The sequence below is a fragment of the Rhodococcoides sp. S146-33 genome (assembly GCF_059489205.1).
In genome coordinates this window covers 1-56,681 of record NZ_JCAJWY010000008.1, presented here as the reverse complement: position 1 = coordinate 56,681, position 56,681 = coordinate 1, and the positions used below count along the sequence as shown (strand labels likewise).

At 64.2% G+C, this 56,681-nt stretch carries 54 protein-coding genes, 1 tRNA gene and 1 pseudogene; 35 read left to right on the top strand and 21 right to left on the bottom strand.

The window, feature by feature from the left end; genetic code table 11:
- Window positions 1–34: 34 nt before the first annotated feature.
- Complete coding sequence (locus AC5WEY_RS23460) at window positions 35–196, bottom strand: hypothetical protein (RefSeq protein WP_495647744.1); 162 nt, start codon at window positions 194–196, stop codon at window positions 35–37.
- A 209-nt stretch (window positions 197–405) separates the two neighbouring features.
- On the opposite strand from AC5WEY_RS23460, the gene AC5WEY_RS23455 reads away from it, so the two are divergent.
- The 12 genes from AC5WEY_RS23455 (at window position 406) to hisI (ending at window position 9,414) form a co-directional block, all read left to right on the top strand.
- Entirely contained in the window at window positions 406–873 is a 468-nt protein-coding gene (locus tag AC5WEY_RS23455; RefSeq protein ID WP_495647743.1) for an SRPBCC family protein, read from the top strand.
- Window positions 874–894: 21 nt separating this feature from the next.
- Window positions 895–1,413 carry a DinB family protein gene (locus AC5WEY_RS23450; RefSeq protein WP_495647742.1) on the top strand — a complete coding sequence of 173 codons (519 nt, stop codon included), beginning with the start codon at window positions 895–897 and terminating at the stop codon, window positions 1,411–1,413.
- Between the two features lie 89 nt (window positions 1,414–1,502).
- Window positions 1,503–2,855, top strand: coding sequence for a histidinol dehydrogenase (gene hisD, locus AC5WEY_RS23445; RefSeq protein WP_057476163.1), 1,353 nt, complete (start codon window positions 1,503–1,505; stop codon window positions 2,853–2,855).
- Window positions 2,852–3,982 (top strand): histidinol-phosphate transaminase, encoded by a 1,131-nt coding sequence (locus AC5WEY_RS23440; RefSeq protein WP_495647741.1) that lies wholly within the window; start codon window positions 2,852–2,854, stop codon window positions 3,980–3,982. Before hisD ends, AC5WEY_RS23440 begins: the two co-directional genes overlap by 4 nt.
- Window positions 3,979–4,602 (top strand): imidazoleglycerol-phosphate dehydratase HisB, encoded by a 624-nt coding sequence (hisB, locus tag AC5WEY_RS23435; RefSeq protein ID WP_495647740.1) that lies wholly within the window; start codon window positions 3,979–3,981, stop codon window positions 4,600–4,602. Before AC5WEY_RS23440 ends, hisB begins: the two co-directional genes overlap by 4 nt.
- A 61-nt stretch (window positions 4,603–4,663) precedes the next feature.
- Window positions 4,664–5,782 (top strand): MFS transporter, encoded by a 1,119-nt coding sequence (locus AC5WEY_RS23430; RefSeq protein WP_495647807.1) that lies wholly within the window; start codon window positions 4,664–4,666, stop codon window positions 5,780–5,782.
- Window positions 5,779–6,408, top strand: coding sequence for an imidazole glycerol phosphate synthase subunit HisH (gene hisH / locus AC5WEY_RS23425; protein WP_269608299.1), 630 nt, complete (start codon window positions 5,779–5,781; stop codon window positions 6,406–6,408). Before AC5WEY_RS23430 ends, hisH begins: the two co-directional genes overlap by 4 nt.
- Window positions 6,405–6,617, top strand: coding sequence for a hypothetical protein (locus AC5WEY_RS23420; RefSeq protein ID WP_057476167.1), 213 nt, complete (start codon window positions 6,405–6,407; stop codon window positions 6,615–6,617). Before hisH ends, AC5WEY_RS23420 begins: the two co-directional genes overlap by 4 nt.
- Before the next feature lie 83 nt (window positions 6,618–6,700).
- The gene (priA, locus tag AC5WEY_RS23415; protein ID WP_037150780.1) at window positions 6,701–7,435 is read left to right on the top strand and encodes a bifunctional 1-(5-phosphoribosyl)-5-((5-phosphoribosylamino)methylideneamino)imidazole-4-carboxamide isomerase/phosphoribosylanthranilate isomerase PriA; all 735 of its coding nucleotides are present in this window, start codon (window positions 6,701–6,703) and stop codon (window positions 7,433–7,435) included.
- 6 nt (window positions 7,436–7,441) lie between these two features.
- Entirely contained in the window at window positions 7,442–8,272 is an 831-nt protein-coding gene (locus AC5WEY_RS23410; RefSeq protein ID WP_495647739.1) for an inositol monophosphatase family protein, read from the top strand.
- Window positions 8,269–9,042, top strand: a complete 774-nt coding sequence (gene hisF, locus AC5WEY_RS23405; protein WP_057476170.1) for an imidazole glycerol phosphate synthase subunit HisF — start codon at window positions 8,269–8,271, stop codon at window positions 9,040–9,042. Before AC5WEY_RS23410 ends, hisF begins: the two co-directional genes overlap by 4 nt.
- A 15-nt stretch (window positions 9,043–9,057) precedes the next feature.
- Window positions 9,058–9,414 (top strand): phosphoribosyl-AMP cyclohydrolase, encoded by a 357-nt coding sequence (hisI, locus tag AC5WEY_RS23400; RefSeq protein ID WP_495647738.1) that lies wholly within the window; start codon window positions 9,058–9,060, stop codon window positions 9,412–9,414.
- Here hisI and AC5WEY_RS23395 read toward each other — a convergent pair.
- Window positions 9,405–9,911, bottom strand: a complete 507-nt coding sequence (locus AC5WEY_RS23395) for a MarR family winged helix-turn-helix transcriptional regulator (protein WP_057476253.1) — start codon at window positions 9,909–9,911, stop codon at window positions 9,405–9,407. The genes hisI and AC5WEY_RS23395 overlap by 10 nt on opposite strands.
- An 88-nt stretch (window positions 9,912–9,999) precedes the next feature.
- Window positions 10,000–10,461: a peroxiredoxin gene (locus AC5WEY_RS23390; RefSeq protein ID WP_057476172.1), complete on the bottom strand. Its 462-nt coding sequence runs from the start codon at window positions 10,459–10,461 to the stop codon at window positions 10,000–10,002.
- Window positions 10,462–10,517: 56 nt separating this feature from the next.
- Between AC5WEY_RS23390 and AC5WEY_RS23385 the strand changes: the two genes are divergently transcribed.
- The 12 genes and pseudogenes from AC5WEY_RS23385 to AC5WEY_RS23330 all read left to right on the top strand — a co-directional run bounded on the left by AC5WEY_RS23385 (window position 10,518) and on the right by AC5WEY_RS23330 (window position 27,134).
- The gene (locus AC5WEY_RS23385) at window positions 10,518–12,086 is read left to right on the top strand and encodes an anthranilate synthase component I (RefSeq protein ID WP_057476173.1); all 1,569 of its coding nucleotides are present in this window, start codon (window positions 10,518–10,520) and stop codon (window positions 12,084–12,086) included.
- A complete protein-coding gene (locus AC5WEY_RS23380) occupies window positions 12,083–12,745 on the top strand; it encodes a TIGR02234 family membrane protein (RefSeq protein WP_495647737.1) in 663 nt (220 codons plus the stop codon). The genes AC5WEY_RS23385 and AC5WEY_RS23380 overlap by 4 nt, the downstream gene beginning before the upstream one ends.
- Window positions 12,746–12,827: 82 nt before the next feature.
- Window positions 12,828–13,637, top strand: coding sequence for an indole-3-glycerol phosphate synthase TrpC (gene trpC / locus AC5WEY_RS23375; protein WP_057476175.1), 810 nt, complete (start codon window positions 12,828–12,830; stop codon window positions 13,635–13,637).
- A 149-nt stretch (window positions 13,638–13,786) separates the two neighbouring features.
- Complete coding sequence (gene trpB / locus AC5WEY_RS23370) at window positions 13,787–15,058, top strand: tryptophan synthase subunit beta (protein WP_057476254.1); 1,272 nt, start codon at window positions 13,787–13,789, stop codon at window positions 15,056–15,058.
- Window positions 15,055–15,858, top strand: coding sequence for a tryptophan synthase subunit alpha (trpA, locus tag AC5WEY_RS23365; protein ID WP_495647736.1), 804 nt, complete (start codon window positions 15,055–15,057; stop codon window positions 15,856–15,858). The genes trpB and trpA overlap by 4 nt, the downstream gene beginning before the upstream one ends.
- Entirely contained in the window at window positions 15,855–16,862 is a 1,008-nt protein-coding gene (gene lgt / locus AC5WEY_RS23360) for a prolipoprotein diacylglyceryl transferase (RefSeq protein ID WP_495647735.1), read from the top strand. Before trpA ends, lgt begins: the two co-directional genes overlap by 4 nt.
- Window positions 16,855–17,697: a TM2 domain-containing protein gene (locus AC5WEY_RS23355; RefSeq protein WP_495647734.1), complete on the top strand. Its 843-nt coding sequence runs from the start codon at window positions 16,855–16,857 to the stop codon at window positions 17,695–17,697. The genes lgt and AC5WEY_RS23355 overlap by 8 nt, the downstream gene beginning before the upstream one ends.
- A 41-nt stretch (window positions 17,698–17,738) precedes the next feature.
- A pseudogene (locus AC5WEY_RS23350) lies at window positions 17,739–18,317 on the top strand (TM2 domain-containing protein); the annotation flags it as partial.
- Window positions 18,318–18,584: 267 nt separating this feature from the next.
- Complete coding sequence (gene gltB, locus AC5WEY_RS23345; RefSeq protein WP_495647806.1) at window positions 18,585–23,168, top strand: glutamate synthase large subunit; 4,584 nt, start codon at window positions 18,585–18,587, stop codon at window positions 23,166–23,168.
- Window positions 23,161–24,666, top strand: coding sequence for a glutamate synthase subunit beta (locus AC5WEY_RS23340; protein ID WP_495647733.1), 1,506 nt, complete (start codon window positions 23,161–23,163; stop codon window positions 24,664–24,666). The genes gltB and AC5WEY_RS23340 overlap by 8 nt, the downstream gene beginning before the upstream one ends.
- Window positions 24,667–24,788: 122 nt before the next feature.
- The gene (gene pyk / locus AC5WEY_RS23335; protein ID WP_080730620.1) at window positions 24,789–26,207 is read left to right on the top strand and encodes a pyruvate kinase; all 1,419 of its coding nucleotides are present in this window, start codon (window positions 24,789–24,791) and stop codon (window positions 26,205–26,207) included.
- On the top strand, window positions 26,208–27,134 hold the full coding sequence (locus AC5WEY_RS23330) for an acyl-CoA thioesterase (RefSeq protein ID WP_052065892.1): 927 nt from the start codon (window positions 26,208–26,210) through the stop codon (window positions 27,132–27,134).
- Here the strand turns inward: AC5WEY_RS23330 and AC5WEY_RS23325 are convergent.
- Complete coding sequence (locus AC5WEY_RS23325) at window positions 27,100–27,624, bottom strand: DNA-deoxyinosine glycosylase (protein ID WP_057476181.1); 525 nt, start codon at window positions 27,622–27,624, stop codon at window positions 27,100–27,102. The two genes, AC5WEY_RS23330 and AC5WEY_RS23325, sit on opposite strands and share 35 nt — an antisense overlap.
- A 56-nt stretch (window positions 27,625–27,680) precedes the next feature.
- On the opposite strand from AC5WEY_RS23325, the gene AC5WEY_RS23320 reads away from it, so the two are divergent.
- Entirely contained in the window at window positions 27,681–27,884 is a 204-nt protein-coding gene (locus AC5WEY_RS23320; RefSeq protein ID WP_057476182.1) for a hypothetical protein, read from the top strand.
- Here the strand turns inward: AC5WEY_RS23320 and AC5WEY_RS23315 are convergent.
- Both AC5WEY_RS23315 and AC5WEY_RS23310 read right to left on the bottom strand, forming a co-directional pair.
- The gene (locus AC5WEY_RS23315; RefSeq protein WP_495647732.1) at window positions 27,860–28,351 is read right to left on the bottom strand and encodes an anthrone oxygenase family protein; all 492 of its coding nucleotides are present in this window, start codon (window positions 28,349–28,351) and stop codon (window positions 27,860–27,862) included. The genes AC5WEY_RS23320 and AC5WEY_RS23315 overlap by 25 nt on opposite strands.
- Window positions 28,348–29,229 (bottom strand): NAD(P)H-binding protein, encoded by an 882-nt coding sequence (locus AC5WEY_RS23310; RefSeq protein ID WP_495647731.1) that lies wholly within the window; start codon window positions 29,227–29,229, stop codon window positions 28,348–28,350. The genes AC5WEY_RS23315 and AC5WEY_RS23310 overlap by 4 nt, the downstream gene beginning before the upstream one ends.
- A 125-nt stretch (window positions 29,230–29,354) precedes the next feature.
- Between AC5WEY_RS23310 and AC5WEY_RS23305 the strand changes: the two genes are divergently transcribed.
- Window positions 29,355–30,329, top strand: coding sequence for an AraC family transcriptional regulator (locus AC5WEY_RS23305; RefSeq protein WP_057476185.1), 975 nt, complete (start codon window positions 29,355–29,357; stop codon window positions 30,327–30,329).
- 16 nt (window positions 30,330–30,345) lie between these two features.
- Here the strand turns inward: AC5WEY_RS23305 and AC5WEY_RS23300 are convergent, their stop codons facing one another.
- The 3 genes from AC5WEY_RS23300 to AC5WEY_RS23290 all read right to left on the bottom strand — a co-directional run bounded on the left by AC5WEY_RS23300 (window position 30,346) and on the right by AC5WEY_RS23290 (window position 31,386).
- Window positions 30,346–31,077 carry an AAA family ATPase gene (locus tag AC5WEY_RS23300; RefSeq protein WP_495647730.1) on the bottom strand — a complete coding sequence of 244 codons (732 nt, stop codon included), beginning with the start codon at window positions 31,075–31,077 and terminating at the stop codon, window positions 30,346–30,348.
- 3 nt (window positions 31,078–31,080) lie between these two features.
- The gene (locus AC5WEY_RS23295) at window positions 31,081–31,257 is read right to left on the bottom strand and encodes a hypothetical protein (RefSeq protein WP_200936515.1); all 177 of its coding nucleotides are present in this window, start codon (window positions 31,255–31,257) and stop codon (window positions 31,081–31,083) included.
- A 52-nt stretch (window positions 31,258–31,309) separates the two neighbouring features.
- Window positions 31,310–31,386, bottom strand: a tRNA-Leu gene (locus tag AC5WEY_RS23290).
- Between the two features lie 120 nt (window positions 31,387–31,506).
- On the opposite strand from AC5WEY_RS23290, the gene AC5WEY_RS23285 reads away from it, so the two are divergent.
- The gene (locus tag AC5WEY_RS23285) at window positions 31,507–32,139 is read left to right on the top strand and encodes an ANTAR domain-containing response regulator (protein WP_057476187.1); all 633 of its coding nucleotides are present in this window, start codon (window positions 31,507–31,509) and stop codon (window positions 32,137–32,139) included.
- Window positions 32,140–32,312: 173 nt separating this feature from the next.
- A complete protein-coding gene (locus AC5WEY_RS23280; RefSeq protein WP_495647729.1) occupies window positions 32,313–33,647 on the top strand; it encodes an ABC transporter substrate-binding protein in 1,335 nt (444 codons plus the stop codon).
- Window positions 33,648–33,791: 144 nt separating this feature from the next.
- Here the strand turns inward: AC5WEY_RS23280 and AC5WEY_RS23275 are convergent, their stop codons facing one another.
- From AC5WEY_RS23275 to AC5WEY_RS23260, 4 genes are read right to left on the bottom strand one after another with little or no spacing between them, the layout of a single operon-like run.
- Entirely contained in the window at window positions 33,792–34,595 is an 804-nt protein-coding gene (locus tag AC5WEY_RS23275) for an ABC transporter ATP-binding protein (RefSeq protein ID WP_057476189.1), read from the bottom strand.
- Window positions 34,595–35,689 (bottom strand): ABC transporter ATP-binding protein, encoded by a 1,095-nt coding sequence (locus AC5WEY_RS23270; RefSeq protein ID WP_495647728.1) that lies wholly within the window; start codon window positions 35,687–35,689, stop codon window positions 34,595–34,597. Before AC5WEY_RS23270 ends, AC5WEY_RS23275 begins: the two co-directional genes overlap by 1 nt.
- Window positions 35,682–36,671 carry a branched-chain amino acid ABC transporter permease gene (locus tag AC5WEY_RS23265; RefSeq protein WP_032404006.1) on the bottom strand — a complete coding sequence of 330 codons (990 nt, stop codon included), beginning with the start codon at window positions 36,669–36,671 and terminating at the stop codon, window positions 35,682–35,684. The genes AC5WEY_RS23270 and AC5WEY_RS23265 overlap by 8 nt, the downstream gene beginning before the upstream one ends.
- A 7-nt stretch (window positions 36,672–36,678) precedes the next feature.
- Window positions 36,679–38,019, bottom strand: coding sequence for a branched-chain amino acid ABC transporter permease (locus AC5WEY_RS23260; protein ID WP_057476257.1), 1,341 nt, complete (start codon window positions 38,017–38,019; stop codon window positions 36,679–36,681).
- A 260-nt stretch (window positions 38,020–38,279) separates the two neighbouring features.
- Between AC5WEY_RS23260 and polA the strand changes: the two genes are divergently transcribed.
- A complete protein-coding gene (polA, locus tag AC5WEY_RS23255; RefSeq protein WP_495647727.1) occupies window positions 38,280–41,021 on the top strand; it encodes a DNA polymerase I in 2,742 nt (913 codons plus the stop codon).
- Window positions 41,022–41,095: 74 nt separating this feature from the next.
- Here polA and trxA read toward each other — a convergent pair whose 3' ends face one another.
- From trxA to AC5WEY_RS23240, 3 genes are all read right to left on the bottom strand, one after another.
- Window positions 41,096–41,467 carry a thioredoxin gene (gene trxA / locus AC5WEY_RS23250; RefSeq protein WP_222095764.1) on the bottom strand — a complete coding sequence of 124 codons (372 nt, stop codon included), beginning with the start codon at window positions 41,465–41,467 and terminating at the stop codon, window positions 41,096–41,098.
- A gap of 86 nt (window positions 41,468–41,553) precedes the next feature.
- Window positions 41,554–42,552 (bottom strand): GlxA family transcriptional regulator, encoded by a 999-nt coding sequence (locus tag AC5WEY_RS23245; protein WP_495647726.1) that lies wholly within the window; start codon window positions 42,550–42,552, stop codon window positions 41,554–41,556.
- Between the two features lie 206 nt (window positions 42,553–42,758).
- Entirely contained in the window at window positions 42,759–43,265 is a 507-nt protein-coding gene (locus AC5WEY_RS23240) for a 2'-5' RNA ligase family protein (protein ID WP_495647725.1), read from the bottom strand.
- A 9-nt stretch (window positions 43,266–43,274) separates the two neighbouring features.
- Here AC5WEY_RS23240 and AC5WEY_RS23235 point away from each other — a divergent pair, with 9 nt between their 5' ends.
- Entirely contained in the window at window positions 43,275–44,372 is a 1,098-nt protein-coding gene (locus tag AC5WEY_RS23235) for an isocitrate/isopropylmalate dehydrogenase family protein (RefSeq protein ID WP_495647805.1), read from the top strand.
- Between the two features lie 12 nt (window positions 44,373–44,384).
- Here AC5WEY_RS23235 and AC5WEY_RS23230 read toward each other — a convergent pair whose 3' ends face one another.
- A complete protein-coding gene (locus AC5WEY_RS23230) occupies window positions 44,385–45,212 on the bottom strand; it encodes a class I SAM-dependent methyltransferase (RefSeq protein ID WP_495647724.1) in 828 nt (275 codons plus the stop codon).
- A gap of 214 nt (window positions 45,213–45,426) precedes the next feature.
- Here AC5WEY_RS23230 and rpsA point away from each other — a divergent pair, with 214 nt between their 5' ends.
- Window positions 45,427–46,905: a 30S ribosomal protein S1 gene (gene rpsA, locus AC5WEY_RS23225; protein ID WP_027497255.1), complete on the top strand. Its 1,479-nt coding sequence runs from the start codon at window positions 45,427–45,429 to the stop codon at window positions 46,903–46,905.
- A gap of 162 nt (window positions 46,906–47,067) precedes the next feature.
- Here rpsA and AC5WEY_RS23220 read toward each other — a convergent pair whose 3' ends face one another.
- Window positions 47,068–47,277, bottom strand: a complete 210-nt coding sequence (locus AC5WEY_RS23220; RefSeq protein WP_032378969.1) for a hypothetical protein — start codon at window positions 47,275–47,277, stop codon at window positions 47,068–47,070.
- A gap of 130 nt (window positions 47,278–47,407) precedes the next feature.
- Here AC5WEY_RS23220 and coaE point away from each other — a divergent pair, with 130 nt between their 5' ends.
- The gene (coaE, locus tag AC5WEY_RS23215; protein WP_495647723.1) at window positions 47,408–48,625 is read left to right on the top strand and encodes a dephospho-CoA kinase; all 1,218 of its coding nucleotides are present in this window, start codon (window positions 47,408–47,410) and stop codon (window positions 48,623–48,625) included.
- 17 nt (window positions 48,626–48,642) lie between these two features.
- Here coaE and AC5WEY_RS23210 read toward each other — a convergent pair whose 3' ends face one another.
- Entirely contained in the window at window positions 48,643–49,188 is a 546-nt protein-coding gene (locus AC5WEY_RS23210) for a ribonuclease FAU-1 family protein (protein ID WP_495647722.1), read from the bottom strand.
- Between the two features lie 78 nt (window positions 49,189–49,266).
- On the opposite strand from AC5WEY_RS23210, the gene uvrB reads away from it, so the two are divergent.
- Together uvrB and AC5WEY_RS23200 are read left to right on the top strand one after the other, a co-directional pair.
- Entirely contained in the window at window positions 49,267–51,429 is a 2,163-nt protein-coding gene (gene uvrB, locus AC5WEY_RS23205) for an excinuclease ABC subunit UvrB (RefSeq protein ID WP_057476196.1), read from the top strand.
- A gap of 30 nt (window positions 51,430–51,459) precedes the next feature.
- Window positions 51,460–52,326: an SCO6745 family protein gene (locus AC5WEY_RS23200; RefSeq protein WP_495647721.1), complete on the top strand. Its 867-nt coding sequence runs from the start codon at window positions 51,460–51,462 to the stop codon at window positions 52,324–52,326.
- A gap of 6 nt (window positions 52,327–52,332) precedes the next feature.
- On the opposite strand, the gene AC5WEY_RS23195 is transcribed toward AC5WEY_RS23200, so the two are convergent.
- Complete coding sequence (locus AC5WEY_RS23195) at window positions 52,333–53,190, bottom strand: ABC transporter permease (RefSeq protein WP_495647720.1); 858 nt, start codon at window positions 53,188–53,190, stop codon at window positions 52,333–52,335.
- Entirely contained in the window at window positions 53,187–56,054 is a 2,868-nt protein-coding gene (locus AC5WEY_RS23190; protein WP_495647719.1) for an alpha/beta fold hydrolase, read from the bottom strand. The genes AC5WEY_RS23195 and AC5WEY_RS23190 overlap by 4 nt, the downstream gene beginning before the upstream one ends.
- Before the next feature lie 182 nt (window positions 56,055–56,236).
- Between AC5WEY_RS23190 and AC5WEY_RS23185 the strand changes: the two genes are divergently transcribed.
- The coding region (locus tag AC5WEY_RS23185; protein ID WP_495647718.1) for a universal stress protein at window positions 56,237–56,681 on the top strand (445 nt) is incomplete at its 3' end.

Here is a 56,681-nt window from a genome sequence, read left to right as displayed (position 1 = left end):
AGGCTTCCGTGTGGGGGTCCTTCGCGAGAGGTCCCTACAGGCTGATACCGATGCTGTTGAGAATTGGTTGCAGGACGTTCACGACGAAGTCGGCAAGCACAAACCCGACGAACTCTACGGCAGGCCTGGCCCACTCCGGTGCCCACGGATACGGGTACGGACTCCCGGGCGATGCACTGGCTACTCCTGCCGTCATGAAGAGCATGAGACCTACAGTGACTGTGACTGTCGCTACTCTCGATCTGTTCATGCCGCTGTAATCGCTACAACAGACTGTGCGTTACCGGCTTCCCGTTCGGACTCACACGCCGACGCAGTACATGATGTCCTTTCACTACTGACGTCAACTCGAATGCCGTTCGATGGTCGAGTGTCGATCCTGGGTTCGCGGGGTAGACGCTGCACATGGCAGAAATCAGAACCATCGACACAGGTCCTCAGCAGGTCACCCGGCAGACCGAGGTTCACGCACCGGCAGCCGAATTGTTCGACATCGTCGCCGATCCCAACCGCCACGGCGAGCTGGACGGATCGGGCACGGTGAAGGACACCGTCCGCGGTCCCGATCGCCTCAGCACCGGCGCGAAATTCTCCGTCGGTATGAAGCAGTACGGCGTGCCGTACAAGATCACCAGCACCGTCACCGAGTTCGTCGATGCCGATCGGCACAAGGTCGTCGAGTGGCAGCACCCGATGGGTCACACCTGGCGCTGGGAGTTCGAGGAGAAGCAGCCGGGGCTGACAACGGTGACCGAAACCTTCAAGTACGGCACGGCCAAGGTCCCGAAGATGCTCGAGCTGTTCAAGATGCCGCAGAAGAACGCGCAAGGAATCACAAGCACACTGCACAACCTGGCTGCCCGCTACGCCTGATCTGAATCTATCCTGACCGGCATGCCGATCGATCCCGACACCAAGAACTGGACCTGGGTACTCGAGCGAGCGTGCCCGGATTGCGGGTTCGACTCGAGTGCCGTCGATTACGACGACATCCCGGACCTGATCCGCGCCGACGTCGAGCGTTGGGATGCAGTTCTGCGGCGCGACGACGTAGCACTGCGCCCCGACGACTCGACGTGGTCTGCTCTCGAATACGCCGCTCACGTTCGTGACGCGCATCGGATCTTTCGTACCCGCCTCGAGCTGGTGCTCACCGAGGACGATCCCGAGTTCGCGAACTGGGATCAGGACGCCACCGCGGTGGCCGAGAACTACAACGACCAGGACCCCGCAGTGGTGGCTGCCGAACTCGGCGATGCTGCTCGGGCCCTCGCCGACGATTTTGCCGCCGTGCCGACGGAGGAGCGGCAGCGGACGGGTCGGCGTAGCGACGGGTCGAACTTCTCCGTCGAAACCCTGGCCGCGTATTACATCCACGATCCGATTCACCATCTGTGGGACGTGCGGGGCTGAGCCGAATTCGGTGGAACTATCCTGGGGTTTCGGACAACACTGATTCGACCGAACCCCGGCACCGAACCGACTCCACGAAGGGGCCCACTATGCCTGCCCGCATCGAGCTCGCCCGCGTCGATCTACGCGGACGAACTCCATCCACTGCCGAACTACGCGGCGCACTTCCCCGAGGCGGAGTGGATGTCGATTCGGTGCTGCATCAGGTCCGCCCCGTCGTCGAGGCCGTCAAAGAACGCGGTGCCGATGCGGCCCTCGAGTTCAGCGAAAAGTTCGACGGGGTCCGACCGGACCGCATCCGAGTTCCACAGCACGAGTTGGATCGTGCACTCGAGGAGCTGGATCCGGCCGTCCGGGCCGCACTCGAGGTCGCGATCGAGCGAACCCGTCTGGTGCACTCGGATCAGCGCCGAACCGACCACACCACTCAGGTGGTGCCCGGCGGCACCGTGACCGAGCGTTGGATTCCGGTCGATCGGGTGGGGCTCTACGTGCCCGGTGGCAACGCCGTGTACCCGTCGTCGGTCGTGATGAACGTCGTGCCTGCGCAGATCGCCGGCGTCGGTTCGCTTGTGGTGGCCTCACCGCCGCAGAAGAATTTCGGTGGCCTGCCGCACCCGACCATCCTCGCGGCCGCGCAGCTCCTCGGCGTCGACGAGGTGTGGGCCGTCGGCGGCGGTCAGGGCGTTGCCCTGCTCACCTACGGCGGCGTGGACACCGACGGCGGTGAACTGGCACCGGTCGATCTGATCACCGGTCCCGGGAACATCTACGTCACCGCTGCCAAGCGACTGTGCCGCTCGCTCATCGGAATCGACTCCGAGGCAGGCCCCACCGAGATCGGGATTCTCGCGGACGCCACCGCAGATCCGATCCACGTGGCAGCAGACCTGATCAGTCAGGCCGAGCACGATGTCATGGCGGCCAGTGTGCTGGTGACCGACAGCCTCGAGCTGGCCGACGCGGTCGACAAGGCCGTGAACGCGCAGATGGCCTCCACCCGGCATGCGGAACGCGTGGCGACGGCACTGAACGGCAGCCAATCCGGCATCGTTCTCGTCGACGACATCACGCAGGGGTTGGCGGTGGTCAACGCCTATGCGGCCGAGCACCTCGAGATCCAGACGAAGGACGCGTCCGACGTCGCAGCTCGGGTGCGCAGCGCCGGTGCCGTGTTCGTGGGAGCGTGGTCGCCGGTGAGCCTCGGTGACTACTGCGCCGGGTCCAATCACGTACTCCCGACTGCCGGGTGTGCTCGGCACTCGTCCGGCCTGAGCGTGCAGACGTTCCTGCGCGGTATCCACGTGGTGGACTACAGCGAAGCTGCGCTCAAAGATGTTGCTGCGCATGTCATTGCGCTGGCCAATGCAGAGGATCTGCCGGCCCACGGTGAAGCGGTTCGGCTACGTTTCGAAGGGCTGCCTTCCGGTGATGCGTCATGAGTGATGCTCTGGGACAATCGGTCTCGTTGGGCGACCTACCCCTGCGCGAGGCGCTCGTCGGTAAGTCTCCGTACGGCGCGCCGCAGCTCACCGTGCCGGTCCAGTTGAACACCAACGAGAATCCGCACCCGCCGACACAGGCATTGATCGACGACGTCGCGGAATCGGTGCGGCTCGCCGCTGCGCAATTGCACCGCTATCCGGATCGCGATGCGGACGAGCTGCGGGCCGATCTCGCGCGCTACCTGAGCGAGCAGACCGGCTTCGCGGTCGAGACCGCCAACGTGTGGGCAGCGAATGGCTCCAACGAGATTCTGCAGCAATTGCTGCAGGCGTTCGGCGGACCGGACCGCACTGCACTGGGTTTCGTGCCCTCGTACTCGATGCACCCGATCATCTCCTCCGGGACGCAGACCGAGTGGATTCCGGCGAAGCGTCGGGCGGACTTCTCTCTCGATGTCGACTACGCGGTGAAGGCGATCGAGGAGCGTAAGCCCGACGTCGTGTTCGTCACCAGCCCGAACAATCCGACGGGCCACAGCATCGGCGAGCAGGATCTGCGCCGAATCCTCGACGCCGCACCGGGAATTGTCGTGGTCGACGAGGCCTACGCCGAGTTCTCCTCCGCCCCGAGCACGATCGGATTGATCGAGAGCTATCCGAGCAAGATCGTGGTCAGCCGAACCATGAGCAAGGCCTTTGCATTCGCCGGCGGGCGGCTGGGATACCTCGTGGCGGCCCCGGCTGTTGTCGACGCGATGTTGTTGGTGCGCTTGCCTTATCACCTCTCGGTTGTCACGCAAGCAGCTGCGCGGGCGGCACTGCGGCACGCCACGGACACTCTCGGTAGCGTCGCCGAGCTCTCCGCCGAACGAGATCGGGTGTCCGAAGCCCTCGGCAGCCAGGGTTACGACGTGGTGCCGTCCGACGCCAACTTCCTGCTCTTCGGCCGGTTCTCCGATGCGCACGCAACGTGGCAGCGGTACCTCGACGAAGGCATCCTCATCCGAGACGTCGGAATTCCCGAATATCTACGCGTCACCATCGGACTGGCACACGAGAACGACCGATTCCTCACCGTCAGCGCAGCACTCGCATCGACCGAAAGAGCAGAGGCACAGCAGTGACCACACCCGCTCCCCGTATCGCCAAGATCGAGCGCACCACCAAGGAATCCGACATCTCCGTCGAGCTGAACCTGGACGGCACCGGCATCGTCGACATCTCCACCGGCGTTCCGTTCTACGACCACATGCTGACCGCCCTCGGCACCCACGCCCGTTTCGATTTGACGGTCAGGGCTAAGGGCGACATCGAGATCGAGGCGCATCACACCGTCGAGGACACCGCGATCGTGCTCGGCCAAGCGCTCGGGCAGGCCCTCGGCGACAAGTCGGGGATCACCCGGTTCGGCGACTCGTTCATTCCGATGGACGAAACGCTGGTGCACGCGGCCGTCGATGTGTCCGGACGTCCGTACTGCGTGCACACCGGCGAGCCCGACTACATGGTGCATTCGGTGATCGGCGGCTACCCGGGAGTTCCGTACTCCACCGTGATCAACAAGCACGTGTTCGAGACGCTGGCTTCGAACGCTCGGATCGCGTTGCACGTCAGAGTGATCTACGGCCGCGACCAGCATCACATCACCGAAGCAGAGTTCAAGGCTGTCGCGCGGGCGCTGCGTCAGGCCACCGAATACGACCCTCGCGTGACCGGAGTTCTGTCCACCAAGGGAAGTCTGTGATCGATCGACCGGCGTTCGTGCCTTGAGTGGCCTGTTGTCGATTCGGGGGCTTCCGGCCGCGATGGCGATGGGGGCAGCAGCGTTCGGTGGTTGGGGATTGTTGCTGCCGGTGATACCCCTGGCCGTGTCGCAATCCGGGGCATCCGACGCGGTGGCGGCGGCCAGCACCGCGATCTTCATGACCACGACGGTGATCACTCAGCTGTTCGTCCCGCGGATGCTGATGCGCGTCGGCCATCGCGCGGTACTTGCCGCAGGGTGCTTGCTGCTGGGTGTTCCATCGCTGTTGTTCATCGTGTCCGTCGATGCCGTACCGGCACTGGCCGTCTCGGCACTGAGAGGAACAGGCTTCGGCATGCTGACGGTGGCCGGTGCTGCCATCGTTGCCGAGTTGGCTCCCACTGCGTTGCTCGGCCGAGCGACGGGCGCGCAGGGGATTGCCGTCGCGTTGGCTCAGATGATCACGCTTCCAATGGGTTTGGTGATCTTCGCAGCGAGTCCGACAGCCGTCTTCGTGCTCGGTGCTCTTGTGCCTGCGGCCGGTTTGATCGGCGTGGCATTGTTGCCGCCCACCAGGCCCGCGCCGCAGCCGCCGAGAATCGAGCGGGTTCGCCTCGACATCCGGCAATTCCTCGTGCCGTGTCTCGTCGTGGCCTCGGTGTCCGCGGCGTACGGCGGAATCACCAGCCTGTTGCCGATCGCGGAATCGAACCGAGCCGCCATGATCGGGGTCGCCCTGGCCGTCGTCAGCGCTGCGATGCTCGTCGGCCGGTACACCGCAGGATCGGTTGCGGATCGAATCGGCATCGGGCGCTCCGTCGTTCCCGCTCTGGTCTCGGCGGCGATCGGTATCGTGCTGTTCGCGATCGCTGCGCTGGGGAACATGCCTGCTGCACTGTTCTTCGTCGCCGCCGTGCTGTTCGGAATCGGGTACGGCGCATGCCAGAACGACAGTCTGGTCATGGCCTTCGACGCGGCCGGGCCCGCTCGCTACAGCAGTGCGAGTGCCGTCTGGAACATCAGCTTCGACGCGGGCACCGGTGCGGGTGCGCTCGCGCTGGGTGTTCTCGCTACGAGCGTGGGGTACACCGCGGGATTCACCGCGGCTGCAATCACGGTGGTCGTCGTTGCGGCGGTGGCGCTGATCGCCCGACCACGCCCCGATAGACTTCCCACATGACTTCTGTGGTGTTGCTCGATTACGGCTCGGGCAATCTGCACTCGGCGAAGAGGGCGTTGGCCCGGGTCGGTGCCGACGTGACGGTGACCTCGGATTTCGACGAAGCCCTCGATGCAGAGGCTTTGGTGGTTCCCGGTGTCGGCGCGTTCGCCGCCTGCATGGAGGGTCTGCTGGCGGTGCGCGGTGACCGCATCATCGGGCGTCGCCTGGCCGGTGGACGACCGGTGCTGGGTATCTGCGTCGGAATGCAGATTCTGTTCGACCGTGGCGTCGAATTCGGTGTCGAGGCCAACGGGTGTGGGGAATGGCCGGGAACGGTCGAGCGCCTGCAGGCCGACGTGTTGCCCCACATGGGCTGGAACACCGTCGAGGCACCGGAGAAGAGTGTGCTGTTCGACGGTATCGATCCCGAGACCCGGTTCTATTTCGTTCACTCCTACGCTGCTCAGCAATGGGAGCTCGAACCCAGCGACACCATCGCCGCGCCACTGCTGACGTGGGCCGATCACGGCGGCCGATTCCTCGCTGCCGTGGAGAACGGCGCGCTCTCGGCCACGCAGTTCCACCCGGAGAAATCCGGTGACGCCGGTGCCGCGCTACTCGAGAACTGGGTTCGATCGGTGTGAGTGACCGCGAGTTCTCGCTGGGCAGGTTGGCCTTCCGGGCACTCGGTGCGGCCGTCGCGGTGCTGGCTCTCGCCACTGCCCTGATCGCCGTCCTGCAACCGAGCGCAGGCATAGCTCTGTTCATCGCCCTGTCGGGTGTCGTCGGAGCGATCGCGGCAATGGGAGTGGTGTCGACTCGTATGACCAAGAATCTCGGCCGGGACAATTGACGGTCCTTCGCTGCGGCCTGCGGATCTACACAGCGGACACCCGTTTTGAATTCGATGCGAGTCGGCCCGTAGCATAACCGCACGTGAGCCTGGTCTTATTGCCTGCTGTCGATGTCGCAGGCGGCGAAGCTGTTCGTCTCGTTCAAGGAGAAGCCGGAAGCGAGACCAAGTACGGGTCGCCTCGTGATGCCGCCCTCGCGTGGCAGAACGACGGCGCGGAATGGGTCCATCTCGTGGATCTCGACGCCGCGTTCGGGCGGGGCTCCAATCGGGAGTTGCTCGCGTCGGTCGTCGGCGAACTCGACGTCAAGGTAGAGCTGTCGGGCGGCATTCGTGACGACGAGTCGCTGCGTGCGGCCCTGGCGACCGGTTGTGCGCGAGTCAATCTCGGCACCGCAGCCCTCGAGGATCCGCAATGGTGCTCCCGTGCGATCGGCGAGTTCGGTGATCGCGTCGCGGTCGGGCTGGACGTGCTGATCGTCGACGGAGCTCCGCGACTACGCGGCCGTGGATGGGTCAGCGATGGCGGCGATCTGTGGGACGTGCTCGAGCGGCTCGAGCGCGACGGGTGTTCGCGCTACGTGGTCACCGATGTGACCAAGGATGGCACGTTGACGGGGCCCAACCTGGAACTGCTCGCCGACGTGTGTGCCAAGACCGACAAGCCGGTCATCGCATCGGGCGGCGTGTCCACGATTGCAGATCTCGAAGCGATTGCCGGTCTGGTCGATCGCGGCGTGGAAGGATCCATTGTCGGAAAAGCGCTGTACGCCGGACGTTTCACGCTGCCCGACGCCCTCGCCGCGGTGTCCCGGTAGCAACGAATGACCCTTCCCGAGGAACCGACTCGTCTGCTCGAGATCGCCGGTGGATTGCTCGACGGCGTCCATGATCGATTCGTTGCGGGCGTCGGCGCACCGAGTGCTGTGCAGAAGGGACCGGACGATTTCGCCACCGCAGTGGATCTGGAACTCGAGCGGCGACTCGCTGCGGAATTGTTCGACTCGACCGGAATCGCTGTTCACGGTGAAGAATTCGGTGGACCGGATCTGAACTCCGGGCTCGTCTGGGTACTCGACCCCATCGACGGCACGTTCAACTACTCGTCTGGGTTGCCCTCGGCGGGAACGTTGTTGGCCTTGCTCGACGACGGTGTGCCCGTCCTCGGTCTGACGTGGTTGCCGCTGGTGGACCAGCGGTTTGCTGCGGTGTCGGGCGGTCCGCTTCTACTGAACGGTGTGGCACTCCCGATGCTACAGCCGAAGGTGTTGCGCGAGTCCATGATCGGCTTCGGTGCCTTCAACGTCGCCAGTCGGGGACCACTTCCCGGACGATTCAGGTTCCGGATTCTCGAAGAGCTGTCGATGCATTCCTCTCGCCTGCGGATGCACGGTGCGACCGGGGTGGATCTGGCCTACACGGCCAGCGGCGTACTCGGCGGTGCTGTGGTCTTCGGTCACCGGGCCTGGGACAACGCTGCCGGTGCGCTGCTGGTGCGCTCCGCCGGCGGAATCGTCACCGACCTCGCCGGCGAACCCTGGACGGTCGACTCGACGTCGGTGCTCGCGGCCGGGCCCGGGGTGCACGACCAGTTGCTGAAGGTGATCACCGAACTCGGTGACCCTGCCGACTACCTGGAAGGACCTGCGCGATGAGCGTCGCGGTCAGAGTGATTCCGTGCCTCGACGTCGATGCCGGACGTGTCGTCAAGGGCGTCAACTTCGAAAACCTCCGCGACGCAGGCGATCCCGTCGAACTTGCGGCTGCCTACGACGCACAGGGAGCCGACGAGCTGACCTTCCTGGACGTCACCGCGTCGACGTCGGATCGAGGCACGATGCTCGACGTCGTCAGCCGTACGGCCGAGCAGGTGTTCATTCCGCTCACCGTCGGCGGGGGAGTTCGCACCGTCGCCGACGTCGACCGTTTGTTGCGAGCCGGAGCAGACAAGGTCAGTGTGAACACCGCCGCGATAGCCCGACCCGAGTTGCTGCGCGAACTCAGCGAGAGGTTCGGGTCTCAGTGCATCGTGCTCTCGGTCGACGCTCGTACTGTTCCGCAGGGGCAGCAGGACACCCCATCGGGCTGGGAGGTCACTACACACGGCGGCAAGCGTGGAACCGGTATCGACGCCGTCGACTGGGCGGTACGTGGTGCGGAGTTGGGCGTGGGAGAAATCCTGCTCAATTCGATGGATGCCGACGGCACCAAGGCCGGGTTCGATCTACCGATGATCGCAGCGGTCCGGGCCGCAGTGCACGTGCCGGTCATTGCCAGCGGGGGAGCGGGACGGGTGGAACACTTCTCACCCGCAGTGCATGCCGGTGCGGACGCCGTTCTCGCCGCCAGCGTCTTCCACTTCGGCGACCTCACCATCGGCCAGGTCAAAGATGCGATGCGCGCCGAGCGCATCGTCGTTCGATAACAAAGAGGTTTTCCGATGACACTCGATTCGAGTCTGTCCGCGAGACTCAAGCGCAACGAAGCCGGACTGTTCAGTGCGGTCGTGCAGGAACGATCGACCGGGCAGGTGCTGATGGTCGCTTGGATGGACGACGAGGCACTCTCTCGAACCCTCCAAACCCGCAAGGGCACTTATTATTCCAGGTCCCGGCAGCAGTACTGGGTGAAGGGTGAGACGTCGGGGCACACGCAGTACGTGCACGAGGTCAGGCTCGACTGCGACGGTGACACCGTGCTTCTGGTTGTCGATCAGGTCGGTGCGGCGTGCCACACCGGCGCACACACCTGCTTCGACGCCGACGTGCTGATGGGGCCCGAGAACTCTCAGGCGTGACCTGTGCCTGCAGCGATTCCCTTGTCCAGCTGAGCCAGCAGGGTTGCGCTCAAGGTCGAGAGCTGCTCGACCTCTGCGTCCGAGAGCCCCTCGAACACCAACGCCTGCACCGTGCCGACGTGCCCGGGTGCCGCTTCCACGACCTTCGCCATCCCCGAGTCGGTCAGCACCGCGTAAGAACCGCGGCTGCCCGGTATGGACTCCCGGCGAACCCACCCGGCTTTCTCGAGCTTGGTCACCACGTGTGAGAGCCGCGAGAGCGACGCGTTTGCGAACTCGGCCAGATCCCGAAGTTGGATTCGCCGCTGCGGGTTCTCGCTGACAGTGGCGAGGACGAAATAATCGAAGTGGGTCAGCTGAGAATCGCGCTGCAGCTGAGCATCCAGTGCGGCCGGAAGTCGAGTGACAAGGGCGACGAGCGAGCGCCAGGCGTCCTGTTGATTCTCGGTGAGCCACTGGGGATCCACCGTGTCCTGCGGTGTCGCAGACGTGTTCATCGCGGGGAACCTCTCCATCCAATAGTTGTGCTCTGCTTATGATGCCCCGAGGGTCCCCCCACCCGAGGCATCACGTCCGACAGATGTTCTACGCGCGATGTGCGCGCAAGTACTCGAGCGCCTTGTCGGCGTGAGCCTCGAACCGTACTTCGCTCGAAAAGGTCTCGAGCACCTTCCGGTCGGTGCCGATGACGAACGTCGCCCGCTTGACCGGAGAGAGCTTGGCGAGCAGACCACGCTTGACGCCGAAGGCGGTGGCGACGGCACCGTCCTCGTCGGAGAGCAGGGGGTAGTCGAAAGACTTGGCCGCGGCGAACTCTGCCTGTTTGGCGACGGCATCGGCACTGATCCCGACTCGGGTGGCTCCGATCTCGGCGAACTCCGAGGCCAGGTCACGGAAGTGGCATGCCTCGGCAGTGCACCCGGGGGTGAAGGCGGCGGGGTAGAAGAACAGCACTATCGGACCGTTCGCCAGCAGCTCGGTCAGGGTTCGGGTCTGTCCGGTCTGGTCCGGTAGAGAAAAGTCGGGAACGAGTTCGCCTGGTTTCATGTTCGGCAGGTTACCGCGCGCGCCGACTCTCGTGCCGAACCTGGGAGGATGGAGGTATGCGCGGCGAGACGACCACCGACCCCAGTCCCACCTCCGGTACCGAGAACTCGGACTCGACCACTTCCCGTGAGGTGTTCCGGCAGCTCGCAGCAGAGCACCGAGTGGTTCCGGTGACACGAAAGGTGCTGGCCGACTCCGAGACTCCGCTGTCGGCGTACCGCAAGCTCGGCGCGGACCGGCCCGGCACCTTTCTGCTCGAATCGGCAGAGAACGGCCGTTCGTGGTCGAGGTGGTCGTTCATCGGTGCAGGCGCTCCGGCGTCGCTGACGGTCATCGACGGCGAGGCGGCCTGGCGCGGCAACGTTCCGGCTGGGGTACCCAGCGGCGGCGATCCACTCGAGGTCCTGGCGAGAACTCTCGAGCTGTTGCACTCGGAGCGGGTACCCGGGCTGCCCCCGTTGACCGGTGGCATGGTCGGCTACCTGGGTTACGACTCGGTGCGGCGCATCGAGAAGCTGCCCGAACATGCCCAGGACGACCTCGGTGTGCCCGAGCTGGTCATGCTTCTCGCGACCGATCTCGCGGCCGTCGATCACCACGAGGGTGCGATCACTCTCATTGCGAACGCTGTGAACTGGGACGGAACCGACGACAACGTCGACGAGGCCTACGACGACGCCGTGCGCCGTCTGGACCGCATGTGCGCCGACCTGTCGAAGCCTGCCGACTCGACGGTCTCCACCGTCTCCAAGCCTGCACCGCAGTTTCGTCGGCAGCGAACCTCGGAGGGATTCGGTGCCGACGTGGCCCGTTTGGTGGAGGAGATCGAAGCCGGTGAAGCGTTCCAGGTTGTCCTCTCGCAGCGCTTCGAGATGGATACCGAGGCGTCGCCGCTCGACGTCTACCGAATGCTGCGGGCATCCAACCCCAGCCCGTACATGTACCTGATGCATGTTCCGGGCGACAACGACGAGACTGCTTTCTCGATCGTCGGATCGAGCCCCGAGGCCTTGGTGACAGTGGTCGACGGGCTTGCCACCACACATCCGATCGCGGGCACGCGTTGGCGCGGTACCTCCGAGGAGGAGGACGTGCTGCTCGAGAAGGATCTACTCGCCGACGAGAAGGAGAATGCGGAACACCTGATGCTCGTGGATCTCGGTCGTAACGATCTGGGACGCGTCTGTGCCCCGGGCACGGTCCGGGTGAGCGACTACCGCCACATCGAGCGGTACAGCCACGTCATGCATCTGGTCTCGACGGTGACCGGCCGGCTGGCCGAGGGCAAGCGCGCGCTCGACGCGGTCAAGGCCTGCTTCCCGGCCGGGACGTTGTCGGGAGCCCCGAAAGTGCGTGCGATGGAACTGATCGACGAGCTGGAGCCGACCCGCCGCGGCATCTACGGCGGCATCGTGGGCTATCTCGATTTCGCGGGTGACGCCGACACCGCCATCTCGATTCGGACCGCTCTGATCAAGGACGGGACTGCCTATGTTCAGGCCGGGGCAGGGGTCGTGGCGGATTCGGTCGCGCAATACGAGGACGACGAGGCACGAAACAAGGCGATGGCCGTGCTGGGCGCAGTTGCGGCCGCTGAATCGCTGCGCGAGGTCGGTGGGCTATGACCGAGCGATCCGCTCGTCGTGCGTCGGCCGCTGTGCCGGTCGCTCTGCTGATCGTGGCCGCGGCGTGCCTGTGGGGCGCGTCGAGGATGACCTGGGTTCGGGTGACGTCTTCCGACGGTCTCGGGGAGAGTCGAACGGACGACCTTCTCGGTAGCACCTGGGCCGCTGCCACCACACCGCTCGCGCTGGTGCTGTTGGCGGCGGTGGCCGCGTCGTTCGCGGTGCGCGGGTGGGCCTCTCGGGTGTTGGCTCTGTTGATCGCGGTGGTGGCCGTGTCGGCCGCTGTTCCGGCCGTTCGACTGCTCACCGCCGGAGCATCCGACTCGGAGTCGGCGGCCCTTGCCGAACTCCCCGCCAGGGCTCAGGTCACGATGACGGAGGTGTCGATTCTCCCGGCGATCGTCACCTTGATCGGCGCGTTGTGCGCCCTTGCTGCGGCGGTGGTCTCGATTCGGAAAACGTCTGCCTCGCAGGTACTCTCGTCCAAGTACGCAGCCCCGGCGGTGCGTCGTGACGAGGTGGCTCGACGAGTTCGCACTTCCTCGTCCGACAGCGGCGTGCAGGACGAGGGCGAGGACCTCACCGAACGCATGATGTGGGACGCGCTGGACGCGGGCGAAGATCCTACCGACGAGTCCGGTACCCCGCGTTCGTCGTGATGAATCCGCCCTCTACGCTAGGTCCGACCCCGATGAGATTCCTCACATCGGAAGTCGACGCTCAGAAAGGACTGGGGGCACCATGACTGTTCTCGACTCGATTCTCGACGGCGTTCGGGCCGATGTGGCCGCACGTGAATCGGTGGTCGACTTCGCCGCCGTGAAGGCAGCAGCGAAGGCAGCCCCGGCACCCCTCGACGCCGCAGCCGCCCTTCGCGAGGACGGCATCGGCGTCATCGCCGAGGTCAAGCGTGCCAGCCCGTCCAAGGGCGCACTCGCCGACATCGGTGATCCCGCTGTTCTGGCTCGCGCCTACGAGCAGGGTGGGGCCCGGATCATCAGTGTTCTCACCGAGGAGCGGCGCTTCCATGGGTCTCTTGCAGACCTCGACGCCGTGCGTGCAGCGGTCTCGATTCCGGTGCTGCGCAAGGACTTCATCGTCGGCCCTTACCAAATCCACGAGGCCCGGGCCCACGGTGCCGACGTCATCCTGCTGATCGTCGCGGCGCTCGAGCAGGACGCGCTGACGTCGTTACTCGATCGCACCGAGTCGCTGGGTATGACCGCGCTGGTCGAGGTCCACACCGAAGCCGAGGCGGACCGTGCCCTCGAGGCCGGTGCCCGCGTCATCGGCATCAACGCACGCAACCTCAAGACACTCGAGATCGACCGCGACAGCTTTGGCCGAATCGCGCCCGGCCTGCCCAGCGAGATCATTCGCATCGCAGAGTCCGGTGTACGAGGAACTGCCGACCTGCTGGCCTACGCCGGTGCCGGAGCCGACGCCGTGCTCGTCGGCGAGGGCTTGGTCACTGCAGGCGATCCTCGGACGGCCGTCTCGGACCTGGTGACGGCGGGAACGCACCCGTCGTGCCCCAAGCCCGCACGCTGACCCTGCACGATTGACCTTGCACCACTGACTCCGGCACCAGACCCGAGCGCGGCGGCAGTCCGCCGTTGGGGCACACTGGACCGGTGAGCATCAGCAATTCTTCAGGCATCACGGACGCCCCCGAGGTAGTCCGTTTCAAGGGCGCTGATCTGCCGCAGAGCAGTATCGGCCTCACCGATCGCAGCGCGCACGAGCCTGATGTCGGTGGTCACTTCGGTGTGTACGGCGGAAGATTCGTCCCCGAGGCCCTGATGGGTGTGATCGAGGAAGTCACCGCCGAGTACGAGAAAGTGCGCAGCGACAACGAGTTCCTCGGTGAGCTCGATCGGCTGCAGCGCGACTACACCGGCCGACCCTCGCCGGTCTTCGAGGCGACCCGGTTGTCCGAGCACGCCGGCGGCGCTCGAATTCTGCTCAAGCGGGAAGACTTGAACCACACCGGTTCTCACAAGATCAACAACGTTCTCGGACAGGTTCTGCTCGCGAAGCGAATGGGCAAGACTCGCGTCATTGCAGAGACCGGTGCCGGTCAACACGGCGTCGCAACCGCCACCGCCTGTGCCCTCATGGGGCTCGAGTGCGTCGTGTACATGGGCGAGGTCGACACCGAGCGCCAAGCACTCAACGTCGCTCGGATGCGTCTGCTCGGATCGAGCGTCGTGGCCGTCAAGTCGGGATCGCGCACCCTCAAGGACGCCATCAACGAGGCGCTGCGCGATTGGGTCACCAACGCGGACAACACGTATTACTGCTTCGGTACCGTCGCCGGACCGCATCCGTTTCCGGTCATGGTTCGCGACTTCCAGCGCATCATCGGCCTCGAGGCGCGGCAGCAGGTGCTCGCCTCCACGGGCAGGCTGCCCGACGCCATCGCCGCGTGCGTCGGCGGTGGGTCCAACGCCATCGGGATCTTCCACGCCTTCATCGACGACGCCGACGTTCGGCTGATCGGTTTCGAGGCGGCGGGTGACGGCGTCGAGACCGGTCGCCACGCTGCGACCATCAGTGGCGGTACTCCGGGTGCGCTGCACGGTGCGTACTCCTACCTCCTGCAGGACGAAGACGGCCAGACCGTCGACTCGCACTCCATCTCAGCGGGACTGGATTACCCGGGTGTCGGTCCTGAGCATTCCTACCTGCACGACATCGGGCGGGCCGAATACCGGGGAATCACCGACACCGAAGCGATGAACGCCTTCAAGATGCTGTGTCGTACCGAGGGCATCATTCCCGCCATCGAGTCCTCGCATGCCATTGCCGGCGCATTGACGCTCGGCAAGGAACTCGGCGAGGGCGCGATCATTCTGGTCAATCTGTCCGGACGCGGAGACAAGGACGTCGACACCGCCGCCGAATGGTTCGGTCTGATCGACGGGGACGGCGAACCGAACGTGGACGACGAAGTGGGTATCAAGCCATGAGCAACAACGACTCTCGCCTTGCGGGTACCTTCGCGCAGTGCCGCGCCGAGGGGCGCGCAGCGCTCGTCGGGTATCTGCCCGCTGGCTTTCCGACCGTGCCGCGCTCGGTCGAGGTGTTCAAGACGATGGTCGACGCAGGATGCGACATCGTCGAGGTAGGCATCCCGTACTCCGATCCGGTGATGGACGGCCCCACGATTCAGGCCGCAGCGGATGTGGCCTTGAAAGCCGGTGCCCGAGTCAAGGACGTGTTCACCGTCACCGAGCAGGTTGCTGCCGCAGGTGGAAAAGCGGTGGTCATGACGTATTGGAACTTGGTACTCAAGTACGGCATCGAGAACTTTGCCCGCGATCTCGCCGGTGCGGGTGGACTCGGAATCATCACCCCCGATCTCATTCCGGACGAGGCCAAGGAATGGATCGAGGTGTCCGACAGCTACGGACTGGACCGCATTTTCCTCGTTGCCCCGTCGTCCACCGAGGAACGGCTGGTCAGCACCGTCGAAGCCAGCAGTGGCTTCGTCTACGCCGCCTCGACGATGGGCGTGACCGGTGCCCGCGATGCGGTGTCCTCGATGGCCCCCGCGTTGTCGGCTCGTATCCGTGAGCACTCCGACATCCCCATCGGTGTCGGCCTCGGTGTTCGCTCGGGCGCCCAGGCCGCCGAGATCGCGCGCTACGCCGATGCCGTCATCGTCGGATCGGCGTTGGTCAGTGCCGTGGACAACGGACTCGACGCGGTGCGTGACCTGACGACGGAACTCGCCGAGGGTGTCCGTTCCGCTAACGTAGCGTCGTGACTTCGACCGAGATCCTGGCCTACATTCCCAGCCCCGCGCAGGGGGTCTGGCACGTCGGACCGCTCGCTCTGCGGGCTTACGCCCTGTTCATCATCATCGGAATCGTCGTGTCGGTGGTGTGGGGCGATCGCCGGTGGGTCGCGCGGGGTGGAACGAAGGGCACCGTTCTCGACGTCGCTGTCTGGGCCGTCCCGTTCGGTCTGCTCGGCGGCCGTCTCTATCACGTGGCAACGGACTGGAAGACGTACTTCGGTCCCGGCGGAAATCCGATCGAGGCGCTGTACGTCTGGAACGGCGGTCTCGGAATTTGGGGAGCGGTGTTCCTCGGCGGAGTCGGTGCTTGGATCGCCTGCCGTCGACGAGGGATCCCCTTGCCTGCATTCGGTGATGCCGTGGGGCCACCGATTCTGCTGGCCCAGGCAATCGGCCGCATCGGCAACTACTTCAACCAAGAACTGTACGGTCGCGCAACCACGCAGCCATGGGGTCTGGAAATCTACGAGCGAGTCGACTCGAACGGTCGACTGGATCCTTTGAACGGCGTGTCGACGGGGTTCGTGGAGAAGGTCGTCCACCCGACGTTCCTCTACGAGTTGCTGTGGAGCCTCGCAATCGTCGCCCTGCTGGTGCTCATCGACCGCAAGTACGTGATCGGCCACGGACGACTGTTCGCTTTGTACGTCGCCGGATACTGCGCCGGACGATTCTGGGTGGAACTCATGCGTGACGATTTCGCGACGAAGATCGCGGGAATTCGCATCAACACCTTCACGTCCGCCATCATCTTCGTGCTGGCGATCGCCTATTTCGTGATCGCCACCAAAGGTCGCGAAGACCCCGCGACCCTGAAATCGAACGACGACGTGGACGGCGGGGCGGACGCCGCATCCGACGATGCCTCAGGCGACCCGGACGAAGCCGACGTGAACGACCGAACTACCGAAGACCGGGACGTGCAGACGTCCGAGAAGAAAGCCGAGGAAGAAGGCAGTACACGTGGTTGATTTCGACAAGACCCACGGCCCCGAATCCGGTTCCGGCACCGGGGATTCCAGCGACGGTGACGTCAACCCGACCGCGTCGTTCGGCACTCCGTTCGACTACGATGCCACCGCAGAGGCCTCGCTCTCGGAGCCGCCCGCCACCTCGGAGTCCGCGCCGTCGCACGGTCCGACCGGACCCACAGGGCCGGGCTGGGATACGTACTCGGGGATCGGAAACGGCCCGGGTTGGTCCAGCACACCGAGCTACCCCGCCCCGAGCCCGGACGGCAGTGTCGACAATCCGGTCGGGGGATTTCCGCCGCCGCAGAACTACCCACCCCAAAACTATCCACCCCAGAACTACCCGCAGCAGGGGTTCGGCCCGCCCCAGAACTACTCACAGCAAGGGTTCGGTCAACCGCAGGGCTATCCGCAGCAGGCTTACCCGCAACAGGGGTACGGCCAGCAACAGGCTTACCCGCAACAGGGGTACGGCCAGTCGCAGGCTTTCGGCTGGCCTTCGGGCTACCCGGGCGGCCACCCGTTCGGTGCAGGCCCCGACGCGCCGTACGGTCGTGATCCGGTCACCGGCGAGCCGTTGTCGGACAAGTCCAAGATCGTCGGCGGCCTGTTGCAGATATTTCTCGGTTGGTTGGGTGTCGGTCGGTTCTACCTGGGCAGTATCGGAATCGGTGTCGCACAATTACTCCTGTTCTTTTCCGGTGTTCTGCTCACCGCAGTGTTCGGCCTCGGGCTGATTCTGTTGTTCGGGCTTTTCGTCTGGCACATCGTCGACGGCGTCCTCATTTTGGTGGGCAATGTAACGGACACTCAGGGACGAAAACTGAGAGACTGAGCCCTCGTTCGCACCGCATCTGCGTAAGGGAGCCCGAAGTGAGTGACTCAGGTACATCGTCGTCCGACGGATCACCGGGCGACTCATCCGGTTCGACAGAACCGACAATTTCGTTCGAGAAGGGCACCCCCACCGGATCGGGCCCTGTCTACGGCGCACCCGACCCCAACTACACGACCCCGAACTACGGTGCCTCGAATCCCGGTGCCGCCGATCAGGGCCAGCAGTTCGGACCTCCGCCCGGTAGCGGTTATCCACCGCCCGTAGATGGTTCGGGTCAATACTTCGCGCCACCCCCGCCCTACGCGGGTGGTCAGTACGGAGGGCCGCAGTACGGGAGCGGGCCCGGCTTCATGGACCCGATGGCTCCGTACGGCCGTCACCCGGTCACCGGGGAACCCTTCTCCGACAAGCAGAAGTTGACCGCGGGCTTGCTCAACATCCTGCTGGGCGCATTCGGTGCCGGGCGTTTCTATCTCAATCAGCCGGGCATTGCAGTCGCCCAGATTGCCGTCACGTGGCTCACCTGCGGTATCGGTGGCATCTGGCCGCTGATCGACGGGATCATGATGCTTACCGGCAGCGTGCGCGACGAGCACGGTCGACCGCTCCGCGACTGACGGTCCTTTCGTCGGCCACCGGCATTCGCGATTGCAGCGTTGCGAATTTCAGCTGCTACGATTTCGCCATCCGGGAGCAATCTCGGATTCTTTCGCGGGCCAGGGCTGTCCCGGTGAATTCCCGACAGGCGTTTCTGTTTCGGCTCGTCCGACCGTTCCGGTCGTCACGGGTCGATTTGCCGGCGGGGTTGCCGAGATTCACGGCGCAGCGGTCGATGACACTGCACCGCCCTCACGCACCCACCGGCCTACGTGGAGGTGATCGTGGTGCTGTTCTCTCGGATGCCTGCGGAGCAGGGTCTGTACGACCCGAGCTCGGAGAAGGATTCCTGCGGCGTGGCGATGATCGCCGACATCGCGGGACGACGCTCCCATTCCATCGTGGCCGACGGCGTGCTGGCACTGGAGAATCTGGAACATCGCGGCGCTGCCGGGGCCGAACCCAACAGCGGCGACGGCGCGGGCATTCTGATCCAGCTCCCCGTCGAACTGCTCGTCTCTCTTGCGCCGTTCGATCTGCCTGCGCCCGGAGCCGACGGTGACAATACTTTTGCGGCCGGCGTGTGTTTTCTGCCGCAGGGCATCCGGGAGCGTGCGCTCGCCGTCGAGCGCGTCGAATCCGTTGCGACCGAGAAAGGTTTGGGCATCCTGGGTTGGGTGCCGGTCGAGGTCGATCCCGATCGGGCCGACGTGGGAGTCACCGCTCTGGGCTGCATGCCGTACATGAGCTACCTCTTCGTCACCGCACCCGAGGTCGATGGCGCGCGCCCGGCGGGTCTCGCACTCGATCGGCTGGTCTACGCACTACGCAAGCGTTCCGAACGGGTCACCCCCGAGATCGAGGCCGAGGGCTCGGGACTGTTCTTTCCGTCGCTGTCCTCGCGCACCATCGTCTACAAGGGCATGCTCACCACGATGCAGTTGCCGCTCTACTTTCCGGAGTTGCGGAACCCGTTGTGCACGAGTGCAATTGCCATCGTCCACAGTCGATTTTCGACCAACACGTTTCCGTCGTGGCCGCTGGCGCACCCGCATCGCTACGTGGCCCACAACGGTGAGATCAACACCGTCAAGGGCAACCGAAACCGAATGCGGGCCCGGGAAGCGCTGCTCTCGAGCGACCTGATCCCCGGTGACCTCGAGCGGTTGTTCCCGATCTGCAATCCCGATGCGTCGGACTCGGTGTCCTTGGACGAGGTGCTCGAACTGCTGCACCTCGGTGGACGCAGTGTTCCGCATGTGGTGATGATGATGGTGCCGGAGCCGTGGGAGAACCACCGCACGATGGATCCGCGAGTGCGGGCGTTCTATCAGTTCCATTCGTCGATGATGGAGGCCTGGGACGGCCCGGCTTGTGTGACGTTCACCGACGGCAGCTACGTCGGGGCCGTGCTCGATCGCAACGGGCTTCGCCCCGGTCGCTGGTGGCAGACGGCCGACGGTCGCGTGATCCTCGCCAGCGAGGCCGGCGTGCTCGATGTGCCGCAATCCGAGGTCGTCGCCAAGGGCCGACTCGAGCCGGGCAAGATGTTCCTGATCGACACCGTCGCCGGACGATTGGTACCCGACGAGGAGATCAAGCTCCAACTGGCCACCGAACATCCGTATCAGGAGTGGCTGCATGCCGGACTGCTCGAGATCAAGAGCCTGCCCGAGCGCGCGCACATTCAGTACAACCACGACTCCGTGGTGCGCAGGCAGGTCGCGTTCGGTTACACCGAGGAAGACCTGCGCGTCGTACTGACGCCGATGGCCGCATCCGGGGGAGAGCCACTGGGGTCCATGGGCACCGACACCCCTGCGGCAGTCATGTCGCAGCGCTCGCGTCAGCTCTACGACTACTTCATCGAGCTGTTCGCCCAGGTCACCAACCCGCCGCTGGATTCGATCCGGGAGGAGATCGTGACCTCGCTCGCGCGGGTGATGGGTCCCGAGCAGAACCTGCTCGAGCCCACCGCGGCGTCGTGCAGGCAGATCGTGTTGCCGTGGCCGGTGCTCGACAACGACGAGTTGAACAAGATCATCCACATCAACGACGACGGCGACCATCCCGGATTGTCGGCCACGGTGTTGCGTGGCCTGTACGAAGTCGAGCGCGGCGGCGAAGGTCTCGCCGAGGCCCTCGAGGAACTGCGTGCTCGGGCATCGGAGGCCATCGCTGCCGGTTACCGGACGCTGATCATCTCCGATCGCGACTCGGACCACACGCGGGCTCCGATTCCGTCGTTGCTGGCCACCTCGGCGGTTCACCATCATCTGGTGCGCACGAAGGAGCGCACCAAGATCGCGCTCGTCGTCGAATCGGGAGACGCACGCGAGGTGCATCACCTGGCGTTGCTGATCGGATTCGGCGCCGCCGCGGTCAACCCGTATCTGGCGATGGAGTCGATCGAGGATCTCGTCGGCGAGGGTGAGCTGACCGGCGTCGAACCGACGATCGCGGTACGGAACTATCTGTACGGTCTCGGCAAGGGTGTGCTCAAGGTGATGTCGAAGATGGGCATCTCGACCGTCGGATCGTACACCGGCGCACAGGTTTTCGAGGCGGTCGGTCTCGATCGCGAAGTGGTGCGCGAGTACTTCAAGGGCACGGTCAGCAAACTCGGCGGCGTCGGCCTGGACGTGCTCGCCGAGGAGGTCAAGCTGCGCCACCGTCGGGCCTACCCCGAGAACCCCACCGACCGTGTTCATCGTCGGTTGGAGATCGGCGGCGAGTACCAGTTCCGGCGCGAAGGCGAGCTGCACCTGTTCACGCCCGAGACAGTGTTCCTGTTGCAGCACGCGACCCGCACCGGACGATACGACGTGTTCCAGAAGTACACCGACGAGGTGGACCGGCTCGCCCGTGAAGGCGGTGCCCTGCGCGGTCTCTTCGAGTTCAAGGACGGTGTGCGGCCGCCGGTTCCGCTCGACGAAGTGGAGTCGGTCGAATCGATCGTGACGCGGTTCAACACCGGTGCGATGAGCTACGGATCCATCTCCGCCGAAGCGCACGAGACGATGGCCGTGGCGATGAACAACCTCGGCGGCCGGTCCAACTCGGGTGAGGGCGGTGAGGACGTCGACCGCCTCTACGACCCGAAGCGCCGCAGTGCCGTCAAGCAGGTGGCCAGTGGTCGCTTCGGGGTGACCAGCGACTACCTGGTCAACGCCACCGATATTCAGATCAAGATGGCGCAGGGAGCCAAGCCGGGCGAGGGTGGTCAGTTGCCCGGGTACAAGGTGTATCCGTGGGTGGCGAAGACGCGACATTCGACGCCGGGCGTCGGCTTGATCTCGCCGCCCCCGCACCACGACATCTATTCGATCGAGGATCTTGCGCAGCTGATCCACGACCTCAAGAACGCCAACGAGAATGCACGTGTGCACGTCAAGCTCGTCAGTTCCGTCGGCGTCGGCACGGTGGCGACCGGTGTCAGCAAGGCGCACGCCGACGTCGTCCTCATCTCGGGATACGACGGCGGAACCGGGGCCGCACCGTTGACCTCGCTCAAGCATGCCGGCGCTCCGTGGGAGATCGGCCTGGCCGACGCTCAGCAGACGCTGGTGCTCAACGGCCTGCGTGACCGCATCACCGTGCAATGCGACGGTGGAATGCGCACCGGTCGCGACGTCATCGTCGCGGCACTTCTCGGTGCGGAGGAATTCGGATTCTCGACGGCCCCGCTCATCGTGGCGGGATGCATCATGATGCGCGTCTGCCACCTCGATACGTGCCCGGTCGGGGTCGCGACCCAGAACCCGGAGCTGCGCAAGCGGTTCACCGGGAAGCCGGAGTTTCTCGAGGATTTCTTCAAGTTCATCGCCGAGGACGTGCGAAAGTACCTCGCGCAGCTCGGTTTCCGCAGTATCGACGAAGCAGTAGGCCACGCCGACGTGCTCGAGACAGCGGCAGGCGTCGCACACTGGAAGAGCAAGGGTCTGGATCTGGCTCCGATCTTCGCGATGCCCGTCGACCGACACGGTGCCCCGATGTCGCAACGTCGACGCCTCCGCGGGCAAGACCACGGTCTCGATCTCGCGCTGGATCGGACGCTGATCCAGTTGGCCGAGGGAGCGCTGGAGGACGCGCATCCGGTCAAGCTCGAGCTGCCGGTACGTAACGTCAACCGCACTGTCGGAACGCTGCTGGGGTCCGAGGTCACCCGACGCTACGGCGCGGGTGGACTCCCGGACGACACCATTCGCATTGCGTTCACCGGATCGGCGGGGCAGTCGCTCGGTGCGTTCCTGCCGCCGGGTATCACGATCGATCTGGTCGGTGACGCGAACGACTATGTCGGCAAGGGACTATCGGGTGGTCGCATCGTCGTGCGCCCCGCCGATGATGCGCCCTTCGTCGCCGAGGACAACGTGATCGCCGGCAACACCATTCTGTACGGCGCCACCTCGGGCGAGGTGTACCTGCGGGGCAAGGCAGGGGAGCGTTTCGCGGTTCGTAACTCCGGGGCGGTCGCGGTGAACGAGGGCGTGGGTGACCACGCGTTCGAGTACATGACCGGTGGCCGGGTCGTCGTGCTGGGCCCGACCGGTCGCAACATGGCCGCGGGAATGTCCGGCGGTATCGCGTTCGTCCTCGGTCTCGATCCGGCCGACGTGAACATGGCGATGGTCGAACTGCAGATCCCCAACCCGGACGATCTGGTGTGGCTGCGCGAGACCGTCGAGAATCACCAGCGCTGGACCGGGTCCACTGTCGCGACCTCGTTGCTGGCCGACTGGCCACGCCGGTCTGCGCTGTTCACCAAAGTCATGCCCGTCGACTACCAGCGGGTGCTGGAAGCGACTCGAATGGCGCGTGCCGAGGGGCGCGACGTCGATGCTGCGATCATGGAGGCTGCACGTGGCTGATCCACAGGGATTTCTCAAAGTCGTCAAGCGCGAGGCAGTCAAGCGTCCGATCGGCGAGCGCGTCAAGGACTGGAACGAAGTGTATTCGCACCAGCCGACGAGCGAACGGGCCGCGGAGGTCTCGGATCAAGCACGTCGTTGCATGGACTGCGGAATTCCGTTCTGCCACTCCGGAACTGCAGGCTGTCCGCTGGGTAATTTGATTCCCGAGTGGAACGATCTGGTTCGTCGTGACCGCTGGGACGCGGCGAGTGACCGACTGCACGCGACCAACAACTTCCCGGAATTCACCGGTCGGGTGTGCCCGGCACCGTGTGAATCAGCCTGTGTGCTTTCGATTTCGGAGGCGGCCACCGGCGGTAGCGTCACGATCAAGCGGGTCGAGCAGACCATCGCGGATCTGGCCTGGGAAGAGGGCAGCATCGTTCCGCAACCGCCGACGATCATCACCGGTAAGCGAGTCGCCGTCGTGGGATCCGGTCCTGCGGGATTGGCTGCAGCACAACAGCTCACCCGAGCAGGGCACGACGTCACGGTGTACGAGCGGGACGACCGCCTCGGCGGTCTGCTCCGGTACGGCATCCCCGAGTTCAAGCTCGAGAAGTCGGTGCTGGATCAGCGTCTGATGCAGATGCGGGCCGAGGGAACGCATTTCGTGACCGACTGCGAGGTGGGCATCGACTTCACCGTCGAGCAGCTCCGCGAATCTTTCGATGCCGTCGTCCTCGCCGTGGGCGCCCTGCGGGCCCGCGACAACACCGAGGTGATCGGTCGCGAACTGGACGGTATCCACCTCGCGATGGAACACCTGGTGCCATCGAACAAGGAGTGTGAGGGCGACGGTCCCACGTCGATCTCGGCCGCGGACAAGCATGTGGTGATCATCGGCGGCGGCGACACCGGGGCCGACTGCCTGGGCACGGCACACCGCCAAGGTGCCGCGTCCGTCACTCAGCTCGATTACAACCCCGCCCTGCCCGGGGCTCGCGACGACAGTTTGTCGCCGTGGCCGTCGTGGCCGTTGGTGCTACGCACCTCACCTGCGCACGCCGAGGGCGGCGTCGTGCGTCACCAGGTGGCCGTGCAGCGATTCCTCGGCGACGAGCGCGGGCACGTGCGTGCGATGGTGCTGGCCGAGGTGGAGGTGCAGCGTGACGCGGACGGTCGACGCGTCGTCACGCCGATCGGTGAAGAGGTGGAACTGCCCTGTGATCTGGCGCTGTTCGCCATCGGTTTCGAGGGCGTCGAGCATGGTCCGCTGCTCGACGAGTACGGTCTCGCGCTCACCAAGCGTGGTGCGTTGTCGTGTGGTCCCGACTGGCAGACCACCGCGCCGGGGGTGTTCGTCTGCGGAGATGCGCATCGAGGTGCGTCGTTGGTCGTGTGGGCGATCGCAGAGGGACGGTCGGCGGCTCATGGAGTCGACGCTTTCCTTACCGGGCACTCGGAATTGCCGTCTCCGGTACACCCCACGGCACTACCTCTCGCTGTGGTGTGACGCTCGTCTCTGAACCGGTGCAGACCCTCCCAGCAGCGGGGTAGTGAGGCTACCGATCGGTAGTATCCGACTGGGAACGTCTGCGATAGAGAACGGGGCGTCCAGCGGCTAGGCTCGCCTTCGTGAGCCGACGTACGAAGATTGTCTGCACCCTTGGACCCGCAACCGCAACCACAGAGCGAATCCGTGAACTCGTAGAGAGTGGAATGGATGTCGCACGACTGAACTTCAGCCACGGTGATCACCCCGATCACCAGGCCAACTACGAGAGGGTCCGCGCAGCGTCGGACGCCACCGGCAAAGCCGTGGGCATTCTGGCCGACCTGCAGGGTCCGAAGATTCGTCTCGGCCGCTTCGCCGAGGGCTCGACCACCTGGGCCAGCGGTGAGCTGATCCGCATCACCGTCGAGGAGTGCGAAGGCACCCACGACCGGGTGTCGACCACCTATAAGGAACTGGCTCAGGACGCCAAGGAAGGCGACCGCCTCCTCGTCGACGACGGCAAGGTCGGCCTCGTGGTCACCGGCGTCGAAGGCAACGATGTGCTGTGCCGTGTCACCGAAGGTGGACCGGTCAGCAACAACAAGGGCGTCTCCCTGCCCGGCATGGACGTATCGGTTCCGGCCATGAGCGAGAAGGACATCGCGGACCTCGAATTCGCACTCGCTCTGGGATGCGACTTCATTGCGCTGTCGTTCGTTCGCTCGCCCGCGGACGTCGAGCTCGTGCACGCCGTGATGGATCGTGTCGGCCGCCGAGTTCCCGTCATCGCCAAGCTGGAGAAGCCCGAAGCTGTCGACAACCTCGAAGCCATCGTGCTCGCGTTCGACGCGATCATGGTCGCCCGCGGTGACCTCGGCGTCGAGTTGCCGCTCGAGCAGGTTCCGCTGGTTCAGAAGCGCGCCATTCAGATCGCTCGCGCCAACGCGAAGCCCGTCATCGTTGCGACCCAGATGCTCGAATCGATGATCGAGAATTCCCGTCCGACGCGCGCCGAGGCCTCCGACGTCGCCAATGCGGTACTCGACGGCACCGACGCGGTCATGCTGTCCGGGGAGACCTCGGTCGGCAAGTACGTCATGGAGACGGTGCGGACCATGGCCCGCATCGTCGAGACCGTCGAGACCGAGGGCGACAGCGTTCCGCCGCTGACACACGTCCCGCGCACCAAGCGTGGCGTGATCTCCTATGCCGCCCGCGATATCGGCGAGCGGTTGGACGCCAAGGCTCTCGTCGCCTTCACCCAGTCGGGTGACACCGTTCGACGGTTGGCCCGTCTGCACACCAAGCTTCCCCTGCTCGCGTTCACCTCTATCTCCGAGGTGCGCAGCCAGCTGTCGCTGAGCTGGGGCACCGAGACGTTCCTGGTCCCCGACGTGGGGTCCACGGACGCGATGGTCAAAGAGGTCGACAAGGCGCTGCTCGAACTCGGTCGGTACAACAAGGGCGATCAGGTCGTGATCGTGGCCGGTGCCCCTCCCGGCACAGTAGGCTCGACCAACTTGATCCATGTGCACCGAATCGGAGAAGAGGACCGGTAAGTGGTCGAAGCGGGGGGAACCGGCGTCAGCGAAAGCGCGCCGAGCAGTACAGCGGTGAAGACCGATCTCGAGACGCTCCTCGATCTCCTCGCACTGGAGGAGATCGAGGAGGACGTGTTCGTCGGCGTTCACCCCGAACAGGTGGGGAGCCGTACGTTCGGGGGACAACTGGTCGCTCAGGGCCTGATCGCGGCGGGCCGCACCGTGTCCGGCACATCGAGGGACGTTCATGCGATCAACGCTCACTTCATTCGCGGGGGTGACGTCAAGAAGCCCATCGAATACCGGGTCTCGCGTCAGCGCGACGGCCGCGCCTTCGCCAATCGGCAGGTGACTGCCGTTCAGGACGGCAACGAGCTGTTCGTCATGCTCGCGGCATTCCAGGATTTCGGAAAAGGCCTGGAACACAGCGTCGAGGTTCCCGAGGTTCCGTACCCCGACGCGCTACCACCCCTGGGCGATCATTTCGTCGGGTACGAGGATCGACTGCAGATGTTCGTCGATGCTCTCAAGCCGATCGACATGCGCTATGCGAACGATCCGGCCTGGATCATGCACGGCACCGGTGAGAAGCTCAATCACAATCGAGTCTGGATGAAGGCCGACGGTGATCTGCCCGACGCCTCGATCTTTCACGCCGCGACCATGGGCTACGCGTCGGACACCACCGTGCTGGATTCGATCATCACCACACACGGTCTGTCATGGGGACTCGATCGGATCGTCGCCGCTACAGTGAACCACTCCATTTGGTTCCACCGCCCGTTCAGGTTCGACGAGTGGGCTCTCTACGCCACCGAATCACCCGTGGCCGCCGGCTCGCGTGGCCTGGCCACCGGCCGTTTCTTCTCGATGGACGGCCAATTGCTGGCAACCGTCGTGCAGGAAGGCCTCATTCGTCATTTTCCGAAGCGGGTCCGCGACTGAACGCGCGCGCCCAGGTTCGAGTCTTGGCTGCAAGATCCAGCGAGGCGTGCGCCGGACTGGTCGAGGGCAACCGGGTGAATTCGATGCGGGGGAGAAGCAGTCCCGTCGCCACGTGACGTCGGTAGCTCTCGGCCGCCTTGGCTCCGTTGAAGAACACCCTGTCGATATTCGGCTGTTGCGCGAACAGTGTCTCGAAATCATTTGCAACGATCGATGATTCGACAATTGCCGAGTCGAGACTGCCCGCGCGGGTGCACAGTTTCAGTACATCCCAGACGGCAATCCGGTGGTCTCGGAGACGCACTGTGCGTGCGTCGTACGGGACTTCGGGTCCGGCACCGAACAGCGTTCCCATGATCGGCCAGAACGCATTTCGCGGATGTGCGTAGTACTGCTGAGCCGCCAGCGACGCGACGCCGGGCATGGAGCCCAGAATCAAGGTGGTTGCGCCCGGTCCGACGATCGGCTCGAAACTGTGCACAACGTTCATGGCGCGATTGAAGCAAATCCCCGCGGGGGTGCCGGACGTGGGACCACAATGGAGAGATGTTGGATCCACGTGTACTCGACAACAACGAACTCGAAGCCGAACTCGCCGCACTGCGCCGGGGGCGTGACGCGGCGATGGACGAAGGTGCCAGGAACGTCTCGACCGCCGACACCGATCACCTGATCGCGCGGTTCGAGGAAGAAATTCGCAAGCGACACCAGGATTCGGTGTCGGATCAGCCCAGTACCGATCTGCCCTGACCCAGGATCAGCACGGCGCATGCGGCAGTCGCAGCAACCGTCCTGACGTTGTTCCACAGGACCCACTTCGTGCTGAAGTCCTCCCATGCCGCAGCCCCGGCCGCTGTTGTCGAATCGGCGGCGGCCAGCGCGTTGTTCAATGGCACGTTCAGCAAGACCGTCACCGCGAAGCAGCCCACCACGTACAAGACGGCACCGGTGATGATCAGTGCCGAACGGCTGCCGTTGGTGAACGGACTCAGCACAGCGGCCACCACGCAGGACAATGCGGTGCCCGTGAACAGGATCAGAAACAGCGGATTGAGAATTGCCGCATTGGCGCTCTGCATCGAGGAGATCGCGACCGGAACCGGAAGGCTATTCAGTCCGGGAAGCACGCTGATCGAGAAGGCAAGCAGCACACCTGCCATCAATGCGGATCCGATGGCACCGACAAGTGTTGTTGCGGAGGCTATTCGGTCGATCATGACACCGCTGCCGGTGCCGAGATCGAGTCCGCGAATTCCTCGAAGGAGGTCTCGGTGCTGTTCTCCGGTGACCGGCGAACGTCTCGGGTCAGTTCTTCAGCGTTGAATGCCCTGGTCATGTCGACGTACAACTGCGCATACGATCTCGAGAATCCGATAGAGACGAGCATGTCTGCCATGGCCTCGTACGACAGGCACTCGTAACGGGCCGCTGTGACTTCGAGTCGGTCGCCCAAAACTTTCGTGGCCTCGGTGTAGCTGATGTCTCGCTGGCCCAGCAGCACCTGAGTGCGGACACCGTCCCCGGGTGAATCGGTCAGTGCCCGCACGGCGGCGTCGGCGATGTCCGAGGTGGCGATCATCGGAATCGGTAGGTGCGGGTCCACAGAATCGACGTGCACGCCACCGGTCGTCAGCTGCTCGACCGCCGGAAGCAGGTTCTCGAAGAACGACACAGGACGCAGCAGGTGCAGGCTCCGATCGGTCAATGTCCGTAGGCGCTCCTCCTGTTCGGCGAGGCAGCCGATGACGCCGGGCGCGTCGTGTCGATCGGCACCGAGGCTGCTCAGTGCCACGATCTTCTCGACTTGGGACACGCGGAGGGCATCGACGATCGAAGTACCCCAAGATGCCTGCTCGGCTTCGAAGTCCTCGGCGTAGGGATTGCTCGGCAGCATCACGAATACGGCCTCGCTGCCCGCGAAGGATGTGGCCAGCTCGGGCGTCAGGTTCGCTGCGATGGTGTCCGCGCCACCGGCCGCCAGTGCGCCCAGTCGTTCGGTGTTCCGGCCGATTGCGCGAACCTGCTCGCCTGCCTTCAGCAGTGTTCCGGCGACGCGATATCCAACCTGACCGGTCGCTCCCAGAATCGTGATCACGATGGTGTTCCTTCCGTTCGGCTCGTGTTGTTACTCCATCCACTCTGGACGTTCAAAGATGGATGAACAATGCTCGATCAGCTCGAAAAGATGTCCAATCGTCTACTTTGTGGGACGATCGATCAATGCGAGGACTCGACCCGTGGAAGTCGCCCGATCCACTCGGAGAAGCGCTGCACTTTCTGCGCATGACCGGATCCTTCTACTGCAGGTCCGAGCTGTCCGGGTCCTGGGGCATGGAGCTACCGGCGATGGAGGACGCGCTCTGGTTCCACACCGTCGTCAGCGGTCGATGCCGGTTGTCTGTGCCCGGCACCCCCACTCGCGATCTCGTTCCCGGTGACTTCGCACTGGTGCCGCACGGCCGCGGGCACGTGCTCGCCAGCGATGACGATGCAGCCTCGAGTGCGCCTGTCGTTTACGACCTTCCACACGACTACGTCAGTGATCGATACGCAGTCATCCGAAGCGGCAGCGGGGACGCGAGCGCGACGCTCATGTGCGGCGCAGTGCGACTGGATCATCCGGCGGCGCAGCAACTCATCGGTGTGTTGCCTGCGCTGGTCGTGATCGATGCGGATTCGGGCCCACGGCAGTCGCGGATGCAATCGCTGTTGGCAATGGTTGCCGACGAGGCGACCTCGCTGGAGCCCGGGGGAGAAGCGGTCATCACCAGACTGTCCGACGTGTTGGTGATTCAGGCTCTGCGGTCGTGGATGGCCGACGACGAGCGGGCACGGTCCGGTTGGCTCGGCGCACTCGCGGATTCTCGGATCGGGGTCGCGCTCGCCCTCATTCATCGAAACCCGGACGCGCAGTGGACGGTTGCCGCACTGGCTACCGAGGTGAACATGTCTCGTTCGGCGTTCTCTGCGCGATTCACCGAGCTGGTGGGTGAATCGGTGATGCGCTACCTGTCGATGTGGCGGATGCAGATTGCTCACGACTGTCTCAGGTCGGGCGATGTCTCGGTGGCCGAACTGGCTCGGCGGAGCGGATATCTGTCCGAGGCGGCGTTCGGAAAGGCATTCAAACGCGAAACCGGAGTCTCCCCGGGGAGCGTGCGTCGTCGGCAGGAGGTCTCGCTGACTGCAGGCTGACCGACAGGGTTGCAGTTCAGCCGAGCAGGTGGCGGAGATAGCTGTTCGGGTCGTCGAGGTATCGACGCCAGTGCTGCACCAATTCGAGTTCGCCCCAGGTACTTCGACGCAAACCGTGTTCGCCCACTTCGACGATGTCCGCGCCCGGTGTCGACGCCAGGATCGGAGAGTGTGTGGCACAGACGATCTGGGCCCCCTCGTCGCCCAGTTCCGACATGAGCGCGACGAGCTGCAGGCTTGCGGTGAAGGACAGTGCCGACTCCGGCTCGTCCAGGACATAGAAGCCGGGTTCGGCCAACATCGCACCGAACATGGCCAGGAAGCCTTCGCCGTGACTCATCTCGGCTGTGTTCTCTTCCCAGAAACCCGGCACACCGCCGAGATTTTCGGCCATGTCGAATGCGGTCTCGGCGCGCAGAAAGAAGCCGCGCTTCTGCAATCGCGGGCCACGCAGCATCCGAGAACCTCGCGGCGTGGTGTCCAACTCGAGTACTTCGCCTAGGATGCTGGTCACCTCGTCGAGTCGACGCGATTGCTGCGCCGCCCGTCCGCCGCGGGCATCGATCCCGAATCCCTCGGCGATCGCCTCGACGATGGTCGATTTACCGGAACCGTTGTCGCCCACGAGAATTGTGACCGGTGCCAGGAATTCGAGTCCGTCGCGGGCGAGGTCGGCGACGGCAGGCACGGTGAAGGGCCACTCCGAACCGATGTCGTCGGCGTCGACGTAGGCGCGCTCTACGAACATGATTCAGGCGGTGACCAGGCGATCGACGTAACCGGTCTCGTGGGTGGCGTCCGCGCTGCAGGTGTAGTAGACCCACTGAGCGGACCGGTCCGCCGAATCTCCGAAGCGATGGTCGACTTTCTGCGCACACAGTTTGCCCGCGCTGGTGTCATGGCATCGAAGACTGCTGGGTATGTACATCGCTCCACTGTAGGCGCGATCGCAAGCGATATTGACCGTCGCCGTTCTGCTGTGGTGCCCTCGGTGAGACTCGAACTCACACTGGACGGGTTTTGAATCCGTTTCCTCTGCCAATTGGGATACGAGGGCTGGCGTCTTTCAAGCAACGATTGACGAGTTTAGAAGATGCGCTTTCGGCGGCGCGCACCGGTACCCTTCAGATGCTCGACAGCCCCGATGGGCGATGACTGTCAAAGGAGACCGATACAGATGAACGCTCCTGGTGCGCACGGTACTGGCAAGCCCCCGCTTCGTGTGGTGGTGGCAGAGGACGAATCCCTGATTCGACTCGACCTCGTGGAGATGCTCCGCGAGGAGGGCTACGACGTGGTCGGGGAGGCCGCGGACGGTCAGCAGGCGGTGGACCTGACCGTCGAACTGCGTCCCGATCTGGTCATCATGGACGTCAAGATGCCGCGTCGAGACGGGATCGATGCGGCATCGGAGATCGCCGAAAAACGTATCGCCCCCGTCGTCATTCTCACCGCGTTCAGTCAACGTGAGCTGGTCGAGAAGGCTCGCGATGCCGGAGCGATGGCGTATCTGGTCAAGCCGTTCAGCAAAGCAGATCTGATGCCTGCGGTGGAGTTGGCAGCGAGTCGTTTCAGCGAGATCTCTGCGCTCGAATCCGAGATCGTCGATCTGCAGGATCGGCTGGAGACACGCAAGTTGATCGAGAAGGCCAAGGGCATCCTCATGGAGTCGCAATCGCTCACAGAACCGCAGGCGTTCAAGTGGATTCAACGTGCTGCGATGGATCGCAGAACGACGATGAAGGCCGTTGCCGATGTGGTGATCGAGACACTCGGTACTCCTGCGAACAAGCCTGCAGCAGAGGGCTGATGGGCTCGCGAAAGCTACGGCCACGTAAAACTTCGTCTCCGTAGGTCACAGTCAGGTCACGAGCGTCGTTCTAGGCCTTGCGAATCGACTCCGAGCATTAGCGTCTGATCCACACGTGAGCCACATGTAACTCAGGTGCGCTTCAACGACGAGCAATTTCAAGGAGAACCTAGATGGCAATTCGGACCTATGTCCGCACAGCTGCGGTGCTGAGCGTCACCTCGCTCGCACTGTTCGGCTGTTCGTCGAGCGACGACTCCGGCTCGACCGATACCACCAGTGCCAGCGGCGGCAGTGCAGCCGCGGAAACGACCGTCTCCACCGACTGCACGCCCGAGCAGGCCACCGCCGGGGCAACCCCCGATACGTCGCCTCTGGTGGTGGGAACCCTTCTCCCCGAGACCGGAACCCTGGCCTTCCTCGGCCCGCCCGAGGTTGCCGGCGTTCAGTTGGCCGTCAACGACGTCAACGGCGCAGGTGGCGTCCTCGATCAGCCCGTCACCCTCATCCCCGGTGACTCCGGCGATACGACGACCGATACCGCCAACACCACGGTCGACCGCCTGCTCGCCGGCGGCGCGAACGTCATCGTCGGTGCAGCATCGTCCTCGGTGTCCCTCAAGGTCATCGACAAGATCGCCAGCGCAGGCGTCGTGGAATTCTCGCCCGCCAACACCTCGGACCAGTTCGTCTGCTACCCGGACAAGGGACAGTACTTCCGCACCGCTCCCACCGACGTACTGCAGGCACAGGCACTCTCGCAGCTGATCGCCGAGGACGGCGCACAGCGCGTCGCCATCCTCGCTCTCAACGACCCGTACGGCACGGGTTTGGCCCAGAACACCGCGGACAACCTCGAAGAGGCCGGCATCGCGGCAGACCAGATTCAGACGACCATCTACGACCCGAACGCACAGTCGTTCAACGCCGAGGTCGACGGCGTGAAGAACTTCAACCCGGATGCCGTCGCCATCATCGGCTTCGAAGAGTCCGCGAAGATCATCACCCGCATGCACGAGATCGGCATCGGACCGTCCGACGGCACGTTGGTCTACGGCGTCGACGGCAACATGGGTAACGCCCTGGGTGAGTCGGTAGCAGCAGGGCTGTTGGACACGATGCGCGGCACCACCCCACTGACGGATGTCGGCACTGCATTCCAGGACCGCCTCAAGGCCGTGAACCCGGCACTGGTGGACTTCAACTACGCCGGTGAGTCCTACGACGCGGTTGTCATCTCGGCACTCGCTGCCGAGCAGGCGAAGTCGACGGCAGGCACCGATATTGCTGCCAACATCAACAGCGTCACCAAGGACGGCACAAAGTGCACCAGCTTCGCCGAGTGCCTTCCGCTCGTCAAGGCCGGAACCGATATCGACTACGACGGAATCACCGGTGCGCTGAACTTCAGCGACGCAGGTGAGCCCGCCACGGGTTCGTACGGCAACCTGGTCTTCGGGCCGGACAACACGCTGACGACGGACGGATACATCGTCGTCGGTGAGTGATCTGTAACTGCCACACACGCACTGGGCCCGAGTCCTCGATCAGGACTCGGGCCCAGTGTTGTGTGCGCACCGGCCGATATTTGTACAAAGACGAAGCCCCGGTTCGACATCCAGTCGAACCGGGGCTTCGTCGTCGAAGAAGGTCTACGTCTTCTTCTCTTTGCTACCCGCCAGTGTGCCGAGATACAACTCGATCACCTTCGGGTCGTTCATCAACGCCGGCCCGGTATCGGTGTACGCGTTGCGGCCCTGATCGAGAACGTAACCGCGGTCGCAGATCTGGAGGCAGCGACGGGCGTTCTGCTCGACCATGATGATCGAGACGCCCGCCGCGTTGATCTTCTTGCAGCGGATGAACACCTCGTCCTGGAACATCGGCGACAGTCCGGCCGACGGTTCGTCGAGCAGCAGAACCGACGGCTCCATCATCAGTGCACGTCCCATGGCGACCATCTGTCGCTCGCCACCGGACAGTGCGCCTGCCTTGACCTTCTTGCGCTCTCCGAGCAGGGGGAACAACTCACTGACGAACTCGAAACGCTCGTTGAACTTCTTGGGACGCAGGTAGATTCCCATTTCGAGGTTCTCTTCGATGGTCAGTGACGGAAACACGTTCTGGGTCTGTGGAACGTATCCGACGCCTTTCGTGACCAGCACGTGCGCCTCGGCAGAGGTGATGTTGTCCCCGCGTAGCTTCACGCTGCCCTCACGGACGGCAACGAGCCCGAAGAGCGTTTTGAGCAACGTCGACTTACCGGCCCCGTTGGGCCCGATGATGCCGACGATCTCGCCGTCGTTGAGGAAGAAGTTGCATTCGCTGAGAATGTTGACACCGGGGATGTACCCGGCCACCAAGCCGTCGGCGCGCAACAATGCACCCTCGGCCAGGCGAGCGTGCTCCTCGGGTGTGGCGGCGAATTCCGCCGGCGTCAATGTCTGTTCGCTCATCAGTTGTCCTCCTTGGCCCGGTGCGAGCCGCCCTCGGCGACGCCGGGCGTCGCTGGGCTGACGAACTCCGGTTCCGAAAGATCGCCTCCCGCTTCGAGTTCTTCCTTCTCGGCCTGTTTCAGTGCCTCCGCCAGTTCGGCGGTCGCTCCGACCGGATTGCCGTCGGCGTCGAACTCGAGAGCCTGATCGTGGTGGCTGCCGAGGTAGGCGTCGACGACTGCACCGTTGTTGGAGAGTTCCTCAGGCGTGGACTCGGCGATGATGCTGCCCTGAGCCATCACCACCACCCAATCGCTGATGTCGCGGATGACGTCCATGTCGTGTTCGACGAACACCACGGTCATACCGTCGTCACGCAGCGACTTGATGTGCCCCAGAAGTGATTGCGTCAGAGCGGGATTGACCCCGGCCATCGGCTCGTCGAGCATGACCACCGACGGATCGGTCATCAGTGCACGTGCCATCTCCAGCAGTTTGCGCTGACCGCCCGACAGCGAGCCGGCCAGGTCGTCGGCCTTGGCGTCGAGTTTGAAGCGCCCCAGCAATTCGTAGGCGCGTTCGGTGATCTGACGCTCCTGGGCCTTCCACGTCCACGGCATGAACGTGTTGATCATGCGCTCGCCGCGCTGACCCGTTGCGCCCAGCCGAACATTGTCCAGCACAGTCAGTTTCGACAGCGCCTTGGTCAACTGGAACGTGCGGACCACTCCCTTGCGGGCCACCTGGTGCGGGTGCATCCGGCCGAGCTCCTGGCCATCCATCGACCAGGTCCCGGTGTCGGGGCGATCGAATCCGGTGAGCAGGTTGAACAGTGTGGTCTTGCCCGCACCGTTCGGACCGATCAGGCCGGTGATGCAGCCCCGCTGAATCTCGAGGTGCGCCACGTCGACGGCTTTGAGCCCGCCGAAGGTACGGGAGACTCCGTCGACCACCATGGTGGCGTCGGGTTTCGGCGCCCCGGGTTCGTTGGGCACACCGGCGAACAGCGACGCGCGTTGATCGCTCGACAACGCCTGGGCAGCGCGTGATTCGAGTGTGCTGGCTTTCTTGCTCGGTGCGGCCGGTGCAGCAGCATCCTTACTCAGGTCAGGCATTGAGTTGAACCTCTCGCTTGTTGCCGAGAATGCCCTGAGGTCTGAACACCATCAACACGGCGATCAGGATTCCCAGGAGCACGAATCGCGTGGCACCGACCTGGGCACCGGTGAGGTTGAGCACCGGGTCGTCGCCCGAGATCAACTGCCGCAGAATCGCATCGGGAATGGACAGCAGGAACCAGAAGAGCATCGCGCCCAGTACCGGGCCGAACACTGTTGCCGCCCCACCGAGAATCAGTGCGCCGAAGGCGAAGAACGTCTGCGCGGTCGAGTAGAAATCGGGGTTGATGGACTGGGTCTGCAGCGCGTTGAACACACCGCCCATACCGCCGATGACGCCACCGAGAACCAGTGCCTGCATCTTGTAGACGAAGACGTTCTTGCCCAGTGAGCGGGCCGCGTCCTCGTCCTCACGGACGGCCTTGAGGACGCGTCCCCATGGGCTGTGCGTCAGGAGGTAGATCACTCCGCACAGGAGCAGCACCAGTGTCCAGCCGACGAGCATGGCCCACAGGTCGTTGCCCAGGAAGCGAACGCCGAGGAAGCTGTACGACTTGCCGCCCTCGAACGGGCTCATACTGGTGAACGGACCGGCGAAGCCGGTGATGCCGTTGGTCGACTTGGTCACCGAATCCGTTGCCGTCGAACGGAACACCAAGCGCAGAATTTCCGAGGCCGCGATGGTGACGATCGCGAGATAGTCGGCTCGCAGTCGCAGAGTGGGAATACCGAGAACGAGAGCCAACAACCCCGCCGCGGCCAGACCGACCAGAATGCCGAGCCACAAAGGCTGCTCGTAGGTGATCGTGGTGATGCCGACGCCGTAACCGCCGAGAAGAGCGAAGCCGATCTGGCCGAAGTTGAGCAGGCCGGCGTAGCCGAAGTGGAGGTTCAGGCCGATGGCGAGCAGAGCGTAGAAGATGGCCGACGGGCCGACCAGCTGAGCGAGTGAGATCTGAAGTGCGCCGATGATATCCATGTGGTGGTCACCCGATCCTTTGTCGCGAGCCGAGGATGCCCTGTGGTCGGACGACGAGGATGAGAATCAAGACGAGCAACCCTCCGATGTATTTGAGATCGGGATTGATGACCAGTGTCGACCACTGCACGAGCAGACCCACGATGACGCAACCGAGGAAGGCTCCGTATGCCGTTCCCAGTCCGCCGAGCGTGATGCCGGCGAACATCAGCAGCAGGAGCTTGAATCCCATCTCCCACTGGACGCGTCCGCCGAGTTCGGAGAGCCCGAACAGCACGCCACCGAGTGCGGCCAAGCCGCCACCGAGGCACCAGACGAACGTGACCACGCGCTCGACGTTGATGCCCGAGGATGCGGCGAGGTCACGGTTGTCGGCCACCGCTCGCATGGCCTTACCGATCTTGGTGCGCTGCAACATCAGTGCAACGCCGACCAGTACGACGACGCTGATGACGATGCACGCGAGGTTGACGTTGGTGATCGACAACGGGCCCCAGTCGTTCTCGGTCTGGGCCTGGTAGTCGTCGAACGGCTCGGAGCGATCCGAGAAGAAGATGAGGATGAGGTAGCGCAATGCGATCGCAAGTCCGATCGTCACCACGAGCTGTGCGATCAGGCCGGTTCGACGCTTGCGCAGCGGTCGCCAGATCAAGGCATTGTTGAGCCAGCCGATCGCGACTCCGACGATGATGGCCAGCACCGTTGCCGGAATGAGTTGTATTCCGAGGCTCACGTTGAAGAACCACGCCGCGACCGCCCCGAGAGTGACGAGTTCGCCGTGCGCGAAGTTGGTGAGGCCGGTGGTGCCGAAGATCAGGCTCAGCCCAACCGCTGCCAGAGCGATGACCAGGCCGAAGCGGAAACCGTCGACTGTGGTGCGGACGAACTTCTCGTAGAACGGAATGCTGGTGGCAGTTCGGGCTTCACCGAACGAGAAGATGACGGTGTTGGAACGCCCGGCCTGAACGTCGCGCTGGACTTCTGCCTGGACGCTCACCCCGTCGGGAAGCGTTTCCTCCACTACCTGGAATGTGTATGTCCCGGGGGACAATTCGAGCGTCCACCGGCCACCGGTTTCGCTGGTGGTTCGAGCGACTTCGGCGCCGCTCGCGTCGAGCGCTGCGACATCGACGCCTTCGAGGCGTTCTCCGCCGTTGTTGAGAGATCCCGCGACGCTGACGGCGTCTGCGGGCGGTGCCTGCTCGGCACTGGTCCCCGGCGCGGCCGGGGGAGTGGGCGTAGGTTCCTGGGCCAATGCCGGCGCACTGAACAGCAGCGCGGCGATCGAGCTCAGAACGGCGAGTAGGAGTGTTCGCTGTAGGAGCCGAACGGCAGATCTTGCGCGCAACCTCGGCGGTTGCACCTTTCTGGTCCATCGAACATTTGGAGCCACGCACGTCCTCCGGACGGTTGTCGTTGAGTCACGGGTTGGGGATTCACTGCAATTGTCGGACTCTATCCGTTGAAACGACGCAAAATCGGCGACTGAGATTTCCGGAAAGTATCGGTTGTGTTTCGCGGTGCACGATGGCCGCCGTGAGTGCGATCGCGTCGTGGCTCGTGCATCCGGCTACAGGTTGTCGGACCGGCTCCCTAGACTGGTCAACCGTGAGCCCAGTAACGGAGAAAAGTGCAGCGCCGGCAGTCGAGACCGATGCGAAAGCGGGCGGGGAGCGGCCCACGCTGCTGCTCATCGACGGCCACTCGATGGCGTTCCGGGCCTTCTTCGCGTTGCCTGCGGACAACTTCAAGACCACCAGCGGTCAGTCCACCAATGCCGTCTACGGGTTCACCTCGATGTTGATCAATCTGCTGCGGGATGAGAAACCGACACATATCGCGGCGGCGTTCGATGTCTCTCGGCAGACCTTCCGCGCCGAGCGGTTCCCCGAGTACAAGGCCAACCGCAGCAAGACCCCCGACGAGTTCGCCGGGCAGGTCGACATCACCAAGGATGTTCTCGGAGCCATGGGTATTCCCGTGATGGCAGAGGCCGGATTCGAGGCGGACGACATCATCGCCACTCTGGTGACGCAGGCAGAGGCGCTGGGCTATCGCGTGCTCGTGGTCACCGGAGACCGGGACGCTCTGCAGTTGGTCACCGACAACGTGACGGTCCTGTACCCACGCAAGGGCGTCTCGGACCTGACCCGGTTCACTCCCGAGGAGGTGGCCGGCAAATACGGGTTGACGCCTGCGCAGTATCCGGACTTCGCTGCCCTTCGCGGAGATCCGAGCGACAACCTCCCCGGCATTCCGGGAGTCGGGGAGAAGACCGCGACCAAGTGGATCATCGAATACGGTTCGCTCACCGCGCTTGTCGACAACGTGGACAAGGTCAAAGGGAAAGTCGGCGATGCGCTGCGCGCCAACCTGTCGAGTGTGGTGCTCAACCGTGAGCTCACCGAGATGGTGCGTGATGTGCCGTTGCCGTACACCCCCGATCAGCTCGAACTCGCCCCGTGGGACCGCGAGAAGATCCACGCGCTGTTCGACGATCTGGAATTCCGCATTCTGCGGGACCGACTGTTCGAGACTCTGGCTTCTGTCGAGCCGGAAGCCGAGGAAGGCTTCGATGTCCGCGGCGGCATCGTCGCTCCGGGTGAGTTGGCGGCGTGGTTGGACGAGCATGCGTCCGACGGTCGACGCAGTGGTCTCTCCGTGCTGGGACCGCGAAGGCCTTTCGACAGCGATGCAACGTCGGTGGCGATCGCTGCGGCCGACGGTGAAGGCGCGTTCGTCACGACGACGGCCCTCGACGAATCCGACGAGCGCGCACTCGCTGCTTGGCTCGCAGATTCGGCGCAACCCAAGGCTCTGCACGAGGCCAAGTGGGCTTTGCACGCGGTGCGGGGGCGTGGCTGGATCCTCGCGGGGTTGACCACCGACACTGCGCTCGCCGCGTATCTCGTGCGGCCAGGTCAGCGGTCGTTCAATCTCGACGACCTGTCGCTGCGCTATCTCAAGCGAGAGCTCCGCGTCGAGGACGCAGGTGAAGGCCAGATGTCGCTTCTCGATTCCGAGGACACCGCTGATGCGGCATTCGCGGAGGGCGAGATCCTCAAGGCACGGGCCGTCATCGACCTGGCCGAGGCGCTGGACGCCGAACTCGCTGCCATCGAATCGACCACGTTGCTCTCCGAGATGGAGCTGCCGCTGCTGACGGTCTTGGCTGACGTCGAAGCGACCGGAATCGCCGTCGACAGCGACCACCTTCGCTCGCTGCAGTCCGGTTTCGCCGCGCAGGTCGACGAGGCCGCGAACTCTGCGTACGGCGTGATCGACAAGCAGATCAACCTCGGGTCACCGAAGCAGTTGCAGGTGGTGCTGTTCGAGGAACTCGACATGCCCAAGACCAAGAAGACGAAGACCGGTTACACCACCGATGCCGATGCGCTGCAGGGGTTGTTCGAGAAGACCGAGCATCCGTTCCTGAAGTTCTTGCTCGACTACCGAGACGCGACACGCATGAAGGTGACGGTCGACGGCCTACTCAAATCCGTCGCTGACGACGGACGCATCCACACCACGTTCAACCAGACCGTTGCGGCCACCGGGCGGTTGTCGTCCACCGAACCCAACCTGCAGAACATCCCGGTGCGCAACGAGGCAGGACGCCACATCCGGGACGGCTTCGTCGTCGGGGCGGGTTACGACACCCTGCTCACTGCCGACTACAGCCAGATCGAGATGCGCATCATGGCGCACGTGTCCGGAGACGAGGGTCTGATCGAGGCGTTCAACACCGGTGAAGACCTCCACAGCTTCGTCGGTTCCCGCGCGTTCGGGGTACCGATCGACGAGGTCACCCCCGAACTGCGTCGTCGAGTGAAGGCGATGTCCTACGGACTGGCCTACGGGCTCAGCGCATTCGGCCTCGCCGCGCAGCTCAAGATCTCCACCGAGGAGGCGAAGCAGCAGATGGAGGCGTACTTCGCGCGATTCGGTGGCGTCCGCGACTACCTGCGCAACGCCGTCGAGGAAGCGCGCAAGGTGGGGTACACCTCGACCCTGTACGGCAGGCGCCGGTACCTGCCGGATCTCAACAGCGACAACCGTCAGCGTCGCGAGGTAGCCGAGCGCGCCGCACTCAACGCCCCCATCCAGGGCACCGCCGCCGACATCATCAAGGTTGCGATGATCGATGTGCACCGCTCACTCGCCGAGTCGACCCTGAAGTCGCGCATGTTGCTGCAGGTGCACGACGAACTGGTGCTCGAGGTCGTCGACTCCGAGCGCGAGGAGGTCGAGGCTCTGGTGCGGAACAAGATGTCGTCGGCGATCGAACTCTCGGTGCCGCTCGAAGTGTCGGTCGGTACCGGCCGAAGCTGGGATGCCGCAGCTCACTGAATCAACCCGTGGCACAACGAAGGGCCGCTCACCGAACCCGGTGAGCGGCCCTTCGCGTCGTGCTGTGTGACGAGCTACTCCGCGGCGGGAGCCTGCTCGGCGATCTGCTGGCGCACTACGTCCATATCGAGTGCCTTGATCTGTCCGACGAGGTCTTCGAGCGCCGGCGCAGGCAATGCACCGGGCTGTGCGTAGACGAGAATTCCCTCGCGGAACGCCATGATGGTCGGGATCGACTGGATCTGCGCTGCCGCAGCAAGACCCTGCTCGGCCTCGGTGTCGACCTTGGCATGCACGACGTCGGGGTGTGCGTCCGAGGACTTCTCGAATGTCGGAGCGAACTGGCGGCACGGTCCGCACCAGGAGGCCCAGAAATCGACCAACACCACGTCGTTGTTGGTGACGATGTCGTCGAAGTTCTGCTGAGTCAAAGTCTGAGTGGCCACGCGGTCCCTTTCGATTGATTGCGCTTCTGCTGTGTGTCAACGCAGGTACGCGCCGGAATCTTCCCGGCTGCCCCCGGGCTCAGCCGTCAGGCGGGCTGGGGTGCAGCGCGGAACGTCCGGCGGTACGAGTTCGGGGTGGTGCATCGCAATCTCACGAAATGCTGCCTCAGGGCGGCGGCGTTTCCGAAGCCGACCACCTCGGCGATCGAATCCATCGGAAGGTCGGAGTTCTCCAGCAATTGTTGTGCTGCCAACACGCGTTGATCGTTGAGCCACCGCGCAGGCGTCGTTCCGGTTTCGGCCGCGAACTTGCGGGCGAAGGTTCTTGCCGACATGTTCACCCGCGCGGCAAGTCGGCCGATGGTCAGTTCTGAGTCGAGGTTCTCGGTCATCCAGTCCAGCAGTGGTGCCAATGTCTCGGTGTGCGTGGCGGGTAGGGGACTGGTGACGAATTGGGCCTGGCCGCCGTCTCGGTGTGGCGGGACGACCATTCGGCGGGCGATTCCGTTGGCCACGAGGCTGCCCTGGCACTTCCGCACGATGTGCAGACACAGATCGATTCCCGCTGCGGTGCCCGCACTGGTGAGCACGTTGCCGTCGTCGACGTAGAGAACGTTCGGATCGACCTGTGCGAGAGGGTATTCCGCAGCGAGCAAGGCGGAGTGTCGCCAGTGCGTGGTGCATCGTCTGCCGTCGAGCAGCCCAGCCCTGCCGAGTACGAAGGCGCCGTTGCACAGGCTGGCGACCATGGCACCTCGGTCGACGGCCGCACGAAGCTTCGCCAGGAGTGGCTCGATGGACGAGTTGTATCCGACTCCGCAGACGTAGGTCCCGTCTTCGGCGGCTTCGGTGCCACCGGCCGGAATGATGATCAGATCGGCATCGTCGAGTCGATCGAGATCGTGAGGCACGCCGATGGTGTAGCCGAAGCGTGTACGGATCGGTTCGGGTACTCCGGCGATCATTGAGAAGTCGTAGGTCGGTAGACCCTCGTCCGAGCGATCGAAACCGAACACCTCGCACGCGACGCCCAGCTCGAACTGTTCGGTCAACGGCATCAACGCAACGACCACCCGTTTCAGCATGCGACCAGTATGGCAGAAAGTCGTGTATATATGGCGTTACTGCCACTCGTGGGGACTCTCTGCTGGTAGGACGCTAGGAGCATGACAATTGTATTGGTAGTTGTGCTGTCCTTCTTGGCCATCGATGCCCTCGTGATCGCAGGCTTCGCTCCCGACACTCATTCGGAGGTGACCCAGTTCGGGGACTACACCTTCTGATGCTGCGGTCAGCCGATTCGCCACTCGCGCTTGGCCTCGCCGTCCCAGCGACGTAGGGCCACGGCAGACCCCATCAGGTCCTCGATGCTGTTCGACAGCAACTGCACGGCGGCTCCTGCCTCCGCGGGTGTCAACCGCCGGGCGAGTGTCACGTGCGGCGTCCAGCGTCTGGTGTCGACATTGTCGAACGATGCCGAGCCCACTGCGGCGTGCACCCTGGCGTGTAGGCCGAGTAGTTCGACGCTCGGCACGACCAGACGTGCCAGGGTTGCGCTCCGGCCGCCGAATACGACGAGGCCCCCGAGTCGCACATCGAGCGGGTCGAAACGAATCGCTGCGCCGTCGTCCACCGCGTCTGGCATCGATGCTGCCACTGCGATCGTGATGTGCGGTCGGTTCGATTCACCGCGGTGCTTGTTCTGGCTGGGGAGGCCGGCATCCGACAGTGCCGCCCACTCGCGGCGAACCGCAGCATCGAGGGCGGAGTCGAGGACGAGTTCTGCAGACTGCACCATAGGGTCATGATGTCGCAGACGAACGGCCGGAATGAAACGGCGCTACGAATCGGAGCAATGACCGGCGACGGAATCGGTCACGAGATCGTGCCTGCGACGATCCGGGTGGTCGACGCGGCATTGGCGGCTGTCGGTGGACCGGCCGTCGACTGGGTGCACCTCCCTCTGGGGCGCGATGCCATCGACGAGCACGGCACGCCGATACCCGCGCGCACACTGCAGGAACTGGGCGAGCTCGAGTGCTGGATCCTGGGGCCCCACGACAGCGCCTCGTACCCGGAGCCGTTTCGTTCGCAGCTGACCCCGGGCGGGCGGATTCGGAAGGATTTCGACCTGTTCGCGAACATCCGGCCTGCGAAAGCCCTTGCCGGCGTGCGGGCCATGTCGCCGAACATGGACTTGATCGTGGTCCGGGAGAACACCGAGGGGTTCTACGCCGATCGCAACATGTTCGTCGGCAGCGGAGAATTCATGCCGACTCCCGACGTGGCACTCGCGGTGGGGGTGTTCACCCGTCCGGCGTGCGAACGCATCGCTCGCGAGGCCTTCTCGCTCGCAGACCGGCGGCGGAGGAAAGTCACGATCGTGCACAAGACCAACGTGCTGTCGATGACGACGGGGTTGTTTCGCGATGCCTGCCGGTCCGTCGGCGACGAGTTTCCGCAGGTAGACGTCACCGAAGAGCACGTGGACGCCCTCGCGGCGCATCTGGTTCGACGCGGTGAGGACTACGACGTCATCGTGGCCGAGAACATGTTCGGGGACATCCTCTCCGACCTGACCGGAGAGCTGTCCGGGTCACTCGGTACGGCACCGTCGATCAACTCTTCGCGTACCCGGGCCATGGCGCAGGCCTCCCATGGATCCGCCCCGGATATCGCAGGCAAGAATCGCGCCAACCCGACGGCGCTGTTCCTGTCGGCCGCGATGCTGCTCGAGTGGCTCGCCGGTCGGCACGGGGACGAACGGCTCGCCGCCGCAGCCGGCCGGATTCGGCACGCCGTGGACGACACCGTCGAATCCGGGGTCGCGACAGCAGACCTCGGCGGGCAGGCGTCGACCAGCGCCTTCACCGAGACCGTCGAAGCCAGGGTGCACCGGCGCTGATCGACTACGGACTCACCGCGGTTTTCGACTACTGAAGATCGCGGTGCCGGGAAACAGCTGGCCGCGCAGCGGGCTCCACTGCCCCCATTCCCGGTCCAACCACTCCGGCCAATCCGGCTCGACGATGTCACGCACCTCGAGGCCGGCGGCGACCAGTTCACGCACTCGGTCTCCGATCGTGCGGTGATGCTCGACGTAGTTCGGAATTCCGTCGGCGTCGTATTCGACGTACGGGGTCCGGTCGAAGTACGGAATCGTCGCGGTCAGCCCGCCGACCCCTGGATCGTCGGGGAATACCCAGCGCATCGGGTGATTGACGGCGAACACCCAGATGCCGCCCGGTCGAAGCACTCGCGCGACTTCCGTCATGACGTTGGCGGAGTCCGCGACGAACGGAACCGCGCCGAAGGCCGAGCAGACGATGTCGAATCGTTCGTCGCCGAACGGCAACGATTCGGCACTGGCCTGGACCAGCGGAACCGTCGAACCGCCCGCGGCCATGGCGTCGACGCCTCGCTGCAACATGCCCATCGAGATGTCGAGACCGACCGCACGGGCACCCTGAGCACCGAGCCAGCGTGCGCACGGTGCACTGCCGCAGCCCACTTCGAGGACGTCTTTGCCTGCGACGTCGCCCAACAGGTGCACATCACCCTCGTGCAGTCCCTCCGGGCACCAGACGAATTCACCGGTGTCGGTCGACACACCGAGAAACGCGCCGTGCGTACGGTGGTAGTTGTCGGCGTCGGAGTCCCACCAGAGTCTGCTGGCGCGATCGCTCGCGACCGAATCGACACGGCCGCGGCCGGGGGTGGACGACGGCACAGGAAGATCGCTCACACGCCGACTCTAACCGGGTTTGTGCTGGTACTGCGGCATCGCGTACCCTGATCACCGCGAGTGTGTTCATGCTGCGCTCAGGTCGGGTCCGCCTGTCCTCGGCGTTCGCGGAGGCGGCAGGAATATCGCCGTCGACTCTCGTGCTGCACATGTTCTACAAGTCCGACCGAACATCCATCAACCGATACCCAACCCGTCCGGAGCAACTCAACACATGCCCTCAACCACAACCTCACCGCAGGTGGCCGTAAACGATATCGGCTCCGCAGAGGATTTTCTCGCAGCCATCGACGCGACGATCAAGTACTTCAACGATGGTGACATCGTCGAAGGCACCATCGTCAAGGTCGATCGCGACGAGGTTCTACTCGACATCGGTTACAAGACCGAAGGCGTCATCCCTTCTCGCGAGCTCTCCATCAAGCACGACGTCGACCCCAATGAGGTCGTCTCCGTGGGAGATGAGATCGAAGCACTCGTCCTCACCAAGGAGGACAAGGAAGGCCGCCTGATCCTGTCCAAGAAGCGAGCTCAATACGAGCGCGCTTGGGGCACGATCGAGGAGCTCAAGGAGAAGGACGAGGCCGTCAAGGGCACCGTCATCGAGGTCGTCAAGGGTGGACTCATCCTGGATATCGGTCTCCGCGGCTTCCTGCCTGCCTCGCTCGTCGAGATGCGTCGTGTCCGCGACCTCCAGCCGTACGTCGGCAAGGAGATCGAGGCCAAGATCATCGAGCTCGACAAGAACCGCAACAATGTGGTCCTGTCGCGCCGTGCATGGCTCGAGCAGACCCAGTCCGAGGTCCGCAGCGAATTCCTGCACCAGCTCCAGAAGGGCCAGGTCCGCAAGGGCGTCGTGTCCTCCATCGTCAACTTCGGTGCCTTCGTGGACCTGGGTGGCGTCGACGGCCTGGTGCACGTCTCCGAGCTGTCCTGGAAGCACATCGATCACCCGTCCGAGGTCGTCGAGGTCGGCACCGAGGTCACCGTCGAGGTTCTCGACGTCGACCTGGACCGCGAGCGTGTGTCTCTCTCGCTCAAGGCAACTCAGGAAGATCCGTGGCGCCAGTTCGCTCGCACCCACGCGATCGGCCAGATCGTGCCCGGCAAGGTCACCAAGCTGGTTCCCTTCGGTGCATTCGTGCGCGTCGAAGAGGGCATCGAGGGCCTCGTGCACATCTCCGAGCTGGCCGAGCGCCACGTGGAGGTTCCGGACCAGGTCGTGGGTGTCGGCGACGACGCTCTCGTCAAGGTCATCGACATCGATCTCGAGCGTCGCCGGATTTCGTTGAGCCTCAAGCAGGCCAACGAGGACTACGCAGAAGAGTTCGATCCGTCCAAGTACGGCATGGCCGACTCGTACGACGAGGGTGGCAACTACATCTTCCCCGAGGGCTTCGACTCCGAGACCAACGAATGGCTCGAAGGCTACGAGAAGCAGCGTGAAGAGTGGGAAGGTCGCTACGCCGAGGCAGAGCGTCGCCACAAGATGCACACCGCTCAGATGGAGAAGACGGCCAAGGACGAAGCTGCCGAAGCCGCCAACACCAACTACTCCTCCGAGTCGGGTCAGGCCCCCGCCGATGCAGAAGGCGATGCTCCCGCAGCGTCGGCTCCGGCCTCGACCGGTGGATCGCTGGCCAGCGATGCGCAGCTTGCTGCACTTCGCGAGAAGCTGTCCGGCAACGCCTGATAGAAGTTGTCCACCCGTGAGGGTGTGACCGCAGCCCCGGTTCTCTTCGTGAGAGCCGGGGCTTTCTCGTTCGAATGCAGTCGGGCGGACACGTTCGGCTCGCGAGACGACAATGGACCCGGTTCCGATGAACCGGGCCCATGTGTGAGGGGGAAGTGCGAACTACGCGGCGGTGGCTGGACTCCACTGACCGACGCTCTCCGTGCGCTTGCGCATGCTGGCGAAGCTGTGGCGGGCGGGGGTGAGGAGATTGGTGAACCAGTTACGCCGGTGGTCGGCCAACGCCGAGGCAACTTCCGGAATGAGAACGCAATGTACGCCTGCATCCATGCCAAGGCGGTGCCGACCCGGTTGGATCTGATTGCTTCGCATGGGTGTCCTTTTCAATAGCAGTGGGTCGGCACATAGAGGTCGCGCTTGGTCGAAGATAACCGACAGACCTCCGAAACCGGTGCATTTGGGGCTGGTGTGCTTCGGCGTGTTCGAGTGTCAGACTGGGTGCATGCTGAGACTGGGACTGACCGGCGGAATAGGTGCCGGAAAATCGACCGTGGCCAAGGTGCTGACCGAGCTGGGTGGAGTTCTCGTCGACTCCGATGTGCTCGCCCGCGAAGTCGTGGAACCGGGAACTCCTGGGCTGCAACAACTGACGGATACCTTCGGAGCAGACATTCTCGCCCCCGACGGTTCGTTGAACCGTCCGGCGTTGGCGGCCGTGGCGTTCGGGAACGAGGAATCCCGCAAGAAGCTCAACGGCATCGTCCACCCGCTGGTCGGTAAGCGTACTGCCGAGATCATCGACGGTGCGGCCTCGGATGCCATTGTGGTGCAGGATATTCCGCTGCTCGTCGAAGGCTCGATGGGTCCGTTCTTCCACCTTGTCGTGGTCGTCTGGGTCGACGCCGAAGAACGAGTACGCCGGCTCACCGGGCAACGGAACATGCCCGAGGCCGACGCCCGTGCGCGAATCGCCGCGCAGGCAAGCGATGACGCACGCCGAGCCGCAGCAGACGTATGGATCGACAACACCGGTGCGCCCGGCAGCGTCGACGAGCAGGTTCGGCTCCTGTGGAACGAGCGCCTGATTCCCTTCGAGCGCAACATCAGAGAGGGCATCGTTGCCCGCACGCATCCGGAACAGGTGACGGCAGACCCGTCATGGGAGTTGCAGGCTCGCCGAATCATCGGCCGCCTGGCTCTTGCCTGTTCGGAGGAAGCCGTCCGAATCGACCATGTGGGATCCACCGCCGTGCCCGGTCTCGACGCCAAGGACGTCATCGATATTCAAATCACGGTGCGTTCTCTCGACGATGCGGACGCGGTCGGCGATCGGCTGCGTCTTGCCGGGTTCCCCGGAGTCGAGACCAGTAATTTCGACGATCCGAAGCCTGCATACGGAATGGGCGGTGAGGCCGACCCGGCGGTGTGGGGCAAGCGCTTTCACGGAAACGCCGATCCCGGGCGACCGGCCAACGTGCACATTCGCGTCGACGGTTGGCCGAACCAGACGTTCGCTCTGTTGTTCCGTGACTGGCTGCGGGAGGACTCGTCTGTTGCGACCGAGTACTCGGGCATCAAGCGACGCGCCTCGGAGACGGCCGCAGGGATCACGGATTATCGTGCTGCGATCGAAGCGTACGAGAACGCCAAGGCACCGTGGTTCGACGTTGCCTACCGTCGGGCGTGGCAGTGGGCGGAGCAGACGAACTGGACGGCATGAACCGGACGGTATCCAAATCAGGATGGTTTGCCGTTCCACTCCGTCGGCATACCGACGGACGCGAGCCAGGCGTTCAGGTCGTAATCGTGCCGCGTCAGCCCTTCGATGGCCGCGATCGACCTGGACAGAGCGAGCTCGGCGGTCGGGGTGTCCAGGTGCTGCGCCACCCGTGCGTCGAACAACTCGTCGACGTCGAGCAGGTCGTAATCGCGGCCGGTGCGGACACTGAGGTCCAGATAATGGTCGACGGAGGTCCACTCGGTAGTGCCGGCCGTGTACTCGCCGATGTCGACGTAGTAGTCCTGGTCGCGTGCGTGCGCGGGTAGGTAGTGGAACACCGAGGCGCGGAGCCCGAGAGCAGGCAGGAGCCAGGACTCCAGGTAGTCGAAGTGGGCATGGTCCGAGGGTCGGGCCATGTACAGGCCCCACGGCTCGACGCGATACTCGTCCACCACGCGCACGAATCCTTTGGGGTCCACGTTGGTTTTGGCAACGAGGTCGAACGTCTCGTGCTTGGGGGCATGGACGACGGTGTGCGCACCGGCTGACGTGTGAGCGACCATGCCTGTAGAAGCTACCGGGAACCGACCTCAGGGGTCTGTCCGACGGAACTTGTCGGTGGTCGCGTCTAGGCTTGTGTAATGGCGTTTGCATCCGAACATCCCGTTGTCGCGCACTCCGAACATCGTCCGGTGGGCGCGATCGAACGCACCGGACCGGCGTTCGAGGTCGTCAGCGAACACGTACCGGCCGGTGATCAGCCGACCGCTATCGCCGAGCTCGAACGGCGGATCAAGGCGGACGAGAAGGACGTTGTGCTTCTCGGTGCCACGGGTACCGGCAAATCGGCCACCACGGCCTGGCTGATCGAGAAGCTGCAGCGTCCCACCCTGGTGATGGCGCCGAACAAGACACTGGCTGCGCAGTTGGCGAACGAGTTGCGAGACATGTTGCCCAACAATGCAGTCGAGTACTTCGTCTCGTACTACGACTACTACCAGCCCGAGGCGTACATCGCTCAGACCGATACCTACATCGAGAAGGACTCGTCGATCAACGACGATGTCGAGCGGCTGCGGCACTCGGCCACTGCATCTCTGCTCTCACGACGCGACGTGGTGGTGGTGGCCTCGGTGTCCTGCATCTACGGCCTCGGAACTCCGCAGTCGTACGTCGACCGGTCGATCGAGCTCGAAGTCAATGTCGAAGTCCAGCGTGATGCACTGCTGCGGCTGCTGGTGGACGTGCAGTACACCCGCAACGACATGGCGTTCACCCGCGGATCGTTCCGGGTTCGCGGTGACACCGTCGAGATCATTCCGTCGTACGAGGAACTGGCGATTCGTATCGAGTTCTTCGGCGACGAGATCGAGGCGCTCTACTATTTGCACCCGCTGACCGGGGACATCGTCCGGCAGGTCGATTCCGTACGCATCTTCCCGGCCACTCACTATGTTGCCGGTCCGGAGCGGATGGAACGAGCCGTCAAGGACATCGAAGCCGAACTCGAAGCGCGTCTGGCCGAGTTGGAGGGCAAAGGGAAGCTGCTCGAGGCGCAACGGTTGCGGATGCGGACGCAATACGACCTGGAGATGATCAAGCAGGTCGGGTTCTGCTCGGGAATCGAGAACTACTCGCGCCACATCGACGGCCGCGGGGCCGGCACAGCACCGGCAACGTTGATCGACTACTTTCCCGAGGACTTCCTGCTCGTCATCGACGAGTCGCACGTCACCGTGCCGCAGATCGGAGCGATGTACGAGGGCGACATGTCGCGCAAGCGAAACCTGGTCGATTTCGGGTTCCGCCTCCCGTCGGCGACCGACAACCGTCCGCTGACGTGGGAAGAGTTCACCAAGCGGATCGGTCAGACGGTCTATCTCTCCGCCACCCCGGGAAAGTACGAGCTGGGCCAGACCGGGGGGGAATTCGTCGAGCAGGTCATCAGGCCCACCGGACTTGTCGATCCCCAGGTGGTCATCAAGCCGACCAAGGGCCAGATCGACGATCTGGTGCATCAGATTCGGGAACGCGCGGAGAAGGACGAGCGCGTGTTGGTGACCACTCTGACCAAAAAGATGTCGGAGGATCTCACCGACTACCTTCTCGAACTGGGCATTCGCGTGCGCTACCTGCACTCCGACATCGACACCCTGCGCCGAGTGGAGCTGCTCCGGCAACTTCGACTCGGCGAGTACGACGTACTGGTGGGCATCAACCTGCTGCGTGAGGGCCTCGACCTTCCGGAAGTGTCGCTCGTCGCGATTCTCGACGCCGACAAGGAAGGCTTCCTACGCAGCGGTACCAGCCTCATCCAGACAATCGGCCGTGCCGCCCGAAATGTGTCCGGCGAAGTGCACATGTACGCGGACAAGATGACGGATTCGATGACGTACGCGATCGAGGAGACCGAACGTCGGCGCGAGAAGCAGATCGCGTACAACAAGGAGCGGGGTGTAGATCCACAGCCGTTGCGCAAGAAGATCGCCGACATCCTCGATCAGGTGTATCAGGAAGCCGAGGACACCGACAACGTCGTAGAGATCGGTGGGTCCGGTCGCAACGCCAGCCGAGGGCGACGCGCGCAGGGCGAAGCAGGGCGGTCCGTCAGCTCCGGCGTCTACGAGGGGCAAGACGTGTCGTCGATGCCGCGCGCGGAGCTGGCCGATCTGATCAAGAACATGACCGACCAGATGATGAACGCTGCCCGCGAACTGAAATTCGAGCTCGCAGGGCGGTTACGGGACGAAATTCAAGATCTGAAGAAGGAACTGCGAGGAATGGACGCGGCCGGGCTCAAATAGGGCAGGCGGGAGACGCGATACGGTTCAGCGATGGACGCAACCACCGCCGGCCGCACCTCGCGCGCGCTCGAACTGATTCACTCGATGACCTATTTCCTTCCGGAGACGCAGGACGCCTTGGTGGCGGCGGGGTTGCCGCCGCGTGCCTGTTATTTCGCGGGGCGTGCAGCGCCTCTGGGACGGGTCGGCGCAGGTGTCGTCACCGCCACGTTCTACAACTTCAACCGTGAACAGGTGGCACCGCTCATCCCGGCCGCCTGGGACATCGCGTCACCCGACGAGATCATGGCCATCCGGTACGAGACTCTCGACGCTGCCTTCGGTCGACTGCTCGGCCCCGAGGTTCTGACGTCCGCGGACATGTCCGAGGCTGCCGATCTGGCATCGATCGCAGCCCATGGGATCCCCGGCGACGACGGTCGACCTTTGTTCGCCGCATATGCCGAGCTGGACTGGCCCACTGCGCCGCATCTGGTGCTGTGGCACGCCCTGACCCTGATTCGCGAGTACCGCGGCGACGGTCACATTGCGGCGCTGCAGACTGCGGGCCTGAGCGGTCTCGAAGCGCTGATCACCCATACCGCCACCGGCTACGGCTTCGAGAAGGAGTTCGCGCGCAAGCGTCGCGGATGGTCGACCGAACAGTGGGACGGCGCGGTCGCGTCTCTGGCCGACCGAGAGCTGCTCTCGTCCGACGGTGCCCTGACTCAGGACGGGAAAGATCTCCGCACGTTGGTCGAGGACATCACCAACGACCTCGCGGTTGCGCCGTGGGCCGCCCTCGGCGAGGACGGGGCCGCTCGGCTGGTCTCGCTGGCGACACCGTGGCGTGAGTCGATCGTCGGCCAAGGCGTTATTCCCGAGGGCGTCTTCGGCCCCGCGATCAAGAAGAAGTAGGCCGCCTCAGCTGGTGATGTCCTTGGTGGCGAAACGTCGCCACGCGATCAACCCGAACACAGCCGCGTACGTGATGGCGGAGAACGATCCCACCACCATGTCGTTCCAGTCGATATTCGTTCCGAAGGCATCGATCCACGAATTGGCGTAGTGCCCGGGTAAGTAGTTGCGGAGTGATCCCAGTGCGGTGATCTGATCGAGAATCTGCATCAGAATCGACGTCATCACCGCGCCGCCGACGGCCCCGAGCGGGGCGTCGGTCAGCACCGACAGCAGCATCGCCAGGCCGGCTACCCACAGCAGGTTGATGCCGATGTAGGCAACTGCGATCAACAACCGCACCAGTGAGGTTCCGTACGACAGTCCCTCACCCAGTGGCGTGATGAGCGACTCTGCGCCGTACAGCACGGTGCCGATCAGCAGCGACACTCCGACGAGCACGACGATCGCCACGCTGGACAGCGTGGCGGATACCAGTGCTTTCTGCGTGAGCAGTCGGCTACGGGGCACGGGAATGGCCAGCAGGTATCTCAGACTGGACCACGAGGCCTCGCTAGCCACCGAGTCGCCGAAGAACAGCGCCACCACGACGATCAGCAGGAACCCCACCGACATGAACAGTGCGAAGACCGTGAAGTTCATGCCTCCGCGGGTACCGAGTTCGATCAGTCCACCGGCGTCCGCGTCGTCACTCGAGCTGCCGACGGTGAAGGCGATCGCGAGAATCACCGGGAGCAGGGCTAGAAAACCGATAGCCAACTGAGTGCGACGGCGACCCAGCTGCCTGCGCAACTCGGTACGAAAGGGCAAGGTGCTGCCGCCGGTGTAACCGGCAGCGCGCCCGTCTGCGTGTGCGGTTCTCATGAGCGATCCTTGCTGGTGTCGGACCCTGGGGTGTCTCGGTGGACGAGGTCGAGGAACACGTCTTCGAGCCGAGTCGATTGCGAGAATCCGCGCACCGAGACCCCTCCGGTGACGAGTTCTCTGATCACGACGGCGGAGTCGGCGTCGGTCAGGTCGACGGTCACCGTTCCGTCGTCGACGATCACCGCGCCGTCGTGGCCGGAGGCGTCGAGCACCGATCGCGCGCGGGTGGCGTCATCGACCCTGATCTCCGTTTGCCCGCCCGCTGCGGTCAGTTCGCGGACGGTGCCGGAACTGATCACCGATCCGCGATTCATGACGACCACATGGGTACAGGTCTGTTCGACCTCGGCGAGCAGGTGGCTCGATACCAACACCGTTCGGCCTGTCTTCGCGTAGTTGATCAGCACGTCGCGCATCGTCCTGATCTGCGGTGGGTCGAGTCCGTTGGTCGGTTCGTCCAGGACCATCAGATCCGGCAGCCCCAGCATGGCCTGCGCGATGGCCAGCCGCTGCCGCATGCCCTGGCTGTACGACTTGACCTTGCGTTCGATTGCGGTGCCGAGGTCGGCGATCTCCAGTGCCTCTTCCAGGTGGGCGTCTTCGATCGGCCGCCCGGTGGCCTCCCAGTACAACCGTAGGTTCTGAGTTCCGGTCAGGTGAGGAAGGAATCCTGATCCCTCGACGAACGAGCCGAGTCTGGACAGCACCGGCGCGCCTGGAGTCACCTTGTGGCCGAAGACGCGGATGTCACCGCCGGTGGGAGTGATCAGGCCCATCAGCATCCGCAGGGTGGTGGTCTTTCCAGCACCGTTGGGCCCGAGGAGACCCAGAACCTGGCCCTGCTTCACCTCGAAGCTCACACCGTCGACCGCGCGGAAGCCGTTGGAGTACGTCTTGGCCAGATCGGTGATCACCAGGGGAGTGTCGATCAGACTCTCGTCCACTTCGGCGACTGCCCGGCGTCTGGTCCGTACGACTCCGGCCACGATTGCGCCGGCGACCGCGAGCAGAACGACCCCGATGCCGACCAGCGGTGCCACCGGAACGGTGCTGTTGGCGCTCTCCTCGGCGGGGACGGTGGGCAACCCAATGGTGTTGTCGGTCATGGCCACGCTGAACTGGGCCGGTTCCAGCGGAACGGCGTACGCCTGATCGGTGGTGGAGATGCTCAGTTCGAGGCGGTGACCCTGCTGCACGATGTAGCTGATGCCAGGCAACGCAACGGTGACGTCGACGGGATCGATGCCCTGGGTGTCGGGTAGGCGGATGGCCGAGACCGCGCCCCCGGGAAGCGTTCTCGTGCCGTTCGGTGCCACGTCGTAGAGCTTCGCGAACAGCACGGCTTGATTCGGTGAGGCCAATGACGCCACTCGTAGGTTCACTCGAGGTGCACCGGTGATCGTCACGGAGGAATCGACGGGGTCGCTGCTGAATGTGGCCGACTGGCCCGGCAGATCGGCGGTCAGCGCTGCTCCGGCCCCGGTCGATCCGAGAGTCGAGAGCACCGAGCCCAATCCGGGAACCGACGAGATCGCCGACGGCGACGCGCCGGGCGGACGAATGATCGACTGGTTCTCGGCCTGGGGAGTGAACGTGACGGATTCGGTCTGAGTGGCGTCGGAGTCGGCCGTCAGTCCTGGGTAGTCGGGAGCGGTCATCCGGCGGTTGCGGTCGCCGCCGCGTTCGTCGGCTGCCCGCTGAGTCGAGTAGACGAACGGGTTCGTACCGGTGTCGGAGTTGGCTTCGCGCAACGTGGTGTCGAAGAAGTCGGCGATGGCTCGATCGCTCGTGGCGTCCGTTCCGCCGGCGTCGTGGCCGCCGTCGAACCATCGCACGGTCACGTTCCCACCGGCCGCCGCGATCTGACGCGCTGTTGCGTCGGCCTGATCGAGGCCGAACAATGTGTCCTGGGTACCCTGGACCAGCAGAGTCGGTGCGGTGATGTTCGACGCCACCGCGACAGGAGAGTGTGCGGTCAGCAGATCGAGGAGTTGTTGGCTCGGGATTCCTGTCACCGCGGATTGGGCGTAGGCGTCGCAGAACTCGGGTGCGAACCTGCCGCATGCGGACGCGCCTTCACCGGTTCCCGATGTTTCGGTGCCGCCATCAACACTGTCACCGCCGTCACCGTCGCCGGGCGGTGTGCTCGCGGAGCCCGCTCCGAAGAACACGCCGGCCCAGCCACGCTTGAGCACGCCGGGTCCGCCGTACTCCGCCGCGGCGGGAGTCACCGTGTCGCGGAGGGCTTCTCGGCCCTCGTTCGAGGTGACGCCGTAGTTGGGGAACAGGGCCTGGCCCAGGTCGTTCCAGGTGATCGCGGCGGCGATCGAATCGATGCGGGGATCGGTGCCGCCCGCGCTCAGTGCCAGCGCGCCGCCGTACGAGCCGCCCGCAACGCCGATGTGCGGGTCGCCGGGAGCGTCCAGTTGCACTTCCGGTTGTTCGGCAAGCCAGTCGATGAGTCCTCGAGCGTCGGCGACCTCGCGATCGGGGTCGTTGATCGAGATCGAACCCGTGCTGTCGCCGAACCCGCGCGCGCTGTAGGCGAGAACGGTGTAGCCGCGGGCTGCGAGGTCGCGTGCCTCACCGTCGACCGAGTCCTTGCTGCCGCCGAAACCGTGGGCGAGGAGCACCGTCGGCGCTGGTGTGGCAGCTGGGGCGTAGAGCCGTGCGTCGATGTCGACGGTCCCCGTCGACTCGGGGCCGTCCGGTAGCGTGATGCGCGCATCGCGAGTGGATGTGTCGGCGCTCGAATCCTGGGGGAGGAGTACGAATGCGAGAGCGGCTACCGCTAGAACTGCAATCACAGCGGCACCGACAGTCATGGCCCGTCTCGACAGTGGCGGGCGGGGAATCGGCATGCAAACCAATGTATGTGAGTGGCGCGGATCGTGTTGTTCCCCAACTTCACGTGCCGATCGGCCGGTTCCGGCTAATGTCAGCGAATCAGTCCCCGGACCACGTCATTCGGTCCTGTGACTTGCACCAATCGAGTTCGACCAGAAGTGTCACATCTGTGTGTGACCGACAAATGGAGGAATGAATGAGCGCCTACCGCACCGTCGTCGTCGGGACCGATGGCTCCGAATCGTCACTGCGGGCAGTGGAGAAGGCCGCGGCTCTGGCGGGAGACGCCGATGCCACCCTGGTTATCGCTTGCGCGTACTACCCGGCCGATCCGAAGGACACGTCCGCAGCCGCCGACGCATTGCGCGAGGACGCCTACCAGATCACCGGATCGGCACCGACGCGAGAGATTCTGCGCACTGCGCGTGAGCACGCCACCAAGGCCGGTGCGAAGAACATCGAGGAGAAGGCGATCGTCGGTTCTCCCGTCGAGTCGCTGCTGGCGCTCGTGGACGAGGTGAAGGGCGATCTGCTCGTCGTCGGCAACCGCGGACTCAACTCGTTGACCGGGCGTCTGTTGGGTTCGGTTCCGTCGGACGCCGCTCGCAAGTCCACCTGCGATGTCCTGATCGTGCACACCG

Bases quoted from the DNA above. Each gene is read 5' to 3' on its own strand.
- AC5WEY_RS23285 (WP_057476187.1), top strand. From the start codon at position 31,507: ATGAACGCTCCTGGTGCGCACGGTACTGGCAAGCCCCCGCTTCGTGTG.
- AC5WEY_RS23270 (WP_495647728.1), bottom strand. From the start codon at position 35,689: ATGCCTGACCTGAGTAAGGATGCTGCTGCACCGGCCGCACCGAGCAAG.
- AC5WEY_RS23450 (WP_495647742.1), top strand. From the start codon at position 895: ATGCCGATCGATCCCGACACCAAGAACTGGACCTGGGTACTCGAGCGA.
- AC5WEY_RS23190 (WP_495647719.1), bottom strand. From the start codon at position 56,054: ATGCCGATTCCCCGCCCGCCACTGTCGAGACGGGCCATGACTGTCGGT.
- AC5WEY_RS23275 (WP_057476189.1), bottom strand. From the start codon at position 34,595: ATGAGCGAACAGACATTGACGCCGGCGGAATTCGCCGCCACACCCGAG.
- AC5WEY_RS23315 (WP_495647732.1), bottom strand. From the start codon at position 28,351: ATGATCGACCGAATAGCCTCCGCAACAACACTTGTCGGTGCCATCGGA.
- hisI (WP_495647738.1), top strand. From the start codon at position 9,058: ATGACACTCGATTCGAGTCTGTCCGCGAGACTCAAGCGCAACGAAGCC.
- trpA (WP_495647736.1), top strand. From the start codon at position 15,055: ATGAGCAACAACGACTCTCGCCTTGCGGGTACCTTCGCGCAGTGCCGC.
- AC5WEY_RS23195 (WP_495647720.1), bottom strand. From the start codon at position 53,190: ATGAGAACCGCACACGCAGACGGGCGCGCTGCCGGTTACACCGGCGGC.
- AC5WEY_RS23240 (WP_495647725.1), bottom strand. From the start codon at position 43,265: ATGGTGCAGTCTGCAGAACTCGTCCTCGACTCCGCCCTCGATGCTGCG.
- AC5WEY_RS23455 (WP_495647743.1), top strand. From the start codon at position 406: ATGGCAGAAATCAGAACCATCGACACAGGTCCTCAGCAGGTCACCCGG.
- AC5WEY_RS23440 (WP_495647741.1), top strand. From the start codon at position 2,852: ATGAGTGATGCTCTGGGACAATCGGTCTCGTTGGGCGACCTACCCCTG.
- hisF (WP_057476170.1), top strand. From the start codon at position 8,269: ATGAGCGTCGCGGTCAGAGTGATTCCGTGCCTCGACGTCGATGCCGGA.
- AC5WEY_RS23300 (WP_495647730.1), bottom strand. From the start codon at position 31,077: ATGTTCGTAGAGCGCGCCTACGTCGACGCCGACGACATCGGTTCGGAG.
- AC5WEY_RS23410 (WP_495647739.1), top strand. From the start codon at position 7,442: ATGACCCTTCCCGAGGAACCGACTCGTCTGCTCGAGATCGCCGGTGGA.
- rpsA (WP_027497255.1), top strand. From the start codon at position 45,427: ATGCCCTCAACCACAACCTCACCGCAGGTGGCCGTAAACGATATCGGC.
- AC5WEY_RS23430 (WP_495647807.1), top strand. From the start codon at position 4,664: ATGGCGATGGGGGCAGCAGCGTTCGGTGGTTGGGGATTGTTGCTGCCG.
- AC5WEY_RS23320 (WP_057476182.1), top strand. From the start codon at position 27,681: ATGTTGGATCCACGTGTACTCGACAACAACGAACTCGAAGCCGAACTC.
- uvrB (WP_057476196.1), top strand. From the start codon at position 49,267: ATGGCGTTTGCATCCGAACATCCCGTTGTCGCGCACTCCGAACATCGT.
- AC5WEY_RS23245 (WP_495647726.1), bottom strand. From the start codon at position 42,552: ATGCTGAAACGGGTGGTCGTTGCGTTGATGCCGTTGACCGAACAGTTC.
- AC5WEY_RS23460 (WP_495647744.1), bottom strand. From the start codon at position 196: ATGACGGCAGGAGTAGCCAGTGCATCGCCCGGGAGTCCGTACCCGTAT.
- AC5WEY_RS23235 (WP_495647805.1), top strand. From the start codon at position 43,275: ATGTCGCAGACGAACGGCCGGAATGAAACGGCGCTACGAATCGGAGCA.
- AC5WEY_RS23210 (WP_495647722.1), bottom strand. From the start codon at position 49,188: ATGGTCGCTCACACGTCAGCCGGTGCGCACACCGTCGTCCATGCCCCC.
- AC5WEY_RS23390 (WP_057476172.1), bottom strand. From the start codon at position 10,461: ATGAAACCAGGCGAACTCGTTCCCGACTTTTCTCTACCGGACCAGACC.
- AC5WEY_RS23325 (WP_057476181.1), bottom strand. From the start codon at position 27,624: ATGAACGTTGTGCACAGTTTCGAGCCGATCGTCGGACCGGGCGCAACC.
- coaE (WP_495647723.1), top strand. From the start codon at position 47,408: ATGCTGAGACTGGGACTGACCGGCGGAATAGGTGCCGGAAAATCGACC.
- AC5WEY_RS23220 (WP_032378969.1), bottom strand. From the start codon at position 47,277: ATGCGAAGCAATCAGATCCAACCGGGTCGGCACCGCCTTGGCATGGAT.
- AC5WEY_RS23385 (WP_057476173.1), top strand. From the start codon at position 10,518: ATGCGCGGCGAGACGACCACCGACCCCAGTCCCACCTCCGGTACCGAG.
- hisH (WP_269608299.1), top strand. From the start codon at position 5,779: ATGACTTCTGTGGTGTTGCTCGATTACGGCTCGGGCAATCTGCACTCG.
- AC5WEY_RS23200 (WP_495647721.1), top strand. From the start codon at position 51,460: ATGGACGCAACCACCGCCGGCCGCACCTCGCGCGCGCTCGAACTGATT.
- hisD (WP_057476163.1), top strand. From the start codon at position 1,503: ATGCCTGCCCGCATCGAGCTCGCCCGCGTCGATCTACGCGGACGAACT.
- AC5WEY_RS23305 (WP_057476185.1), top strand. From the start codon at position 29,355: ATGCGAGGACTCGACCCGTGGAAGTCGCCCGATCCACTCGGAGAAGCG.
- AC5WEY_RS23265 (WP_032404006.1), bottom strand. From the start codon at position 36,671: ATGGATATCATCGGCGCACTTCAGATCTCACTCGCTCAGCTGGTCGGC.
- AC5WEY_RS23295 (WP_200936515.1), bottom strand. From the start codon at position 31,257: ATGTACATACCCAGCAGTCTTCGATGCCATGACACCAGCGCGGGCAAA.
- trpC (WP_057476175.1), top strand. From the start codon at position 12,828: ATGACTGTTCTCGACTCGATTCTCGACGGCGTTCGGGCCGATGTGGCC.
- AC5WEY_RS23280 (WP_495647729.1), top strand. From the start codon at position 32,313: ATGGCAATTCGGACCTATGTCCGCACAGCTGCGGTGCTGAGCGTCACC.
- AC5WEY_RS23380 (WP_495647737.1), top strand. From the start codon at position 12,083: ATGACCGAGCGATCCGCTCGTCGTGCGTCGGCCGCTGTGCCGGTCGCT.
- AC5WEY_RS23395 (WP_057476253.1), bottom strand. From the start codon at position 9,911: ATGAACACGTCTGCGACACCGCAGGACACGGTGGATCCCCAGTGGCTC.